72 protein-coding genes and 1 pseudogene (2 of these 73 only partly in view) are annotated in these 54,979 nt (G+C 35.6%); 63 read left to right on the forward strand and 10 right to left on the reverse strand.

Annotated features, from left to right (window positions below):
• Together EZJ43_RS12695 and obgE are read left to right on the forward strand one after the other, a co-directional pair.
• Positions 1-564: the 3' portion of an adenylate kinase gene (locus EZJ43_RS12695; protein WP_133263097.1), read on the forward strand. It extends 6 nt beyond the left edge of the window; only the last 564 of its 570 coding nucleotides appear in the window; its start codon lies beyond the left edge, outside the window; its stop codon occupies positions 562-564.
• 115 nt (positions 565-679) lie between these two features.
• Positions 680-1,675: a GTPase ObgE gene (gene obgE / locus EZJ43_RS12700; RefSeq protein WP_133263098.1), complete on the forward strand. Its 996-nt coding sequence runs from the start codon at positions 680-682 to the stop codon at positions 1,673-1,675.
• A gap of 216 nt (positions 1,676-1,891) precedes the next feature.
• Here obgE and EZJ43_RS12705 read toward each other — a convergent pair whose 3' ends face one another.
• Together EZJ43_RS12705 and EZJ43_RS12710 are read right to left on the reverse strand one after the other, a co-directional pair.
• Complete coding sequence (locus EZJ43_RS12705; RefSeq protein ID WP_133263099.1) at positions 1,892-2,635, reverse strand: YdcF family protein; 744 nt, start codon at positions 2,633-2,635, stop codon at positions 1,892-1,894.
• A 52-nt stretch (positions 2,636-2,687) separates the two neighbouring features.
• Positions 2,688-3,062: a YtxH domain-containing protein gene (locus EZJ43_RS12710; RefSeq protein WP_133263100.1), complete on the reverse strand. Its 375-nt coding sequence runs from the start codon at positions 3,060-3,062 to the stop codon at positions 2,688-2,690.
• 264 nt (positions 3,063-3,326) lie between these two features.
• On the opposite strand from EZJ43_RS12710, the gene EZJ43_RS12715 reads away from it, so the two are divergent.
• Together EZJ43_RS12715 and EZJ43_RS12720 are read left to right on the forward strand one after the other, a co-directional pair.
• Positions 3,327-3,707, forward strand: a complete 381-nt coding sequence (locus EZJ43_RS12715; protein ID WP_165953163.1) for an OsmC family protein — start codon at positions 3,327-3,329, stop codon at positions 3,705-3,707.
• Between the two features lie 86 nt (positions 3,708-3,793).
• Entirely contained in the window at positions 3,794-5,044 is a 1,251-nt protein-coding gene (locus tag EZJ43_RS12720; RefSeq protein ID WP_133263102.1) for a DUF2130 domain-containing protein, read from the forward strand.
• A 251-nt stretch (positions 5,045-5,295) separates the two neighbouring features.
• Here the strand turns inward: EZJ43_RS12720 and ytxJ are convergent, their stop codons facing one another.
• From ytxJ to EZJ43_RS12740, 5 genes are all read right to left on the reverse strand, one after another.
• Positions 5,296-5,634 carry a bacillithiol system redox-active protein YtxJ gene (ytxJ, locus tag EZJ43_RS12725; RefSeq protein ID WP_133263103.1) on the reverse strand — a complete coding sequence of 113 codons (339 nt, stop codon included), beginning with the start codon at positions 5,632-5,634 and terminating at the stop codon, positions 5,296-5,298.
• 102 nt (positions 5,635-5,736) lie between these two features.
• A complete protein-coding gene (locus EZJ43_RS17555; RefSeq protein ID WP_262708864.1) occupies positions 5,737-5,859 on the reverse strand; it encodes a hypothetical protein in 123 nt (40 codons plus the stop codon).
• A 118-nt stretch (positions 5,860-5,977) separates the two neighbouring features.
• Positions 5,978-6,469, reverse strand: a complete 492-nt coding sequence (gene ribH, locus EZJ43_RS12730; RefSeq protein WP_133263104.1) for a 6,7-dimethyl-8-ribityllumazine synthase — start codon at positions 6,467-6,469, stop codon at positions 5,978-5,980.
• Positions 6,470-6,520: 51 nt separating this feature from the next.
• A complete protein-coding gene (locus EZJ43_RS12735; protein ID WP_133263105.1) occupies positions 6,521-7,195 on the reverse strand; it encodes a LytR/AlgR family response regulator transcription factor in 675 nt (224 codons plus the stop codon).
• Positions 7,196-7,227: 32 nt separating this feature from the next.
• Positions 7,228-8,745 (reverse strand): sensor histidine kinase, encoded by a 1,518-nt coding sequence (locus tag EZJ43_RS12740; protein ID WP_133263106.1) that lies wholly within the window; start codon positions 8,743-8,745, stop codon positions 7,228-7,230.
• Between the two features lie 199 nt (positions 8,746-8,944).
• Here EZJ43_RS12740 and EZJ43_RS12745 point away from each other — a divergent pair, with 199 nt between their 5' ends.
• The 4 genes from EZJ43_RS12745 to EZJ43_RS12760 all read left to right on the forward strand — a co-directional run bounded on the left by EZJ43_RS12745 (position 8,945) and on the right by EZJ43_RS12760 (position 12,385).
• On the forward strand, positions 8,945-9,292 hold the full coding sequence (locus EZJ43_RS12745; protein WP_133263107.1) for a Spx/MgsR family RNA polymerase-binding regulatory protein: 348 nt from the start codon (positions 8,945-8,947) through the stop codon (positions 9,290-9,292).
• 68 nt (positions 9,293-9,360) lie between these two features.
• Positions 9,361-10,101: a carboxypeptidase-like regulatory domain-containing protein gene (locus EZJ43_RS12750; protein ID WP_133263108.1), complete on the forward strand. Its 741-nt coding sequence runs from the start codon at positions 9,361-9,363 to the stop codon at positions 10,099-10,101.
• A gap of 44 nt (positions 10,102-10,145) precedes the next feature.
• Positions 10,146-12,125 carry a M1 family metallopeptidase gene (locus tag EZJ43_RS12755; protein WP_165953164.1) on the forward strand — a complete coding sequence of 660 codons (1,980 nt, stop codon included), beginning with the start codon at positions 10,146-10,148 and terminating at the stop codon, positions 12,123-12,125.
• Between the two features lie 35 nt (positions 12,126-12,160).
• Positions 12,161-12,385, forward strand: coding sequence for a VF530 family protein (locus tag EZJ43_RS12760; protein ID WP_133263109.1), 225 nt, complete (start codon positions 12,161-12,163; stop codon positions 12,383-12,385).
• Between the two features lie 79 nt (positions 12,386-12,464).
• Here the strand turns inward: EZJ43_RS12760 and EZJ43_RS12765 are convergent, their stop codons facing one another.
• The gene (locus EZJ43_RS12765; protein ID WP_133263110.1) at positions 12,465-13,370 is read right to left on the reverse strand and encodes a prohibitin family protein; all 906 of its coding nucleotides are present in this window, start codon (positions 13,368-13,370) and stop codon (positions 12,465-12,467) included.
• Positions 13,371-13,554: 184 nt separating this feature from the next.
• Here EZJ43_RS12765 and EZJ43_RS12770 point away from each other — a divergent pair, with 184 nt between their 5' ends.
• The 13 genes and pseudogenes from EZJ43_RS12770 to EZJ43_RS17200 all read left to right on the forward strand — a co-directional run bounded on the left by EZJ43_RS12770 (position 13,555) and on the right by EZJ43_RS17200 (position 20,927).
• Positions 13,555-13,965 (forward strand): DUF5018 domain-containing protein, encoded by a 411-nt coding sequence (locus EZJ43_RS12770; protein WP_133263111.1) that lies wholly within the window; start codon positions 13,555-13,557, stop codon positions 13,963-13,965.
• 99 nt (positions 13,966-14,064) lie between these two features.
• Positions 14,065-14,241: a helix-turn-helix domain-containing protein gene (locus EZJ43_RS12775; protein WP_262708865.1), complete on the forward strand. Its 177-nt coding sequence runs from the start codon at positions 14,065-14,067 to the stop codon at positions 14,239-14,241.
• A gap of 237 nt (positions 14,242-14,478) precedes the next feature.
• The gene (locus tag EZJ43_RS12780; RefSeq protein WP_133263112.1) at positions 14,479-14,658 is read left to right on the forward strand and encodes a hypothetical protein; all 180 of its coding nucleotides are present in this window, start codon (positions 14,479-14,481) and stop codon (positions 14,656-14,658) included.
• Positions 14,659-14,904: 246 nt separating this feature from the next.
• Positions 14,905-15,099 carry a hypothetical protein gene (locus tag EZJ43_RS12785; RefSeq protein WP_133263113.1) on the forward strand — a complete coding sequence of 65 codons (195 nt, stop codon included), beginning with the start codon at positions 14,905-14,907 and terminating at the stop codon, positions 15,097-15,099.
• A 2-nt stretch (positions 15,100-15,101) separates the two neighbouring features.
• A complete protein-coding gene (locus EZJ43_RS12790) occupies positions 15,102-15,284 on the forward strand; it encodes a hypothetical protein (RefSeq protein ID WP_133263114.1) in 183 nt (60 codons plus the stop codon).
• 1 nt (position 15,285) lies between these two features.
• Entirely contained in the window at positions 15,286-15,744 is a 459-nt protein-coding gene (locus EZJ43_RS12795) for a hypothetical protein (protein ID WP_133263115.1), read from the forward strand.
• Between the two features lie 480 nt (positions 15,745-16,224).
• The gene (gene rpsL, locus EZJ43_RS12800; RefSeq protein WP_133263116.1) at positions 16,225-16,638 is read left to right on the forward strand and encodes a 30S ribosomal protein S12; all 414 of its coding nucleotides are present in this window, start codon (positions 16,225-16,227) and stop codon (positions 16,636-16,638) included.
• Between the two features lie 18 nt (positions 16,639-16,656).
• Positions 16,657-17,124 carry a 30S ribosomal protein S7 gene (gene rpsG, locus EZJ43_RS12805; RefSeq protein WP_133263117.1) on the forward strand — a complete coding sequence of 156 codons (468 nt, stop codon included), beginning with the start codon at positions 16,657-16,659 and terminating at the stop codon, positions 17,122-17,124.
• 131 nt (positions 17,125-17,255) lie between these two features.
• Complete coding sequence (fusA, locus tag EZJ43_RS12810) at positions 17,256-19,370, forward strand: elongation factor G (protein ID WP_133263118.1); 2,115 nt, start codon at positions 17,256-17,258, stop codon at positions 19,368-19,370.
• A 129-nt stretch (positions 19,371-19,499) separates the two neighbouring features.
• Entirely contained in the window at positions 19,500-19,805 is a 306-nt protein-coding gene (gene rpsJ, locus EZJ43_RS12815) for a 30S ribosomal protein S10 (protein WP_008244591.1), read from the forward strand.
• 264 nt (positions 19,806-20,069) lie between these two features.
• Positions 20,070-20,426, forward strand: a complete 357-nt coding sequence (locus tag EZJ43_RS12820) for a DUF4488 domain-containing protein (RefSeq protein WP_133263119.1) — start codon at positions 20,070-20,072, stop codon at positions 20,424-20,426.
• Positions 20,427-20,465: 39 nt separating this feature from the next.
• Positions 20,466-20,597 (forward strand): annotated as a pseudogene (locus EZJ43_RS12825) (30S ribosomal protein S10); the annotation flags it as partial.
• 159 nt (positions 20,598-20,756) lie between these two features.
• Complete coding sequence (locus tag EZJ43_RS17200; RefSeq protein WP_165953165.1) at positions 20,757-20,927, forward strand: hypothetical protein; 171 nt, start codon at positions 20,757-20,759, stop codon at positions 20,925-20,927.
• Positions 20,928-20,995: 68 nt separating this feature from the next.
• Here the strand turns inward: EZJ43_RS17200 and EZJ43_RS12830 are convergent, their stop codons facing one another.
• Positions 20,996-21,322 carry a hypothetical protein gene (locus EZJ43_RS12830; protein WP_133263120.1) on the reverse strand — a complete coding sequence of 109 codons (327 nt, stop codon included), beginning with the start codon at positions 21,320-21,322 and terminating at the stop codon, positions 20,996-20,998.
• Between the two features lie 124 nt (positions 21,323-21,446).
• Here EZJ43_RS12830 and EZJ43_RS12835 point away from each other — a divergent pair, with 124 nt between their 5' ends.
• The 4 genes from EZJ43_RS12835 to EZJ43_RS12850 all read left to right on the forward strand — a co-directional run bounded on the left by EZJ43_RS12835 (position 21,447) and on the right by EZJ43_RS12850 (position 26,579).
• The gene (locus EZJ43_RS12835) at positions 21,447-22,790 is read left to right on the forward strand and encodes a deoxyguanosinetriphosphate triphosphohydrolase (RefSeq protein ID WP_133263121.1); all 1,344 of its coding nucleotides are present in this window, start codon (positions 21,447-21,449) and stop codon (positions 22,788-22,790) included.
• Positions 22,791-23,064: 274 nt separating this feature from the next.
• Positions 23,065-25,164, forward strand: coding sequence for a beta strand repeat-containing protein (locus tag EZJ43_RS12840; protein ID WP_133263122.1), 2,100 nt, complete (start codon positions 23,065-23,067; stop codon positions 25,162-25,164).
• 4 nt (positions 25,165-25,168) lie between these two features.
• Positions 25,169-25,684 (forward strand): gliding motility-associated C-terminal domain-containing protein, encoded by a 516-nt coding sequence (locus EZJ43_RS12845; protein WP_133263123.1) that lies wholly within the window; start codon positions 25,169-25,171, stop codon positions 25,682-25,684.
• 13 nt (positions 25,685-25,697) lie between these two features.
• On the forward strand, positions 25,698-26,579 hold the full coding sequence (locus EZJ43_RS12850) for a PorP/SprF family type IX secretion system membrane protein (RefSeq protein ID WP_133263124.1): 882 nt from the start codon (positions 25,698-25,700) through the stop codon (positions 26,577-26,579).
• Positions 26,580-26,829: 250 nt separating this feature from the next.
• Here the strand turns inward: EZJ43_RS12850 and EZJ43_RS12855 are convergent, their stop codons facing one another.
• Positions 26,830-27,438 carry a hypothetical protein gene (locus EZJ43_RS12855; protein ID WP_133263125.1) on the reverse strand — a complete coding sequence of 203 codons (609 nt, stop codon included), beginning with the start codon at positions 27,436-27,438 and terminating at the stop codon, positions 26,830-26,832.
• A gap of 130 nt (positions 27,439-27,568) precedes the next feature.
• Between EZJ43_RS12855 and EZJ43_RS12860 the strand changes: the two genes are divergently transcribed.
• The 38 genes from EZJ43_RS12860 to EZJ43_RS13045 form a co-directional block, all read left to right on the forward strand.
• A complete protein-coding gene (locus EZJ43_RS12860) occupies positions 27,569-28,825 on the forward strand; it encodes a prephenate dehydrogenase (RefSeq protein WP_133263126.1) in 1,257 nt (418 codons plus the stop codon).
• 217 nt (positions 28,826-29,042) lie between these two features.
• A complete protein-coding gene (locus EZJ43_RS12865) occupies positions 29,043-31,601 on the forward strand; it encodes an adenosylcobalamin-dependent ribonucleoside-diphosphate reductase (protein ID WP_133263127.1) in 2,559 nt (852 codons plus the stop codon).
• A 203-nt stretch (positions 31,602-31,804) separates the two neighbouring features.
• Positions 31,805-32,638 carry a sulfite exporter TauE/SafE family protein gene (locus EZJ43_RS12870; RefSeq protein WP_133263128.1) on the forward strand — a complete coding sequence of 278 codons (834 nt, stop codon included), beginning with the start codon at positions 31,805-31,807 and terminating at the stop codon, positions 32,636-32,638.
• Positions 32,635-33,033, forward strand: a complete 399-nt coding sequence (locus EZJ43_RS12875) for a DUF1634 domain-containing protein (protein WP_165953166.1) — start codon at positions 32,635-32,637, stop codon at positions 33,031-33,033. The genes EZJ43_RS12870 and EZJ43_RS12875 overlap by 4 nt, the downstream gene beginning before the upstream one ends.
• Positions 33,034-33,240: 207 nt before the next feature.
• Entirely contained in the window at positions 33,241-34,533 is a 1,293-nt protein-coding gene (locus EZJ43_RS12880; RefSeq protein WP_133263129.1) for a hypothetical protein, read from the forward strand.
• 148 nt (positions 34,534-34,681) lie between these two features.
• Positions 34,682-34,954 (forward strand): hypothetical protein, encoded by a 273-nt coding sequence (locus tag EZJ43_RS12885; protein ID WP_165953167.1) that lies wholly within the window; start codon positions 34,682-34,684, stop codon positions 34,952-34,954.
• 177 nt (positions 34,955-35,131) lie between these two features.
• Positions 35,132-35,731, forward strand: coding sequence for a tetratricopeptide repeat protein (locus EZJ43_RS12890; protein WP_133263131.1), 600 nt, complete (start codon positions 35,132-35,134; stop codon positions 35,729-35,731).
• 584 nt (positions 35,732-36,315) lie between these two features.
• Entirely contained in the window at positions 36,316-37,116 is an 801-nt protein-coding gene (locus EZJ43_RS12895) for a hypothetical protein (RefSeq protein WP_133263132.1), read from the forward strand.
• Positions 37,117-37,420: 304 nt separating this feature from the next.
• A complete protein-coding gene (gene rplC / locus EZJ43_RS12900; RefSeq protein ID WP_133263248.1) occupies positions 37,421-38,038 on the forward strand; it encodes a 50S ribosomal protein L3 in 618 nt (205 codons plus the stop codon).
• A 2-nt stretch (positions 38,039-38,040) separates the two neighbouring features.
• Positions 38,041-38,670 carry a 50S ribosomal protein L4 gene (rplD, locus tag EZJ43_RS12905; protein ID WP_133263133.1) on the forward strand — a complete coding sequence of 210 codons (630 nt, stop codon included), beginning with the start codon at positions 38,041-38,043 and terminating at the stop codon, positions 38,668-38,670.
• A 1-nt stretch (position 38,671) separates the two neighbouring features.
• On the forward strand, positions 38,672-38,962 hold the full coding sequence (gene rplW, locus EZJ43_RS12910) for a 50S ribosomal protein L23 (RefSeq protein WP_133263134.1): 291 nt from the start codon (positions 38,672-38,674) through the stop codon (positions 38,960-38,962).
• Positions 38,963-38,982: 20 nt separating this feature from the next.
• On the forward strand, positions 38,983-39,807 hold the full coding sequence (gene rplB / locus EZJ43_RS12915) for a 50S ribosomal protein L2 (protein WP_133263135.1): 825 nt from the start codon (positions 38,983-38,985) through the stop codon (positions 39,805-39,807).
• Positions 39,807-40,073 carry a 30S ribosomal protein S19 gene (gene rpsS / locus EZJ43_RS12920; RefSeq protein WP_133263136.1) on the forward strand — a complete coding sequence of 89 codons (267 nt, stop codon included), beginning with the start codon at positions 39,807-39,809 and terminating at the stop codon, positions 40,071-40,073. The genes rplB and rpsS overlap by 1 nt, the downstream gene beginning before the upstream one ends.
• 7 nt (positions 40,074-40,080) lie before the next feature.
• Positions 40,081-40,443: a 50S ribosomal protein L22 gene (gene rplV / locus EZJ43_RS12925; protein ID WP_133263137.1), complete on the forward strand. Its 363-nt coding sequence runs from the start codon at positions 40,081-40,083 to the stop codon at positions 40,441-40,443.
• A 9-nt stretch (positions 40,444-40,452) separates the two neighbouring features.
• Positions 40,453-41,307, forward strand: a complete 855-nt coding sequence (rpsC, locus tag EZJ43_RS12930) for a 30S ribosomal protein S3 (RefSeq protein ID WP_133263138.1) — start codon at positions 40,453-40,455, stop codon at positions 41,305-41,307.
• Positions 41,308-41,347: 40 nt separating this feature from the next.
• Complete coding sequence (rplP, locus tag EZJ43_RS12935) at positions 41,348-41,770, forward strand: 50S ribosomal protein L16 (protein WP_133263139.1); 423 nt, start codon at positions 41,348-41,350, stop codon at positions 41,768-41,770.
• A gap of 73 nt (positions 41,771-41,843) precedes the next feature.
• Positions 41,844-42,056, forward strand: a complete 213-nt coding sequence (rpmC, locus tag EZJ43_RS12940; protein WP_133263140.1) for a 50S ribosomal protein L29 — start codon at positions 41,844-41,846, stop codon at positions 42,054-42,056.
• 13 nt (positions 42,057-42,069) lie between these two features.
• The gene (gene rpsQ / locus EZJ43_RS12945; protein WP_133263141.1) at positions 42,070-42,324 is read left to right on the forward strand and encodes a 30S ribosomal protein S17; all 255 of its coding nucleotides are present in this window, start codon (positions 42,070-42,072) and stop codon (positions 42,322-42,324) included.
• Between the two features lies 1 nt (position 42,325).
• Entirely contained in the window at positions 42,326-42,694 is a 369-nt protein-coding gene (gene rplN, locus EZJ43_RS12950; protein WP_133263142.1) for a 50S ribosomal protein L14, read from the forward strand.
• A gap of 1 nt (position 42,695) precedes the next feature.
• The gene (gene rplX / locus EZJ43_RS12955; RefSeq protein WP_133263143.1) at positions 42,696-43,037 is read left to right on the forward strand and encodes a 50S ribosomal protein L24; all 342 of its coding nucleotides are present in this window, start codon (positions 42,696-42,698) and stop codon (positions 43,035-43,037) included.
• Complete coding sequence (gene rplE / locus EZJ43_RS12960; RefSeq protein WP_133263144.1) at positions 43,034-43,600, forward strand: 50S ribosomal protein L5; 567 nt, start codon at positions 43,034-43,036, stop codon at positions 43,598-43,600. The genes rplX and rplE overlap by 4 nt, the downstream gene beginning before the upstream one ends.
• The gene (gene rpsN / locus EZJ43_RS12965; protein WP_010599897.1) at positions 43,600-43,869 is read left to right on the forward strand and encodes a 30S ribosomal protein S14; all 270 of its coding nucleotides are present in this window, start codon (positions 43,600-43,602) and stop codon (positions 43,867-43,869) included. The genes rplE and rpsN overlap by 1 nt, the downstream gene beginning before the upstream one ends.
• A gap of 151 nt (positions 43,870-44,020) precedes the next feature.
• Positions 44,021-44,419, forward strand: coding sequence for a 30S ribosomal protein S8 (rpsH, locus tag EZJ43_RS12970; RefSeq protein WP_133263145.1), 399 nt, complete (start codon positions 44,021-44,023; stop codon positions 44,417-44,419).
• 19 nt (positions 44,420-44,438) lie between these two features.
• Complete coding sequence (gene rplF, locus EZJ43_RS12975; protein WP_133263146.1) at positions 44,439-44,996, forward strand: 50S ribosomal protein L6; 558 nt, start codon at positions 44,439-44,441, stop codon at positions 44,994-44,996.
• A gap of 5 nt (positions 44,997-45,001) precedes the next feature.
• Complete coding sequence (gene rplR / locus EZJ43_RS12980; RefSeq protein ID WP_133263147.1) at positions 45,002-45,355, forward strand: 50S ribosomal protein L18; 354 nt, start codon at positions 45,002-45,004, stop codon at positions 45,353-45,355.
• A 17-nt stretch (positions 45,356-45,372) separates the two neighbouring features.
• Positions 45,373-45,891: a 30S ribosomal protein S5 gene (rpsE, locus tag EZJ43_RS12985; protein WP_133263148.1), complete on the forward strand. Its 519-nt coding sequence runs from the start codon at positions 45,373-45,375 to the stop codon at positions 45,889-45,891.
• 4 nt (positions 45,892-45,895) lie between these two features.
• Positions 45,896-46,075, forward strand: coding sequence for a 50S ribosomal protein L30 (gene rpmD / locus EZJ43_RS12990; RefSeq protein WP_109926337.1), 180 nt, complete (start codon positions 45,896-45,898; stop codon positions 46,073-46,075).
• Positions 46,076-46,210: 135 nt separating this feature from the next.
• Positions 46,211-46,657: a 50S ribosomal protein L15 gene (gene rplO / locus EZJ43_RS12995; RefSeq protein ID WP_133263149.1), complete on the forward strand. Its 447-nt coding sequence runs from the start codon at positions 46,211-46,213 to the stop codon at positions 46,655-46,657.
• 8 nt (positions 46,658-46,665) lie between these two features.
• A complete protein-coding gene (gene secY / locus EZJ43_RS13000) occupies positions 46,666-48,018 on the forward strand; it encodes a preprotein translocase subunit SecY (protein ID WP_133263150.1) in 1,353 nt (450 codons plus the stop codon).
• Positions 48,019-48,025: 7 nt separating this feature from the next.
• Positions 48,026-48,814, forward strand: coding sequence for a type I methionyl aminopeptidase (gene map / locus EZJ43_RS13005; protein ID WP_133263151.1), 789 nt, complete (start codon positions 48,026-48,028; stop codon positions 48,812-48,814).
• Between the two features lie 67 nt (positions 48,815-48,881).
• Positions 48,882-49,100, forward strand: coding sequence for a translation initiation factor IF-1 (infA, locus tag EZJ43_RS13010; RefSeq protein ID WP_010599888.1), 219 nt, complete (start codon positions 48,882-48,884; stop codon positions 49,098-49,100).
• 1 nt (position 49,101) lies between these two features.
• Positions 49,102-49,218 (forward strand): 50S ribosomal protein L36, encoded by a 117-nt coding sequence (gene rpmJ / locus EZJ43_RS13015; RefSeq protein WP_010599887.1) that lies wholly within the window; start codon positions 49,102-49,104, stop codon positions 49,216-49,218.
• A gap of 71 nt (positions 49,219-49,289) precedes the next feature.
• The gene (rpsM, locus tag EZJ43_RS13020) at positions 49,290-49,667 is read left to right on the forward strand and encodes a 30S ribosomal protein S13 (RefSeq protein ID WP_133263152.1); all 378 of its coding nucleotides are present in this window, start codon (positions 49,290-49,292) and stop codon (positions 49,665-49,667) included.
• 146 nt (positions 49,668-49,813) lie between these two features.
• Positions 49,814-50,203 carry a 30S ribosomal protein S11 gene (gene rpsK / locus EZJ43_RS13025; protein WP_133263153.1) on the forward strand — a complete coding sequence of 130 codons (390 nt, stop codon included), beginning with the start codon at positions 49,814-49,816 and terminating at the stop codon, positions 50,201-50,203.
• A 62-nt stretch (positions 50,204-50,265) separates the two neighbouring features.
• The gene (gene rpsD / locus EZJ43_RS13030; protein WP_133263154.1) at positions 50,266-50,874 is read left to right on the forward strand and encodes a 30S ribosomal protein S4; all 609 of its coding nucleotides are present in this window, start codon (positions 50,266-50,268) and stop codon (positions 50,872-50,874) included.
• An 85-nt stretch (positions 50,875-50,959) separates the two neighbouring features.
• Positions 50,960-51,952, forward strand: a complete 993-nt coding sequence (locus EZJ43_RS13035; protein ID WP_133263155.1) for a DNA-directed RNA polymerase subunit alpha — start codon at positions 50,960-50,962, stop codon at positions 51,950-51,952.
• A 141-nt stretch (positions 51,953-52,093) separates the two neighbouring features.
• The gene (rplQ, locus tag EZJ43_RS13040) at positions 52,094-52,627 is read left to right on the forward strand and encodes a 50S ribosomal protein L17 (RefSeq protein WP_133263156.1); all 534 of its coding nucleotides are present in this window, start codon (positions 52,094-52,096) and stop codon (positions 52,625-52,627) included.
• Positions 52,628-52,757: 130 nt separating this feature from the next.
• On the forward strand, positions 52,758-54,979 hold the 5' portion of the coding sequence (locus EZJ43_RS13045) for a glycoside hydrolase domain-containing protein (protein WP_133263157.1). It continues 745 nt past the right edge of the window; only the first 2,222 of its 2,967 coding nucleotides appear in the window; it begins with the start codon at positions 52,758-52,760; its stop codon lies off the right edge, out of view.

The following is a 54,979-nucleotide window of genomic DNA, read 5'->3' on the forward strand; positions in this document are numbered from 1 at the left end:
AATTTAGTTCTTTTTGGCCCTCCAGGGGCGGGTAAAGGCACCCAATCTGAAAAATTGATTGAAAAATATCAGTTAATCCACGTTTCAACAGGCGATCTTTTTAGAGCGCACGTAAAAAATCAAACCGAATTAGGTAAAAAGGTTAGTCAATTAATGGCCGATGGAGAGTTAGTGCCTGATGCGATTACTATTGCCATGCTCGAAGAAGAAGTGGATAAAAATCCTGAAGCTAAAGGATTTGTATTTGATGGTTTCCCGCGTACAGTGCCTCAAGCTGCAGAGCTTGATTTATTTTTAGAACGTAAAGGAAGCAAAATTGCCGGTGTTATCGCTTTAGATGTGGATCAGTTGGAATTAACTAAGCGTATCGCTGAGCGCCATAAAGTTAGTGGCCGACCAGATGATGATGCAGAAAAATTGAAAAAACGCATTTCTGAGTACTTTGATAAAACAATACACGTGTTGCCATATTATGAGGTGCAGGGTAAATTGAACAAAGTAAACGGAATGAATGAAATAAGTACAGTTTATAACCACCTTTGTGCGGTTATAGATAAGTACTAAATAATATATTTTTTAAATTTGAACATCCGCAAAAAGACAATAAATGTTTTTTGCGGATGTTTAGTTTTTAACGATTTTACATGCTAAAATCGTAATTCTAAAATCGTAAATTAATATGTCACAAGGTTCTAATTTTGTAGATTATGTAAAGATTTGTTGTCGTTCGGGTAAAGGCGGGGCAGGATCTGCGCATTTGCACCGAGATATATTAACATCAATGGGTGGCCCTGATGGCGGAGATGGTGGTCGAGGTGGGCATATTATTGTGGTAGGCAGCAGTAACATTTGGACTTTACTACATTTAAAATATCGTAAACATATTATTGCCGAAGATGGATTGGCGGGCGGAAGTTCTCATAAATCGGGCAGACAAGGCAAAGATGAAATTTTAGAAGTTCCTTTGGGCACTATTGCTAAAGATGCCGAAACTGGGGAAGTTCTTTTCGAAATTACTCAAAATGGAGAAACCAAAATCTTAACACATGGTGGTCGTGGTGGACAAGGGAATGCGCACTTTAAAAACTCGGTACAACAAACTCCTCGTTATGCACAACCCGGCGAACAGGGGCAAGAAGTTTGGAATGTGTTAGAACTTAAAGTTTTGGCTGATGTTGGTTTGGTAGGTTTTCCTAATGCAGGTAAATCTACTTTATTATCTGTTGTTTCTGCAGCTAAACCAGAAATCGCCGATTATCCTTTTACCACAATTGTGCCTAATTTAGGTATTGTAAGCTATCGTGGAGGCAAATCTTTCGTAATGGCCGATATTCCCGGGATTATAGAGGGTGCATCAAAAGGCAAAGGACTGGGTTACCGTTTCCTCCGTCACATCGAACGGAATTCTGTGCTTTTGTTTATGGTTCCTGCGGATACAAGTCGTTCGATTAAAGAAGAGTATGAAATTTTGAAGCATGAATTGGAATCTTATAATCCAGAATTAATGCAAAAGCCACATGTTTTAGCAGTCACAAAATCCGATATGTTAGATCAAGAGTTGATGGATGAAATGAAACAGGATTTACCGAATATACCATCTATTTTCATCTCATCAGTAGCCGAGAAAAATATATTAGAGTTAAAAGATATGCTTTGGAAAGCGATTGAAAGTTAGTTATGAGTTGTGAGTTGTGAGTTGTGGGTTTCTCCAAAGATTTCCTTTTGAAACGACGGTCGAATTAAATTTTGCACCTTGACAAGTAACATTTTACACACAACACTTAACCACTTTAATTCTGCATTAAGACCTGCAATAGGTAACACACAATACTTAACGATTTCAATTTTGAATCCAGACATACAACAGGTAACACACAACAGGTGACAAAAACTACATTCTCAACCTATCAACAACTAATCCTACCCACTCTTTTAAAATATATTGCCAGTACGATAAACAATCAGCATCAGGTATATAGAAATCTGACACGTCATAATCTTGTTTCCCGATAAAGTCAGTCGGATAATAATCAAGTTTTCTGTTAAAAGTTTTATCGAATATCATTTTTGAACGTGGAATATGCCAAGCACTCGTAATAACTAATATAGATGCATTTGGTTGAGTTTTATCGATTTTATCAAAACTATACTTAGCATTTTCTATCGTATTCCTACTATTATTTTCGACTAAAATAGACGAATCTGGAATACCGATCGCAGTTAAATATTGTTGTGTTAAATTTGCTTCAATTAACTCTGAACCTATCAGTTTCCCCGAACCGCCACTAATTAAAATCTTTTTAATTACGCCTGTTTTAAAGAGAAAAATGGTTTGAACAAGTCTATCGCCTCTTTCATTTACAGAAAATTGTCCACTCTGTGTAGGTCTAGAAAAACCACCTAATAAAATGCCGATATCATATTGTTTTTCAACTGGATATTTGCCTTCGTAAAAGTTGTAAACTTTGCCAACCATAAAGCGATTTGAGAAAATAAAAAGCAGTGCTGCAGCAAAAATTAAAAGTCTTTTTCTTTTTGATAGATTACTTGAAAAAATTGCAAAAATTACAACTATAAAAACCCAAATGATGGGTTTTAGAACAAAAAATAGAATTTTGGATAAAATAAAAATCATCAGTATTAAAGCGATCTCAAAACTAAGGTTTTAAAATCGCTTCGCTGTAAAATTATTCTGAATCTTCTTGTTCTTTGTTTTCATCTTCTGGCGCCTTGTGTGCCTGCTCTACGATGTCTTTTAAATCCGATTTGCGTTTCTTCGCTACTTTATGTTTAAAATGAGGAATTTCATTTTCTACAATTTCATCGTTTGGCGGTGTGCCAAAAACTTTATCACGTAAAAGACTGTACTTATCTTGAAAGCCACAGCTTAAATTCTTTGCGCCCGATGCAATTTTACTTCTTGTACCCGCACCACTATCTGGTGCAAATAACATGCTAATTACTGCGCCAGCAGCTAAGCCGGCAACCAATGCTACAGCAACGTGTGCTTTATTTGACGATCTGTTTTCTATAAACTTCTTAATTATTTTTTCGTATTTCATAATTTTTAGGTTTCAATATTGAACAACCGTAGTAAGATAATGTTTGTTAAAAATTATTAAAAGCCGTAATAGTTTAATAATTGCTACTTTTAAACGCATACTTTAATTGATGATTTGTTCATTACATAGCGCAAGTAGTTTAAGCTTTTTTAATTAAAATAATGGTTAATAATTACTTCGGCGTAGGCTAAATAGTAGTATGACGGACAGAGAATAATTTTATGTTAACAGATGCTCAACGTAAACAATTTAAACACAAATAGAATGATACAAGCAACAATTAATAAGCAGCACTATGTTTGTAATGCATCAAACGGGAAACACAATATTGTAATTGATGAACCTGTTGATTTAGGCGGGGCAGATAGTGGCCTTACGCCCAAAGAGATTTTAATGTCTGCATTAGCATCATGTGTGGCGATAACTTTACGGATGTACATTGATAGAAAAGGATGGACAATAGAAAAAATTGAAGTAAAAGTTACCATGGGTGTTGAAAACGCAGAAGACGTATTTTTTGAAGAAATTACATGTACTGGAAGCGTAACTGACGATCAGAAAAGACGTTTGGAGGAAATTGCGAGCAAATGTCCGGTAAGTAAAATACTATCGAAAGGTAATGAAGTGCGCACCAAAGTACTTTAATAATTCGTTGATAACTTGATGTGCATTTTGCTGAAAACCTTAATATATTTGCAACTCACTCCGTGTTAGCCCTCAAATTTTAAAATATGTCAACCGAAATAAAATGTCCAAGCTGTGCTCATGTTTTTCCGATGGAAGAAGCAATGGCCGAAGATTATAAAAAGGAATTGCGTGAAAAAATGGTCACGTTTACAAAGCAAAAAGATGAAGAATTTCAGCGTAAATTGGCGCTGTTAGAAAATGAAAAACTGCAACAGCAAAAAGGTTTTGATGCCAAACTTGTTGAAGAGAAGAATAAATTAAAAGCAGATTTAGAAGGCAATTTACGAAAAACCATTGCTGCTGATTTTGAAACTAAGCTTCAAATGTTAGAAGGCAATGCAAAAGATAACGAAGAAAAGTTAAAATTAGCCAGAGAAAAAGAATTAGGTTTTCTTAGACGGGAAGAAAGCCTAAAAGTTAAAGAAGAAGAAATGGAACTTGCTTTTCAACGTAAAATGCAAGAACAACGTGGAGAATTGGTAGAGCAGATCCGCAAACAGGAAGCAGAAAAAAATAGCATTAAAGATACAGAGCATCAGTTACGGCTGCGCGAATTGGAGAAGCAACTCGACGATCAAAAAAAGCTAGCTGAAGAAATGAAGCGAAAAGCGGAGCAAGGTAGCATGCAGTTGCAGGGCGAAGTACAAGAACTTATTTTAGAAGAATTGCTGAGAAGTAATTTTCCGTTCGATTTAATTGAAGAGGTTGGTAAGGGGGTACGTGGCGCAGATTGCGTGCAGGTTGTGCGTAATCAATTTGGACAAGAATGCGGCAAAATTATTTATGAAAGTAAGCGTACTAAAGATTTTGGTGGTGATTGGATTGATAAATTAAAAAAAGATATGCGGAGTATGGGGGTTGATGTTGCTGTTATTGTAACCCAATGTTACCCAAAAGGCATGGATTGTTTTGGACAGCGCGATGGCGTTTGGATTTGCTCTTTCGAAGAAGTAAATGCCGTGGCTTATGTACTGCGTGATGGAATTTTACGCTTATCTGGAGCAGTAAAATCGCAAGAAAACCGTGGTGAGAAAATGCACATGTTATACGATTATTTAACGGGTATAGAGTTTTCTGAACAGTGGAAAGCTATACGCGAAGGTTTTATGAGTATGAAGTTATCGATCCAACGAGAACGCGATGCTATGGAACGTTTATGGAAAGCCAGAGAAAAACAGTTAGAAAAAGTTTTGTTAAATGCTACTCATATTCGTGGTTCGATAGAAGGAATTGCCGGTAGCGATAGCATACAGCTGAGTTTAACCGATGATGAGGATGCTTTATTTTTGGAGTAGTTTAAAATTAGCAAAGATAACTTTGAAATTTTTGGTCGAATATTAATAGCAAATTCGGAAAAGTGATTTCTTTGGAGCCTGTGAAGCGGGATTTAGGGATAATATTTCGTGCTAACTAGCGGAGACAAATTTGAAGAAGACAATCAGAATCTTATATTGGTTTTATCTTCGACTTTTAATTTATATACTTAATGGACCGTTGTCGGTTGATGAAAAATTTTCATCAACCCTTTTTTAATTTCTTCTAAAATTTAAACTTTCTCTCTAATCGCTGTGGCAATTTCATCTGCAGATATATCACTGTGTGAGCTCGTAACAACACATTTGCGGTTTTTAATTAGTAAAATTTGTGGTGATTGATGGGCAATTTGAAAGGTTTCGGCAATTTGGTTGGATACATCTCTATGCTTTATCAAATCTAAAAAATAAAGCTTTGTGTCTTTAGGAATTACATCCCAATCTGCCTCAAAACTTTTTTTCGCCATTAAACTGATAGAGCAACGCGTGCTATGTTTAAAAATTAGACTGTATCCGCTTGCTTCTTTTATTTCATCCAGTTGTTGTATCAACGTTAGATTAATCCAAGTCATAATTTATGCTTTAAATGTTATTTATATGGCAACATAACAGGCAACAAAAAGTTCTGTCACATTCCTTTAAATGTAAGATTATGATTTTAAAAAGATATTTAACTAATTTCTACGACGTTTGCCTTCAGGATATGAGCTATACGCTGGGCAAAGTTTAGAAGAACAAGATTCTAGAATGGTAATGGTGCAAAACACCGCCAATAACAATATGGCTACTTTTCTCATTTTGTCTAATTTAATTTTTTTTTTAAAATGCAATGAAGCATTTAATGTTTTTCCTAGTTAAGCTGCTAAGTTACAAATTGTTTGTGAAAACACAATTTTTTATTGCGCTTGGCAATTTTTAAAAGCTACGCGCAAATTCCGCCATCTTAATTGCAGTTATAGCAGCCTCGTCACCTTTATTGCCATGTTTTCCGCCGGCTCTATCTTGTGCCTGTTCTAAATTATTGGTTGTTAATACACCAAAAATAACCGGTTTGCTATACTTTATACTCACATTTGTTATGCCTTGAGCAACTGCATCGCAAATAAAATCAAAATGTTTGGTATCGCCCTGTATTACACATCCCAAACAAATTACGGCATCTAAACTTTTTTCATTACTTAATAAAATAGCGGCAGCACTAGAAAGCTCGAAAGTACCCGGTACCGGAAAAGAGTAGATATTTTTTTCGGCTACACCATTTTCTAGAAGTGTTTTTAAAGCACCGTTATATAATGCACCCGTAATTTCTGCGTTCCATTCGGCAACAATAATTCCAAATTTGAATTTTGCACCATTCGGCACGCTTGTGTGCGAAAAGTCAGATAGATTTTTTAATTGTGATGACATTGTGCAAAGGTAAATAAAAAGGTTGATGCTTAAAAGAAGGAATATTTGATGTTAAATGAGTTGGATGCCAATATAGGTTGCCCCAATCGGGATTGCTTTTTCATTTATCCAGATTTGACTGCGATCGAACTTCAATATTTTATTTTTAGCTACAATAAACGCACGATGACAGCGTAAAAAATCAGTTTTTGGCAACAGTTCGGCAAAATCATTTATGGTAATTCTGGTGCTGATTAATTTATTTGCCAACTGAATTTGGGCGTAATTTCCTGACGCTTCAACATATAAAATATCTTTCAATTCAACTTTAATTTGTTGATAGCCATCCTTCACAAAAATATAATCGCAGGTTTGGTTAGCACTTTGGTTTCTGAGGTTAAAAAGTTCTAGTGCTTTGTTGCATGCTTTTAAGAAACGGGCAAGTGAAAAGGGCTTTAGCAAATAATCAACCGCATCGAGTTCGAAACTTTGAACAGCATGTTCTGTATAAGCAGTAGTAAAAATAACCATAGGTGGATTGGTTAAGCTCTTCAAAAAATCGATGCCACTAATGTCTGGCATTTTAATATCCAAAAAGATTAAGTCAACTTTGTTTTTTTGTAAGTAATCTAATGCTTCAAAAGCATTGTTAAATTGCGCTTTCAATTCTACAAAGCGTACTTTGGATGTATGCGATTTTACAATATCTAACGCAATCGATTCATCATCTATAGCAATCGCAATCATATTTTTAATTTGTGGTGAGGCTAATATAGGCTTTAATCTAACTCTAAAGTTAAATGAACAAAAAATTCTTTGGCATTTTCGTGGATAATCAGCTCATGTTTGCCGTAGTAAAGTAATGCCAACCGTTGTTTCACATTTTGTAAACCAATGCCACTTTTTAGTTTTTCGGGGTCGTTATCTGCCTTAATGTAAATGCTGTTGCTCACATCAAAATGTAAAATATTATTGGTTGTTTGTAAGGTAATTTTAATGTGCGAAGGCTGTTGTAAACTAATGCCGTGTTTAAAAGCATTTTCGATAAATGGAATCAAAAGCATTGGCGTTATTTGTAGGTTATTTACTTGGTCATCTATTGTAGTTTCAATTTTTATATCGCCTGATCGAGAAATGCGGAGTTTTTGCAAGTCGATATAATTGTTTAGGTATTCAACCTCGCGAGCGAGCGAAATTTTATCCAATGTATTTTCGTGAAGCATAAAACGCATCATATCGCCAAGCTTTTGAATACCCTCGCCAGTTCGTTCGGCGTTTTCTTGCAATGCAGTACCAAAAAGCGTATTTAGTGCGTTAAATAAAAAATGGGGATTGATCTGCGATTTTAAGAAGTTTAGATTGGCATCCGACTTACCCAATTCGGTTTTTAGCATCTGTATTTCTGTTTGCTTTTCGAATTTGTGTTTATAAATGTACCAAGCAAACGGTGTTGTAATGCAAACCAATACCACCGAAGTTAGAATAAGTGTGATTGGTACAGTTGGTCCGCCACCCATAAAAGTAGCCAAGATAAAAAGTAGTATTAATATGGAAACCGTGCTCAAACCTACGTTGGTCCAGAAATATTTACCAAAGCCTTTACCTTTCTTCTTTAAATTGGGAATGGTAAAATAAATCGAATAAAAAGCTAATGCGATATTTATAGGTGGTGCAATAAGCCAAACTACTAAAACTTCGGTATCAAACCTTGCCGATAAGATGGTTCCAAAAATCATTAAAGATACAAGCCATATTTTCGTTGCGATAAATAATTCTGAAACAATGTTTGGACTGTAATTTTTTAACAGATAACTTTTGCCCAAAAGCGATAATCCGTTTTCGTTTAAGTAAGTGTAGGTACAAAATAAGAGATAAAGTAAAAAAACATAACCGAAAGCCTCACCGAAGAAAGCGTCGTAAGCCGAACTTAAATTTGGATAATCAAGCAACCGATAGGCTTCTGAATAGGTAATTGCCACCATCCATGTTAGTATGCTTATGGCTGTAACGATAACTAATAAAATTACATTTAAAGCAAGGTTGTTTTTTTTAAGGATTTGGGGAATAAAGCAAAAGTTTATCAGTAAAAAGCTGATGTAAATACTGCTACTTTTAAATAAATTGGGCAGAAAATAATTTGCTATTACGCTGTAGCCTATATGCACATCAACAAAACTGTAAACATTTGGCTGACTGTAAGCTGTTCGTACGCAAATATTGATGAGTGCTAAAATGTACAGCGTGGTAGAGATCCAAAACTCTAAATGATTTATATTCTTTTTGTTGTTGTTTTCCATTTTATCGTAATTGTAATGCAAGTTTACTTATGTTACCATTATCATATATTATAAAAGTGACAGAAGCCTTTAAAAATGTGATGAACGTAAGTTTTAAAGTCGCAAGTTTCTTTCTGGCGGTTAAAAATGGACTAAAACGGATTTTTTGACCTAATTTTACAGCATACAAAATCCACTTACAACAAAATCCTATAAATAAATGATCGTTTACGGAATCCCCAATTGCAATACAGTTAAAAAAGCACAAGATTGGTTAAAAGAAAATAACATAGTGTTCGAATTTCATGATTTTAAAAAGAAGGGTATAACTGCCGAGAAACTGAATGAATGGTGCAATGCGTTTGGTTGGGAAACCGTACTGAACCGTAAAGGATTAACTTGGAAAAAACTGAGCAAAGAAGCACAATTGGAAATAAACAACCAAGCCTTGGCAATTGCATATTTAGTGGCGCATACAAGTGCAATAAAAAGACCAATTATCGAAAAAAACAATACGCCAGTTTTGGTCGGGTTTGATGTAGCAAAATACGAACAAACACTTCTCTAAGTTATTTGTTCTCTGTTAAAGTATGTTAAAAGCATATCTAAATATTTAAAACACTTTATTTTTACGTTATGCAGAAACTTATTATTATCGTATTGTTGGTTTTTCCGATTCAATTGATTGCACAAACCGTTACCACGGGTGGAGTTTTCGATTATGCTAAAAAAAGTATTGCATTGCCTGGGGTTACTGTTCGTAATTTGAACAATAAAAAAGTAACGTTAACCAATAACGAAGGTAAATTTGTAATTGGAGCAAGTGTGGGCGAAATTTTAGAGTTCTCTTTAATTGGTTACCATACCGATACCTTATATGTAACAAATTTGCTTACAAAAATTATTTACTTGCCTGTAAAAAGTACTTCGTTAAATGATGTTACCGTAGAAGGTGTGAAGATAAATAAGGAGATTGCCAACGCCAAAGATCCGCTTGCTGAGAAGTACACCTTATTAAATACTGGCGGAAATTTAGATAGGAAAGTAATGACTGATAAAGTTGGCGGTTTAACTTTGAATTTAGGATATGGAAAGTATAAGCGCGAACAGCAAAAAGAAATTTTATTACAAGAGAAAGATGCTTATCGACAAGAAATTAATGCAAATTTTAATGAAACTAGTGTTAAAGAACTGACTAAACTAGATGGCGAGGAACTTAAAAATTTTATAGTAATATATTCGCCTTCGGTAGAAAAAGTTCAATCTGAAAGGCCTTTTAAATATAATTATTACATTGCACAAGCTTACCAAGCATGGCTAAAACTTCCGCTTAGTCAACGCAAATTGAAAGACCTACCTAAACTTGAAAAGAATTAATTCTATCTTTTTTAAATTACGTTAAAGTATTTATATTTACCGCCATGCAATATAAAAATTTGTTATCTACCTTCCTGTCTTTAAATCTATTTTTAATAGTTTTTACGGTTAGTGCACAGGAGAAACCTCGTAGTATATACGATGCTCACGAGGCATTTGCACCGAATTTTTACACCCAAAATGGGAACGAGTACCGATCTGCTAACGGTTATCCAGGACCAAAATATTGGCAAAACCGTGCAGATTATAAAATTGATGCTGCACTAAACGATGTTGAAAACACGGTTTCAGGCACTGTTACCATTTCCTATAAAAACAATAGTCCCGATAAACTTTCTTTTTTGTGGTTGCAATTGGATCAAAATTTATTCGCTGTTAACTCAAGAGGAAATGCTGTTATTGCAGGAAAAAGCAGGTATGGTGCGCAAGGCGAAAAATTTGATGGTGGCTATAAAATAAGTTCCATTGCGGTTGATGAAAAAGAGAAACCAGTTAAATTTACTCAAATTGTAGAAGATACCAGAATGCAGATTCGTTTGGCCGAACCTTTACAAGGCAATGGTGCATCGATTAAAATTAAAATTAATTATTCTTTCGCCATTCCCAAAAACGGATCAGACCGTATGGGGCGGTTAAATACCAAAAATGGAGAGATTTATTCAATAGGCCAATGGTTTCCACGGATGTGTGTTTATGATGATGTAATTGGTTGGAATACATTGCCATATTGGGGTGCTGGTGAATTTTACTGCGAATATGGTGATGTTGATTATACCATTACTGCACCAGCTTCTCACATCGTCTTGGGGTCTGGAGAATTATTAAATCCTCAAGAAGTATTCACACCAACGGAGCTAAAAAGATGGAACGAAGCAAAATTAAGCGACAAAGTTATCCATGTACGTACTGAAGATGAGGTTAATCAATCGGCTTCAGCTATACAAAAAGGCACAAAAACTTGGAAATATAAAATGTTAAATACCAGAGATGTAGCTTGGGCTTCATCTAAAGCTTTTGTGTTGGATGCAGCACGAATTAACTTGGCCAGTGGCAAAAAATCTTTAGCAGTATCGGCTCAACCTGTAGAAAGTAACGGACAAGATGCTTACGGAAGAGGTGTAGAATATGTAAAAACTTCCATAGAATATTATTCAAAAACTTTGTTCGAATATTCTTATCCAATGGCTATTAATATTGCTTCCAATGTAAGTGGAATGGAATATCCGGGTATCGTATTTTGCGGTTGGAAAGCTAAGAATCAAGACTTATGGTTTACCTTAGATCATGAATTTGGGCATAATTGGTTTCCAATGGTTGTAGGTTCTAATGAACGTAAGTATGCGTGGATGGATGAGGGTTTCAATATTTTTATAAATGGATTATCTAGGGATAATTTTAACGGTGGAGAATATAAATCAAAAGATGCCGAGAACGTACATTTAGATGCTAAAACTTGGGCAGATGATAACAATGAGTTTATTATGTTATTGCCCGATGCCATGAAGGAGCGAAGCATTGGTTCACAAATTTATAATAAACCCGGTGAAGGTTTGGCACTTTTAAGAAATGAAATATTAGGTAAAGACCGTTTTGATTACGCTTTTAGAGAATATATTAAAAATTGGGCATTTAAACACCCAACACCAAATGATTTTTTTAGATCGATGGACAATGCTGCGGGCGAAGATTTATCGTGGTTTTGGAAAGGTTGGTTTTTGAATAATTGGAAAATGGATCAGGCAATAACCGATGTAAAAGAAGTTAAAATGGATAAGCAACTTAAAAGTGTGAATATCGAAATTACCAATTTACAACAATTGCCAATGCCAATTCTGTTAAGGATTACAACCCAAAGTGGTAAGGTAACTAACCTAAAAATTGGTGTTGATGTTTGGATGAGAAATAATACTTGGACGGTCAATTTCCCTACAAACGAAGCTTTAAAATCAATCGTTATTGATGCTGATAAAGTTCTTCCGGATATGGATGATAGCAACAATACTTGGACAGCGAGCGCAAATTAATTATTAAAATAACTGGTTTTTTTGATTAAACAATTATGATTTTAGAGAACCAAAAAAACAATCCGTTACATGGGATTACATTAGAGAAAATTGTAACCGATTTGCATGCACATTACGGTTGGGATAAATTAGGCTCGTTTGTCAGGATAGATTGTTTTATTAATAATCAAAGCATAAGCTCGAGCTTAAAGCTATTGCGCAAACTGCCTTGGGCACGTAAAAAAGTTGAAGATTTGTACTTGAAAACTTTTAATAAGTAATTGAAAATTAATTTACTACCATAAAAAAAAGAGCGGTTTATATCGCTCTTTTTTTATGAAGGAATATTGGAAATATGTTTTAGTTATTGCCTAAAATAATTGGCGCACTTTTCCCATTCCCCATAATAATTACTTTTGTATTGGCCGATTTAGCAATTTCCTTTTGCGCCAAAATAGATTCATACTGTAATTGTCTATCGCTCAAGCCTGTAGATAATATTTTTTGATAATCGGCTATTCCCTGCGCTTCTACACGTTTACGTTCTGCTTCCTGACGCTCTTTCTGAAGCACGAAAGTCATTTTTTGTGCATCTTGCTCTGCATTAATTTTCGATTCGATACTGGCTTTAACAGATGCAGGCAAAGTAATGTTACGTATAAGCAGTTGCTCTAACTCTAAACCTCTTTTGGCGAAGCTTTTTTCTATGGTAGAAAATATTTTGGATTGAAATTCATCTCGTTTGCTCGAATACAAAGCCACAGCATCGTAAGAAACTGCATTATCTCTAATTGCCGTTCTAGAAACCGGACGAACAATTTTTTCCAAGTAATCAGTTCCAATTTCTTTTAAAATAACCGGTGCCGAACTTGCCTTAACTCTAAAAAGAACCGAAAGATCGATTACAACTTCCAATCCATCGGCAGATAGTACGCGAAGCGCATCGTCGCCTTGCTTATTTCCTTCGTCGGTAACGCCTGCCATGGTGTAATTTTGTGTTTTAACATCAAAAGGTGTAACATCAGCTACAGGGTTAATTATATTTAAGCCACTGTATAAAACGTCGTTATCAACCTTTCCAAAAACTGTTTTTACGCCAACTTCGCCAGCATCTATTACTTTAAACATAGATAACGAAACGCCCACCAAAACAATTACACCGCCAAAAATTTTGATGGCGCTACTGTATCGGCTGGCTGGGTTTGATGGGGCGGAAAATACAAAGCCTACTATAATGATGATGATTCCAATGATGCCTAAGAACATAATTTTAAAATTTAATTGAGTTTAATGTAAATCGCAATTTAGTGTATTTATTTTTAGTCAGAGCAAATTTGGTGAAAGTTATACACGATTAACGTTCATTAAGAATATTGATTTTGGGTTATTATATTTTTTTGATAAGGTTTTGATTATTTACTATTTTTGCCTTTACAAACCTAGATTATCTATGAAAGCTCCAAGTTACCTGTTCATTGCGCTGTTGTTTTTTATCAGTTGCAAAAAAGATCCGTCTAAAATAGATGGTGAAAAGAACAATAAAAGTTCAGAGAAAAAAATCACTTCTTTTAAGCTTACAAATTTCAAGCCTGAGTCAGTGGGGAATATAAATGAAAGTGAAAAAAAAATAGTTTTGCGTGTAATTGCGACTTCAGTTAATATAAATTCTTTAACTTCAGTTATCAGCATATCAGATAAAGCGACAATAAGTAGCGAAAATACCAAAGATGGTACAAATTCCTCATCACATTCATTACCATATTCTACGTCGTACGTAGTGACTGCTGAGGATGGAAGTACGGCAACTTATAATGTAGTAATTGACAGTTATGTCCAACCTGGTACACCTGTTTATAATTAAATATGGCAAAACGATATTTTTGGAGGACTAAGAATCCAATATATTTTAGAAATCTTTTAATAGGGTAGAAGACGAATTATCCCGAGCCCTTTAGAAGCAATTAAGTTTAGATTAGAGCAATTGGGGAAGACACAAACAGAACTTTCAAAAATATTTGGGGCACGAAGCCGACAATCTGAAATACTTTCTGGTAAACAAAAACTGAGCCTAAACATGATAAGAAAACTTCATGAAGTTTTGAATATTCCGGCGGAAAGTTTGATTGGGGCTTATTAAAAAGCTTTTTTCTTATTTAAAAGTTACTAACTCTAAATTGGCATACTGAAAGACAGCGTTAGTAACTTTAGTTATAATTAGATATTTAGGGTCGGTATTTCAAAATGTAGCGCAATAATTCAATTACAATTGGACATAACAAAGCGCAATTATGTTCACACAATCTTCATATTTAGTTACGAGATTTAATGTTACAAAATCAACGATAACATTAATTAACCAAAACCATTAGAAATCATGAAAGCGATCAAAATCTTAATCATTGCATTAGTTGCGACTTTTGCTTTTAACACTGTAAGTGCCCAAACTACAGCACCTGCAAAACCAAAGACAGAAAAAACACACAAAGCACACAAAAAGGGGCATAAGAAACATCATCACAAAAAACACACAAAAATGGCTGCAGCTAAAATGTAGCATACCGAAAACCTCCTTAGCTTTATTTGTTAAGGAGGTTTTTTTAATATTGAAGCTAAAAAAATTGTAATGCCCTCAATCTCGCCCCAAAACCTCGTCCTCGGTCTCATTCTCAACCTCGGCCTCAGTCTCGATCTCATTCTTAACCTCAGTCTCAGCCTTGACCTCAGCCTCGACCTCAGTCTCAGCCTTAACCTCAACCTCTGTCTCTTTCTCTTTCTCAACTTTTAACCGTAACTTTATATTGTGAAGAGAATTGATAACAATACAGTAGTTTCAGATTTGTTGGCTATAAAAGCTGGGAATGATATTTCTTTTGGTGAACAATCTGGTAGGGTAGAAGTAATAGATTTTGAAGAAACCAATACCTATTGGGAGATTATTTTTACTTTAGCCTCAACAGAGAAAATTTATATAAGAAAAGAAAAAACTTCCTGCTAAGTATGATAAGGATTAATGATGAAACACCCAATGAAGTTTTGCAAGATGTTGTAAAAGGCAATTTTGTAACCGATGGCTTTAGCAAAACTGGAATTGTAGAAAGTGTGGAAATTAGCGATGATGGTTTATACAAAATTTACGAGTTTAACTTAGTAACCGGCAGAGTAATTTCGACGAAAAGATGATATGAAAAAAATATTTACAATACTGAGCCTAGTTCTAGTCTGTTTGCTTTTTACAGCTTGCAAAAAGAACTCACTTAAAAATTTAACAAATATTGGTTATGGTACATCTTTTGGGAAATGTATAGGTTACTGTAAAACCAATTTAGAGGTTACCAGTGCTCAACTTAGTTTTTCTAAAAGCTCGAACGACGGCCGATTACCTAAAAAAGATTGCCAAAAAACTTTTACCGCAAGTGAATTTGAAGCTTTAAAGGCTTTATTTAACGATGCTAAAATCACTTCATTACCAGCTGTTATTGGCTGCCCGGATTGTGCTGATGGTGGCGCAGAGTGGATTTCGGTAGTAATAGATGGTAAAGAATACAAAGTAACTTTTGAATACGGTAATGCACCCGATGAATTGAAAGCTGCGGTATTAAAATTACGGACTTTAAAAGACGGTTTTAAAGATTGTGAATAGTTTTTAAACAGCTTTTGCAGATTTTGTAAATAAATATTGTTTTGAGATAGTTTTCGCACCATACAGGTAAGCGCCTTGCTGGCGTTAGGGATGGGCGGGGCTTGGTGCCAATTTTTATTGGCACGGTAGCGAAGCGAACCCCCAAACAGCCCGGGCCCGATTTTTCATCGGGCAACGCACTATTAATTTTCTTAATGTAGTTGCTGAAACGATTCTGTTATAATGATCTGAATTAGCAAGTGAGCGCATAACCGAGAAAGTAATTACGTGTTTATTTAAAAAATCTTATAAACAGCTATAAAGTTGAATCGCAACTCCTTAATCCTCAACTTTAAACCAGCAACTTTTAACTTTCAACTTTTTTCTCAACCCTATTGATTTTACAGAATTTTTATTCTACTTTTGCAGTCCGTTTTATAGGTTGTCTGTAAAGAAGCCGGGGGAGCGGGAATTAATTAAATAAAAAATTAAAAAAGCACAATGCCAACCATTCAACAATTAGTTAGAAAAGGTAGAGTAGCAATGGAGTTCAAAAGTAAGTCTCCAGCGTTGGACAGCTGTCCACAGCGAAGAGGTGTATGTACACGTGTGTACACCACTACCCCTAAAAAACCAAACTCAGCAATGCGTAAAGTAGCCCGTGTTCGTTTAACGAACGGTAAAGAGGTTAATGCATACATTCCTGGAGAAGGTCACAACTTACAAGAACACTCAATCGTTTTAATACGTGGTGGTCGTGTTAAAGATTTACCAGGTGTACGTTACCACATTATCCGTGGTGCATTAGATACATCAGGCGTAGCTGGTCGTAACCAACGTCGTTCAAAATATGGTACTAAACGTCCTAAACCAGGTCAAGTTGCGGCTGCACCTGCTAAAGGAAAGAAAAAATAATCGGGAGGAAATAAGAAAATGAGAAAGTCAAAACCAAAAAAGAGAATTATTCTTCCTGATCCAAAATTTAACGATACTCAGGTAACTCGTTTTGTAAATAATATGATGTACGATGGTAAAAAATCTATCGCTTATTCTATTTTTTATGATGCTGTTGAAATTGCTGAGAAAAAAGCAGGCGAACCGGGATTAGAAATATTTAAACGTGCTTTAGTTAATATTATGCCAGCTGTTGAGGTTAAATCTCGTCGTGTTGGTGGTGCTAACTTTCAGGTTCCAACTGAGGTTAGGCCAGAACGTAAAACAGCTTTAGGTATGAAATGGTTAATTTTATACGCTCGTCGTCGTGGTGAAAAAACCATGAAAGAGAAATTAGCTGGTGAAATTGTTGCTGCTGCTAAAGGTGAAGGTGCTGCTGTTAAGAAGAAAGAAGATACGCATAAAATGGCTGAAGCCAACAAAGCGTTCTCTCACTTCCGTTTCTAGTAGTTTATTTACAAATTAGTAAGATTACACAGATTTAATTAGAAGATTATACTGATTAGATAAATTACACCGATTTGTTGTTAACATAATCGGTGTAATCGTTTAAAATCAGATAATTCAAAAAAAACATAATGGCAAGAGATTTAAAATTTACAAGAAATATTGGAATTGCGGCTCACATTGATGCAGGTAAAACTACAACAACAGAGCGTATTCTTTATTATGCTGGTGTTAGTCATAAAATTGGCGAAGTGCACGAAGGTGCAGCAACAATGGATTGGATGGCACAAGAGCAAGAACGTGGTATTACTATTACCTCTGCTGCAACTACGGTTGATTGGAATTACAGAGGACAAAAATATCATGTTAACGTTATTGATACCCCAGGTCACGTGGATTTTACCGTAGAGGTAAATCGCTCATTACGTGTACTAGACGGATTGGTATTCTTGTTTTCGGCTGTTGATGGTGTTGAGCCTCAATCTGAAACCAACTGGCGCTTAGCAAACAATTATAATGTGCCTCGTATCGGTTTCGTTAATAAAATGGACCGTTCTGGCGCCGACTTCTTAAAAGTTGTTAAGCAAGTTAAAGATATGTTGGGTAGTAATGCAGTTCCATTGCAATTACCTATCGGTTCTGAAGAAGGGTTTAAAGGCGTGGTTGATTTAATTAACAACCGTGGTATTGTTTGGAATGAGCATGATAAAGGGATGACCTTTACTGAAGTGCCTATCCCTGAAGATATGATTGATGAAGTTGCAGAATGGAGAGAGAAACTGTTAGAATCAGTTGCTGATTATGATGAATCTTTAATGGAGAAATTCTTCGACGCACCAGATACAATAACTGAACGTGAGGTTTTAGATGCTTTACGTGCGGCTGTATTAGATGCTAAAATTGTACCTATGGTTTGTGGTTCATCTTTCAAAAACAAAGGTGTACAAACGATGCTTGATTATGTGATGGAATTATTGCCTTCACCTATGGATAGCGAAGGTGTTACAGGTACTAACCCTGATACTGGAGCAGAAATTTTATTAAAACCAAGCATTACTGAGCCGTTTGCAGCTTTAGCTTTTAAAATTGCAACTGATCCATTTGTAGGTCGTTTATGTTTTATCCGCGTTTACTCGGGTAATTTAGAAGCTGGTTCTTACGTATATAATTCACGTTCAGAAAACAAAGAACGTATTTCTCGTATCTTCCAAATGCACGCAAATAAGCAAAATCCGGTGCCGAATGTGGCTGCTGGTGATATTGCTGCGGTTGTAGGTTTCAAAGATATTAAAACTGGTGATACACTTTGTGAAGAGAAAAATCCAATCGTTTTAGAATCAATGAACTTCCCTGAGCCTGTTATCGGTTTAGCTATTGAGCCAAAAACTCAAGCTGACGTTGATAAATTAGGTATTGGTTTAGGTAAATTGGCAGAAGAAGACCCTACGTTTAGAGTACAAACCGATCAAGAAACTGGTCAAACTGTTATCTCTGGCATGGGTGAGTTACACTTAGATATTTTAATTGACCGTTTAAAACGCGAATTTAAAGTAGAAGTAAACCAAGGCGCGCCACAGGTAGCTTACAAAGAAGCAATTTTTGGTACAACAACACACAGAGAAACTTATAAAAAACAATCAGGTGGTCGTGGTAAATTTGCCGATATTTCGGTTGTTATCTCACCAATTGATGCTGATTTTGAAAAAGGTGGTTTGCAGTTTGTAAACGAAATTACAGGTGGTTCAATTCCACGTGAATTTATCCCTTCGGTAGAAAAAGGTTTTGCTGCTTCTATGGCAAATGGTGTATTAGCTGGTTATCCACTTCCTGATATGAAGGTTCGTTTAACGGATGGTTCATTCCACGCAGTCGATTCAGATGCTTTATCGTTTGAACTTGCAGCAAAAATGGCATATCGCGAAGCATTGCCTAAGTGTAAGCCAACTTTGATGGAGCCAATTATGAAAATCGAAATCTTAACTCCTGAAGAAAACATGGGTGATGTTATCGGTGATATGAACCGTCGTCGTGGTCAATTATTAGGTATGGATACACGTAACGGATCTCAAGTAATTAAAGCAACTGTGCCTTTATCAGAAATGTTTGGTTATGTAACGCAGTTACGTACAATCACTTCTGGCCGTGCAACTTCTACAATGGAATTTGATCATTATGAAGCTGCGCCTAAAAACGTACAAGAAGAAGTAATTGCAAAATCAAAAGGTAAAGTTAAATCAGACGATTAAATAGTATCGAGTATTGAGTATCGAGTATCAAGACAGATTATTCATCTTGATCCTCAATACTTACTCCTTAAAGATAAACCGACCACTTGTTATTAATAGCTCTAACAAGCAGTCATAATTAAAAATAGAATGAGCCAAAGAATTAGAATTAAATTAAAATCTTACGATTACAACTTGGTAGATAAATCTGCTGAGAAAATCGTTAAAACTGTTAAACCTACAGGTGCAGTAGTTAGCGGACCAATTCCGTTGCCAACAGAAAAGAAAATTTTCACTGTTTTGCGTTCACCACACGTAAACAAAAAAGCACGTGAGCAATTTCAATTATGTGCTTATAAACGTCTTTTAGATATTTATAGCTCTAACTCGAAAACTGTTGATGCATTGATGAAACTTGAATTACCTAGCGGTGTTGAAGTTGAAATCAAAGTTTAATGCTTTTGAAAAAAACAAACAAAAAGGGTCTTGATGTAAATTAAGACCTTTTTTGTTTTTTAGGTTTATTTTTAAAATTTAGAGAACTATAATAATGCGAGATTTTAATTAAGAATTTTGAAAATAATTTTCTTTCAGCGCTATAGATTATCTTATATTTATTTAATTTTTACAGCTATGAAAATCAAAATACTTTTATTAAGCGCTCTTGTCGCTTTCTTTTTTCTCTCATCATGTTCTATAAATGTTAATAGTTCAACTGAAATGACCAGACAAAAGAATAACAAACTGATTGGCTTTTGGGAAAGCGTAGAATACCCAGGAATGATTCGGGTTTTCGAAACAGATGGAAATTACTATACTATAAATAAATCTGGTACCAAATACGTTATTTCCCTTAAGGGTAAATATTCGGTAATTAGTGATAATATGTATCGCGAAACGGCTGAAACTGCTCGTACAGAAAGTGAGATGGCCTTTAAAGATATAGATTACAATGTTAAATATAGATTTCTCGGATCTGATCAAGTTGTTGAATTTTCTGGAACTATACAATATAAGGATGGACGAACTCCTACTAATTGGGTAGAAAAATACAATAGAGTTCCAACACTCGACTAACGAGCAATACGAATAACAGTTTATAGTTTTTTTGTATAAAAAGCACGTGAGCAATTTCAATTATGTGCTTATAAACGTCTTTTAGATATTTATAGCGCTAACTCGAAAACTGTTGATGCATTGATGAAACTTGAATTACCTAGCGGTGTTGAAGTTGAAATCAAAGTTTAATGCTTTTGAAACAAACAAACAAAAAGGGTCTTGATGTAAATTAAGATCCTTTTTGTTTTAGCAAGATTTTTTTTAAGTGTAGAGGTGTTAGGGTCTATTAATTAATTCTGCATTATTTCAACTGCTAAAACAAATTCGAGGTTGAGCGGTTAACAGTTTATGAGCAATCAAGAACCAATAAAGCCAAAAAAAGTAATTGATGGCGAAGAGGAATTTACCGAATTAGAAAAATCTAGAATGGAAAATCCACCCGAACATCGAGAGGAAAATGGATCGGAAGAGCACGATAACGATGTGGCTGAAAACCCAAATCAATCTAAAGGTGTTTAAACGGCAAAAGCAACTATTGGCTACATAATCTCTTTATTTTAAAACTTTAATTATTGTCGATTTTAAATCTAGATCTTTTTAGTTCTAAAATTTTCTGTCGAGCTTCCCGTTTCGCTTGCGCCAGATTTAACTGTTGGTTTTAAATCTTTCGAATGATAACTATCATCACTTAATGAATCTTTTCCTTGTGTGCCACTATTATCGTAACCATCTCTAGCTTCAAAATTGGCTATATGTGGCGTGGTTGAAATCTCGTGCCCATAACTGGTAACTTCGTTGGTGTCGTTGAGCTTATCGTATTTTTTCTGAACAGCAGATTTGTCTTTTTCTTTTTGGGCACCAGTACCAACATATCCTTCTAGGTGTTCTTTATTGTCATAAACGGAAGTTTTCATAATCTTAATTTTTATTTAAAACAGTTGTTATGGAGAAAGGTTTGAACTTTGGTCTTTTTAGTGAAAAATTAAAGCTTGATTTTTAGCTTTTGCGTAACTTGTGCCGATTAAACAAAAATAAACAATGGAGTGGAAATATTTGCTTTCGAATAAAAGATTTGGACAAGAACATTGGGCTGTTAATCCCGATAGGGCACGGTCAGATTTTCAAAGAGATTACGATAGGCTAATTTTTTCATCTCCTTTTAGACGATTGCAGAACAAAACGCAGGTTTTCCCGTTGCCTGGTAGTGTGTTTGTTCACAATAGATTAACACACAGTTTGGAAGTAGCCAGTGTTGCACGATCTATGGCAAATATGTTTTTAAACCAGCTAGAAGAAAAACAGCCTGATCTTTTAAAGGAAGTTCCGCTACTGAATGAAGTTGGTAATATTGTTGCAGCTGCATCTTTAGCGCACGATCTTGGTAACCCAGCATTCGGTCATTCTGGCGAAGCTGCAATTTCCAGGTATTTTACCGATGGTGATGGTAAAGATTATCAAAAGGAGATGTCCGAATCGCAGTGGCACGATTTAATTAATTTTGAAGGTAACGCAAACGCAATTCGGATACTAACTCACCCGCTAAAAGGAAAAGGAAATGATGCGTATGCGCTGACCTATTCTACGCTAGCTTCTATTGCGAAATATCCGTGTTCTTCTATCGCTGGTAAGCAAAAAAAGCTTTTGCACCGAAAAAAGTATGGCTTCTTTCAATCTGAAGAAGAAACATTTCAAAAAATTGCCACTGAGCTTCAAATGTTAAAAGAAGATCATGATTATACCATTTATAAACGACATCCTTTAGTGTATTTAGTAGAAGCTGCCGACGATATTTGTTATAGCATTATCGATTTGGAAGATGCGCATCGCTTAAAAATATTATCGTACGAAGAGGTAAAACATTATTTATTGCCTTTTGCAAATTCTAAAACCATAGAAGATCGTTTGAAAAATGATTACGAAGATGACGACGCTAAAATAGGCTTATTACGTGCCAAAGCCATAAATACTTTAACTAGAATTTGTGCAGATACTTTTTACGGCGAACAAGAGACAATTTTAGCAGGAAATTTAAACAAGAGCTTAACTGATCTGCTTCCAGAACCTTATTTAGAGGCTTGGAAAGCAGTTGAAAAAATCTCTGTCGATCGGATTTATAATTTTTCAACAGTAATACAGAAGGAGGTTGCAGGTTATAAAATTATGGCAGGATTGTTAGAGGAGTTCGTACCTGCGCTTATTCATAACAACACGCATTATTATAAAAAGTTGGTAAAACTAATCCCTAAGCAATACCACACCGATTTAACAGATATTTATTCTCGAACGCAAAGTGTACTCGATTTTGTTTCAGGGATGACGGATTTGTACGCAGTTGATTTGTATCGAAATATTAAAGGAATTTCTTTTCCATCGGAAACGTAGATGAAGGGTCAGGTTTAGATCAATTGGATTTATTAATTTTTTCGATGGTTTTACTTTAGTGTTAGTTTATTGTGTAAATATGGCCATTTGTGTAAAATATAGGTGGCGTATTTTTTTGTATTCGTTTGATTGATTGTGTTTTATATCATTTGTTTGGATGTAAATTTTCTGTGTTCGTGTAAAGTGGGTATTATGGAATATACTAATTAATATATTTGAGAGTTAAGCGAAAAGATTTCTCTAAGCAAAGTACTTTAGTTTACATCCCTCATATATGAAAAAAATCCTACTAATCGCTTTGCTATGTTTTAGCTTGTGTTCTTTTGTGAATGCTCAAGCCCCCCAACAATTTAATTATCAAGGCGCTGCCCGTAGCGCAAATGGTAATCCTTTGGTTAATAAAAGTATCTCTATTCGAATTAGCATTTTAGATGATTCCTCAACGGGTACTTCGCAATATTCGGAAACAAGGAGTGTTACCACTAATGCCTATGGTTTATACGCCGTGGCTATTGGAGGAACGGGAACAAATTCAGTTTCTGGATTAATTTCTTCTGTTACTTGGGGTGCCGGATTAAAGTTTATTAAAGTAGAAATCGATCCTGATAACGGAACTAATTTTGTTTTAGCCGGAACAGCACAATTATTAAGTGTGCCCTATGCCTTATATGCGGCAAATGGTCCCTCCGGACCTAAAGGAGATAAGGGCGATCCGGGCGTAGCAGGCCCACAGGGCATGCCTGGTGCTAAAGGAGATGTAGGGCCAGCAGGAACTCAGGGTTTGCCAGGAGATAAAGGAGATGTAGGGCAAGTTGGTCCAGCTGGGATTCAAGGGCCACAAGGCGTTAAGGGAGATATTGGGCTTACTGGGCCATCTACAGGCAGTGCAGGCGGAGATTTAACAGGAAATTACCCTAACCCTACAATTGCAAATCTGCAGGGTGTAACACTTTCAGCTCCTTCACCTACTAATAATCAAGTTCTATTATTTGATGGTAGCGCGTGGAAACCCGTTTCGTTAAGTGTAGATCAATTAATAGGTGGGAAAGCACTAACTTCAACTGATTTAAGTGTAAGTGCAAATGGTGCAACTGCTATATTAAAAGATGTTACTTTGGATATTAATGCTGGCGCAGTAAAAACTATTAAGCTTGCCGATGCTGCAGTTACTTCTGCTAAAATTGGAAATAAAGAGGTAAAGAGCGTAAACATTGATGACGCTGCTGTAAACACAATACATTTGAGCGACGGTGCAGTGACTACTGTAAAGTTAGCCGATGCTTCTGTAACCTTATCCAAGCTTGTTACGGATGGTATAAGTGACGCAAATAAGGTTTACGTAACAAATATAACTACTGGAAAGCCTGAGCTAATTAATCGTGCTCAGTTGTTAAATGGTAACGCTTGGGCTTTAAAAGGCAATACTGGAAGTATAGACCAGAGCACAAATTTTTTAGGTAATACTGATGATGTAGCCATTAATTTTTTGGTAAATGGACAAATTTCTGGTCGATTAGGCAACTCATCTGATAATAATATTTCGTTTGGCTACAAAACACTAACTGCCAATATATCAGGTTTTTTTAACAGTGCATTTGGTAGAGAGGCACTTTCGATAAATACTTCTGGATACGAAAATAGTGCATTTGGCCACAAAGTTTTACAATTAAATTTTAGCGGCATTAACAACAGTGGTTTTGGTTCTCAATCGCTTTTGTCAAATAGTGTCGGTTCCAATAATAGTGCATTTGGTACACACGCGTTAAAAGTTAATGGTACAGGGATTGCCAACACTGCGGTGGGGAGTTTCGCTTTAGAAAATAATAATGGAGATTATAATACAGCCCTAGGTTATGGCACTGGATCGAAAAACAATGGTAATGGCAATGTATTTATTGGTGCAAATGCCGGAAATCAATTTACGGTGGCAAATAATACCTTAGTTATCGCAAATTCTAATACAACTTATCCACTAATTTCGGGAGAATTTGGAATTAACGGAGGTTCACTAACCATAAACAATAAAAGCGCCGCCTCATCAATTAGTTACGCTCCAAATAATACAAGTACATTAAATATAAACGGGTCTGTATCTGCAAGCATATTAGTTTACAGCTCAGCTTCAACACTAACTTTGGATGAAAGTCAGTACACCGTTAAGGTAAAAAACACCAATATACCTGTATCCATTAATCTCCCAGTTGCATCAAGCTGTAAGGGTAGAATATATGTAATAATAAAAGCGCTTTCATCTGGTGATGTAACTTTAAATATACCAGTAATTTTAAATGACGATTCAACTATATCCACACTGTCTGGAGCAAAAACCTTGACTATTCAAAGCGATGGTACAACATGGATCTCTTTAAATTAAGAACATGATGAAGTTAATTTACTTATTGCTTTTTAGCATAACTTTATTTGTAAATGAGGTTGCTAGTGCCCAAACTTCATCGCCAAGTTTGCCATTTGTAGTAAATGCAGTAAGTGGTTCTGGAGTTGTTCAAAATCAAATTTTCGATTTTAGCATAGGCGAAATGGTACTTGTGCAAACTTTCCAAGCCACCAATGTTAACTTAACTCAAGGTTTTTTTCAGCCTCTATACCTCGTTAAAGAAATACTTGATGTTCGGGTTGAAAACAATGTTTTAACACCTAATGGCGATGGGAAGAATGATGTTTTTATAATTGGTGGGATAGAGAAATATCCAAATAATAGGCTTAGGATTTTTGATCGTGCAGGACGATTAATCTATGCTAAAGACAATTATCAAAATGATTGGAATGGATATTTTAATGGAAGTCCGTTAATGGAAGATACTTATTATTATCAATTAGATTTTGGTACCGATGGAAAGATTAAAGGTTTTATATCAATTTTATATAAAAAATAGTTTTATGATAAAAATGAGATTTTGCCTAATCGCACTGATGATATTTTTGATTACACCAACATTCGGTCAGCTTAACCCGATGGGAAGTGTTTATTATCAAAACCAATATCTAATTAATCCAGCAATGGCAGGATTGGAACCCACGCTTAACATAAATACAGCGCTTAAAGTTCAATGGATTGGAGTGGAAGGTGGACCAAGAATACAATATTTAACAGCAGATTATGGTTTACCGAACGAAAAAGTTGGCGTAGGTGCATCACTTTATAATGAGTCTGCGGGTGTAATAAATAAAATAAGGGGTACAGTTAGTTATGCCTATCATTTGCCATTGAATAATGGATCAAGCTTTTTCGATTTTGGTTTATCTACTGGCATTGTAAATGAATCGATAAATTTAGATAAAGCCAAGGGCGATTTATCTGATGATGTAATTACAAGCTTCAACGATCGGAAAATTTATTTAGATGGTGATTTTGGTATTGCATTTCGTGCCAAAGCTTTAACAATTCAGGGTGTTTTGCCAAATTTAAAGCGATTTTTTAAAAGAGATGTACTGCGCAACGTTGTAGATCGGTCAATATTTTTTATTGCTGCTGGATACAAAATTCAAACGGATAATGTTGTAAATGCTATTGAGCCAAAATTGGCTTATCGTGGCGTACAAAATTATCAAGATATTATTGATGTTGGCGTAAATCTTCAATTTTTGGATGAAAAGCTATCTCTTAATGGCATATATCACAGTACAAATAGCTTTACCACCGGTTTTGGCGCAAATTTTAAAAATCAATTTTCAATCCTCTTTCAATACACCACCAACACTTCAGAAATGCAAAATTACAGCAATGGAGAATTTGAAGTTGGGTTAAAATATACGCTTGGTAGAAAATAAGGTTGAGGTTGAGGATAAGGTTGAGGTTAAGGTTAAGGTTAAGGTTGAGGTTAAGGTTGAGGTTGAGGTTGAGATTAAGGTTAAGGTTTAGGTCAAGCTTGCCATGAGGTATTGTAGGTTAAATTTTTGGTCTCAGCCTCAATCTCAGTGTCAGCCTCAGCCTCAATCTCAGTCTCAGTCTCGCCCTCAATCTCAGCCTCGGTCTCAACCTCAGTCTCAACCTCAACCTCAGTCTCAACCTCAACCTCCTTTAACGCCCATTCGCCTCATCCCATTTATTTCGTTCGTCCTGAAGCTCTCTAGTCAATTTCATTTGCCTTTCTTTTGCTTTTACTTTATAAGCTTGAAATTCATCTGCTACTTCTTGATAAAGATCTGTACGATAAACAGCCTCTTTTTTATACCTAGCAGTACCAAAAATTACAATTGCCAAGCCTAAACCCAAAACAATAATTATTGTCCAAACAGCTAAATTATAAGCCGTTTTGCTAAGTTGAATACCTAAAAAGCCAATTTCATCCACTTTTGCATGCGAATCAGCCAAAGAACTTTCTTTACCTGCAACTTCTAATTTTAAGGCAGCAATATTAGCTGTCTGCGCCTTAAGTTCCGATTTTAAACTTTTGAGTTCTTTGCGCTCTTTTTGTAAAGTATCGTTAACACTTTTCCATAATGCATTTAACCTAATAGGATTAATCAATTTTGATCCCCATGAATTTCTTGAGCTGGAAAGTAAGTATTGAAACTGACCGTTTAAAGAAGCGTCGGTATTTTTTGTGCTATCTATTTGGGCATGAGCAAATGATAGATTGAAAAAAAATGCAATAAAAGCACAATATAAAATTGGTTTAAGTTTCATGGTGGTAATCGTTAAAGCTATCTTTTTTAATTATGTTACAACATACATATTTTTATTTTACTAATAAAATTGATTTGAAATTTTATCGGCTTTTATGATGAATTAATTTTTGATAGTTTACATTTGCGTTATGCAGATTGGAATAATTGGTTTAGGAGATATGGGCAAATTATATGCTCAAAGTTTTATTAAAGCAGGCTATAGCGTTTGTGGGGCAGATATTCCATCACGCTATAACGAATTATATGAAGAACTTGCACCAAAAGGAATAGAAGTTTTAATTGACGGGCATGAGGTGTCACGTAAATCCGATTTTATTATATATTGCGTAGAAGCCGAAAAGATAGATGAAGTGGTTTCAGCGTTTGCACAATCTACTAAATATGGTGCAATTGTAGCCGGACAAACATCCGTAAAGCATCCAGAAATTGCAGCCTTCGAAAAGCATTTGCCTAACGAAGCTCAAATCGTAACTTGTCACTCTCTTCACGGTCCAGCTTTTAGTCCCGAAGGGCAAACATTAGTGGTTATACGCCATCGCGCAAGTGATGAGGTTTATGCCAAGGCTTTAAAAGTTTATCAATCTCTAAAGTCGAATATCATCGAAATGAACGATTTCCATGAGCATGATCGAATTGTTGCCGATACGCAAGCGGTTACGCACATGGGTTTCGAAAGTATGGGTTCGGCATGGAAAAATGCTGGTTTTTTCCCTTGGGATAATCCTTCTTATGCTGGCGGAATTGATAATGTAAAAATTTTAACAACCCTAAGAATTTTTAGCTATAAGGCACATATTTATGCTGGTTTGGCTATTCTAAATCCTTATGCACAAAAACAGGTGAAATTTTATGCACAGGCAGAATCCGAACTTTTTAAATTGATGATTTGTGAAAACGAAAAGCTTTTTAGAGAGAAAATTTACGCTGCTCGCGATTTTGTATTTCACCAAAGTCAGGAGCTTTTATTGCTCGATGATAAAATCATGAAAGAATTTAGCTTGTCAGATGCCGATCATAAGCAAAAGCCAAATTCTCACTTAAGTTTATTGAGCATGGTTTACGCTTGGTATAAAATGGGCGTTAATCCTTACGATAATTTAATTTGCCAAACACCGCCTTTCAAACTGCGTTTGGGCATTGCCGAATATCTTTTCAAAAATGAAGAAATGTTAGAAGAATCTATTCAAACTGCATTATTTGATAAATCCATCAGGGGCGATGATTTAGAGTTTCACACTGCTGTACACGAATGGGCATCAATTATAGGTTATGGAGATTTGAAAGGTTACAAAGAACATTTCGAGGCGGCTAAGTCGTTTTTTGCCAACCGATTGAATGATGGTAGAGACTTAAGTGCAGAAATGATTAGGAGGTTGGGAAAGTAAATGGGTAAAATTGCATTGTTATAATTTTTATGTTCAATATCACTTAATTTTTATTTAATTACTTTTTTTGTGAACTTTATCACTTTTTTTAAAATATAAATATTTGATTTATAGGTTTTTAGGTAATTTTATTTGTAAACAATTTTTATTTTGACTTTTTGTTTATTTAATTTTAGTTAAGTTTGAGTTTCAAATTTTATTAAATAACATTTAGTCTATGAATGCTTCAGATACGCTCGAACAGATAACTTACACTCAGAATGAAGCCTATACCGCTGCATTAGCATATTTTAAAGGTGATGATTTGGCCGCTCGCGTTTGGTTAAATAAGTACGCGCTTAAAGATTCTCATGGAAAAATTTACGAACAATCGCCTGATGACATGCATAGACGCATTGCCTCAGAAATTGCGCGTATCGAAAAAAAGTACAATAGCCAAATTTCAGAACAAGAAATTTTCGATCTTATAAAAGATTTTAAATATATCATCCCGCAAGGAAGCCCGATGACGGGTATTGGAAACCCATTTCAAATTGCTTCTTTATCAAATTGTTTCGTAATCGGTAATTCTAGCAAATCCGATTCCTATGGTGGAATCATGAAAATTGATCAAGAGCAAGTGCAATTGATGAAAAGGAGAGGCGGAGTTGGACACGATTTATCAAACATTCGTCCAAAAGGCTCACCTGTTAAAAATTCTGCTTTAACTTCTACAGGAATTGTTCCTTTTATGGAACGTTTTTCTAACTCGACAAGGGAAGTTGCGCAAGATGGCAGACGTGGTGCTTTGATGCTGTCTATTTCGGTTCAACACCCCGATGCGGAAGATTTTATCGATGCCAAATTAGAGCAAGGAAAAGTTACCGGAGCAAATGTTTCTGTTCGCATTAGCGATGAATTTATGAAAGCCGTAGAAAGTGATTCGTCATTTTTACAGCAATATCCAATTAACGTAGAAAATCCTGTTTACACCAAAGAAATAAAAGCCAATTCCATTTGGAAAAAAATTGTGCACAATGCATGGAAATCTGCAGAACCAGGTATTTTGTTTTGGGATACCATTATAAAAGAATCTTTGCCAGATTGTTATGCCGATTTAGGGTACGAAACGGTTTCTACAAATCCATGTGGCGAAATTCCATTGTGTCCGTATGATTCTTGTCGCTTATTGGCCATTAACTTATATTCTTATGTAGAAAATCCATTCACCAAAGAAGCATCCTTTAATTGGGATTTATTTAAAAAACACGTTGCCTTGGCACAGCGTTTTATGGATGATATTATCGATTTGGAGCTGGAAAAAATTGATGGAATTTTAGAAAAAATTGCGCAAGATCCAGAGGATGAGGAAGTGAAAAGGACAGAAAAAAATCTTTGGCTTAATATCCGCAGAATGGCCGATGAAGGTCGTAGAACAGGCGTAGGGATTACTGCCGAAGGCGATATGTTGGCTGCACTAAGTTTACGATATGGCAGTAAAGAAGGATCGAATTTTTCCATTGAAGTACACAAAAATTTAGCTTTAGAGGCATATCGTTCCTCGGTTCAATTGGCAAAAGAGCGTGGCGCTTTTAAAGTTTACAATGCCGAGCGCGAAGAAACCAATCCATTTGTACTTCGTTTAAAAGCGCAAGACGAAGAACTGTATAATCAAATGCGAAAATTTGGCCGCAGAAATATTGCTTTGTTAACCATTGCACCTACGGGAACAACCAGTTTAATGTCGCAAACGTCTTCTGGTATCGAGCCAGTTTTCCTTCCAGTTTATAAAAGAAGAAGAAAAGTTAACCCGAACGATAAAAATGTTCGTGTAGATTTTGTAGATGAAGTTGGTGACTCGTGGGAAGAATACATCGTTTTTCATCATAAATTTAAAATTTGGATGGAAGTAAACGGATATAATACCGACAAGAATTATGCTCAGGAAGAGTTGAATGATTTAATTGCGAAATCGCCTTACTACAAAGCCACTTCAAACGATGTAGACTATTTAGAGAAAGTGCGCATGCAAGGTGCCATTCAAAAATGGGTAGATCACTCTATTAGCGTAACCATTAATATGCCAAACGATGTTTCGGAAGATTTGGTTGGCGAATTATACATGGAAGCTTGGAAAGTGGGATGTAAAGGCGTTACTGTTTACCGCGATGGTTCTCGTTCTGGTGTTTTGATGGCAGTTGATGCGAAAAAGAATGATAACATTGAAGAAGAAAGTGCAACCGATGTTTATTTTCCAACAACCCGCCCTACTACTTTAGAAGCTGATGTAGTGCGTTTCCAAAATAATAAAGATAAATGGATTGCTTTTATCGGTTTGATTGATGGCAAGCCTTACGAAATCTTTACGGGTTTATCTGACGATGAGGATGGAATATTAATCCCGCGTTGGGTAAATAATGGATTTATCATCAAAAACAAAGAAGCCGACGGAAGTTCGCGCTACGATTTTCAGTTTCAAAACCAACGTGGCTACAAAACAACCATCGAAGGGCTTTCGTACAAATTTAACCCAGAATACTGGAATTATGCTAAGCTTATTTCGAGCACCATTAGGCATGGTATGCAAATTGAAAAAGTAGTTGATTTAATTGGAAGTTTGCAATTAGATGAATCAATCAACACTTGGAAAAATGGCGTTGCAAGAGCGTTAAAGCGTTATATTCCCGATGGTACAGAAACAACAAAGCAAAAATGCAGTAATTGCAACTCTACAAATCTGCACTACCAGGAAGGTTGTTTAACCTGTAACGATTGTGGTTCATCTAAGTGTGGGTAAGGAAAATAATGAGTGGGTTTTGAATGAATGAAGGATTAGATGAAGGAGTGATTGGATGATTGAATAGGTTTACGCTGATTAGAAAATTTATTAATTCAAAATTCAGTTACTCAAAATTTTCCCTTTATCCATATAATATATAGACTTTATTTTATTGAATAAAACCTTCGTTTAGCTAAAACAAGTCGCTTATATTTGCCTGCATGTCGGTATTATTATTTACCATAATTGTATTAGTTGGCGCTTTTCTAGCTGGTTTATTAGGTTCGTTAACAGGCTTGGGCGGTGGCGTAATCATCATTCCATTATTAACATTGGGTTTAGGTGTAGATATTCATTACGCCATTGGTGCTTCAATCGTTTCTGTAATTGCAACATCTTCTGGTTCGGCGGCAGCCTATGTAAAAGAGGGTATTACAAATATTAGAATTGGCATGTTTTTAGAAATTGCCACAACCATTGGCGCTGTTGGTGGTGCGGTGGTAGCTATTTACATCAATGCAAACTACATCGCAATTATTTTCGGTTGCATATTAATATTCTCGGCAATAATGACGCTGAAGAAAAAGATAGATCACTCTACTTTAGACAATACAGATAAAATAGCAAAATTCTTTAAATTAAATGGTTCTTATCCCGACAAAGGCATCGTTCACAACTATGCTGTAAAAAATGTTCCCGGAGGATTTTTTATGATGCTTTTTGCAGGTACACTTTCAGGTTTGTTGGGTATTGGCAGTGGCGCATTAAAAGTAATTGCGATGGATAACATTATGCGTTTGCCATTTAAAGTTTCCACTACCACCAGTAATTTTATGATGGGTGTAACGGCTGCTGCTAGTGCAATAATTTATCTACACCGTGGACAAATAGATCCTGGTATTGCAATGCCAGTTTGTATTGGTGTAGTAATTGGTGCTACTGTTGGTGCAAAATTATTGTTGAAAACCAAAACCGATAAACTTAAAATTATTTTTGCAATTGTAGTTGCTTTTTTGGCCGTACAAATGATATATAAAGGAATAAGTGGATTATGATAGACGAGGCGAAAAAAATGACCATTAATGATAGAGATGTGCAAGTGATATTGGGCACACTTTTGCGTGCCGGTGTGGTTATCTCTATGGCTTTTGTATTATTCGGAGGCGTAATTTATTTAGTCCATAATAAAGGTGTAATTACCGATTATCGCGTTTTTAAACCAGAATTGGCAAAATTTTCATCCATTGGTGCAGTTATTAACGGACTTATAAGTTTTAAAGGCGATGCGATAGTTCAATTTGGCATACTGCTACTCATTTTTACACCTATTGCCAGGATCATATTTTCAATTTTTAGCTTTTTATTAGAACGCGATTACCTATATGTATTTATCTGTTTTATAGTTTTAGCAATAATTGCAGTAAGTTTAAGTGGCGGGCTTGCGCATTAGGTTTAAAAAATTTCTCGGTTTTACATTTGTCATTCTCAGCTTGAATGTGAATCTCAATTGCTTTTAAAAGATTTCTCAGCTTTGTTTTACTTTTCAGCCCCTGGTTGCTGTTATCGTATTACCATTAACATTTTTAATTTATTTTAATGGTAATTTCTAATTCTAAATCTCTAAAATTGTGACTTAAATATCTTCAAAATATAACAAATGGCAAAATCAGGAAAGATTGTTCAACTTCATCAAAAACCCGAGAACTATATTAAATCTCGTGCTAGAGAATTACAAATTGGAAAATGTTACATTAATGCTGATTGGGAAGAAGCTGGCATTGCCAATGTAATCGTAAGTCGTGAACATACTAATGGAAATTTCACATTAGGGGTTTATTTAATAGATTTTAAATGTTTGGGTATAAAGGATGCTTATTTTAAATTCAACCTATCCGCAGATGATTTTGATAAACTTGTTGATTTGATTGGTGGTGTGGAGATAGACTACATTAAAGCGCATAATATGGTTTATGGCGCTGAAGCTTTTGCCAACGACTGTGGCTTTAAGCCGCATAAAGATTGGGCAATAGCACAATTTGTACTCGAAGAGGATGATGAAAAGATTCCAATTATTGAAATCGAATTTGGCGAAGATGGTAAGCCTGCTTATTATGTAGGCCCTAATGATACCCCTGCTAAAATAAAACAAATATTGGCTACATTGGATAAAACCATGGGCAGAGAAAATTATTTGTTTTATTATGATGAAGACGATGATGTTTTTGATGATGAGTTGATATTTCCGGATGATGATTTTGATAAAATTCTTGATGGAAAGAAATTGCCAAATTTAATGCAACTATACTTCATTCTATTAGAGGGCTATGATCGTCAGGTTAAGCCTAAAGTCGCTATTAACCTGGATGAAGATTTAGTTGGCGAAATTTTGGAAGAGATGGTTGTCGGTAATTTTTATACCATCAATAATGATTTGGAAGCTGAAATATCAAAATGTGTTGATTTACATGAAGCTATTTTTGACGAAAAATGTGCTGATAGCATTGTTGAAATAAATAAGCTTTTAATTAAAAATCCCAACAATCCTTATTTCTATATCGAACTATTTTTGCAGTATAAGCATGCACAATTTAATAGTAAGGCGAAGGAGATAGCCAAACAGGGCATGTTGCTTTTCCCTGACTTTTTATACTTTAGGTTTTTGGTTGCCCATGCAGAAATGGTTGATGGTGATATTGAAAAAGGATTTAAGCTATTAAACAGTAATTATTATCTCAATCAGGCTTTTCCCCAGCGAACTACTTTTTCAGAGGGAGAACTTATGTTTTTTTACGCCTCAATATGTGAGTATTTCCTTGAAAAAGGGGATATTGATAGTGCAATTGCGTGCGGTAACATATTAATAGATGACGTTAATCAATATGCATGTAATGAACTTGCAATAATTGGTATTTGTAAGGCAATGAAGGATAAAATTGAAAAATTTAAATAATATCAGTTTGAGATACTTGCTATTACAGAAACTATTTTTTCTATAATAGGTATTATAAAGTCACCGTCAGCATTTTTAATTTATTTTAATTTCTAGATATCTAAAATTGCGACTTAAATATCTTCAGATTACAACAAATACAACTTATATGTTAAAGCAAGGTCAAGTTATGCATAAACTAATTATCTTACTATTTTTAATGATATTTTCGTCTTCGTTCGTATCTGCCCAAGAGACTACATTAGATAACTTCAGCTATTGGTTAAAAGAAGTTAATGCCGAGTTTAATTTACCTAAAGGCTTTAAGGAAATGGACAACGATGGCCCTTTTCCATCGCTACCACGAGGAAAGTTGATTAGTGGCCAAGTTTACCGCATTGGCAATTCAAAAGGTAGTACAATCAGTATAGAGGTAAACTAAGTCCGTGAAGGTTATTATGATTATGAAACTCGAAAATCAATCGATTCGTTATCTAATACGGGTTATCTTAGGGAACAAGCCTACATTAAAGATTATAGTCATATCGATACCGATGTTGTACCTAAAATTGCTTACCTGAAAACAAATGCCGACAGTATTATTATTTACACCATTAAATTGCAAAAAATCGACTATCCTGGCAAATATAGCTTTATTAAACGTGTGGTACTTCACAAAGATGATGTTGGCGAGGTAGCCCTTAATTTCTTGGGCAAAGACAGTGCTGATGAGCCGAAAATAGATAAATACATCCAATCGGTTTGGGGTATAATTAAATTCAAGGCAGATTCTTTGTACAAACCGACAGTAATGACAGATGCTTTAGTAGGCAAATTCTATAAAATGCGTCCTGTTCAAACAGCAGCTCAAGTACAAGCTGCAACCAAAAAAAATGAGAGGGAGTTATCTTTATCGTTGGTTAGTGCGCAAGAATATTTGCGCGATCATCAATTTAAAGAGGCATTGAGCAACTGTAACCAAGTTTTAAAATTATATCCAACTAATCAAACTGCCTTTTTAATTGGTATTGAAGCGCAGGTAGGATTAGGAAATTTGGATGAAGCATTATTAATGGGCAAAAAAGGCGTTATGGCGTTAGATCAACCTTATAATAAAGAATGTGGCTATGCAGATAGTTTAATTCAATTGGGTAGGCCAAAAGAAGCCATAGAAATATATATTAAAATTTTGAAAGAACATGGTGTTAAACGATCCTAAAGTACTTGCGGGCTATCATCTTTATTCGCCTTAGAATGTGTTAGTAGAGAAGTTTAGTTGGTATTGGTATTAGAAGTTTTAAAAAGTTTTTAGCCAATTTCTCTCAATAAAAGACTGATTGAGTATTAAAATAGAGGCTTACACCTACACATATTTTATTGATGAAAGTTCAATAATTGTTTATATTAAAATTTGTTTTCGCTTGGAGTTAAATTATTATTATGGCTGATAAAATAAATCAAAAATTTCTATTGCTAAAGATTGCTTTTTTAAAAATATTTAATTTTCAGAATGCTCACTGGTTTATGCATATCAGAGATTCATATTATCATTTTAATAAAGCTAAAATAGCTAATTCGTTTAGACTATTTTTTTGTTTATTATTGATAAATCATGTAGCTTATGGACAGAACTCTCCTATTATTTATTCAGATATAAACATTTCGTTAAGTACACCCCACGGTTATAAATTATTTAACCACGACGAGTATATGTCGTATCAAGAATCTGAATTTAGAAGAGGATTTGTGTTAGACGTGTTTAAAAATGAAAATTCAAGTAATTAGATAGGCATAACGGAAATAATGAATTCGCGGATCGTCGGCAATTTGTCTCCAAATCAAACTGACTACTATAATAGTGATAATAAATGGTTATGGAATACAAGTTTTGTAGATTTAGATACGGCATCTGAAACTATTCCTGTGCCCAAAAGATTTATTAAGAGTATGAACGCAGATACTGTAATAATAAGATTGGCAACCGATAGTTTAGCTAAAGCCCAAAGAAGAGATACTATAAGATATAATGGGAAGTTATACTCTTGTCTATATGCAATTGCGGTAAAGAAAGATCTTGGCGCAATTTGGCTATCTTATAACTATGAGGCTGGTAAACTGAAAGAGGGTTTAAAAGAAGTTTATAGAACTTGGGGAATGGCAAAATTTAGACCTGATAGTGATATGAAAAGGGGAGATAAGGATAGCACTACAATTTTCTTTGGTAAATTTAGGCATCTTAATACGCCAGCAGTTTTAAGGAAAGATTCTCTTATGATTGCAAAAGTGCTTCAAATTGACCCCTACCGTTTTGAGGATAAGATACTTTCTGCCAATTTTCAACTCTATCAGAAAGGCTATGATCAATGTATAAAAATTGCTGATGCAGCCATCAAGACTTATTTAGATTTGAAAGCGCAACCTGGTAATTTAATTAAGAATGAGGTAAACACTAATAGGCAAATTGGCAGTTTTTATTTCATGAAGGGTTCAGCTTTACAAGGTTTAAAAGATGATGAGCACGCTAAAATCGCTTTTGTAGCAGCAAAAAACCTAGGTTATCCTATTCCACCAGAAATTGAAAGTTTTATTGGACAAAAGGAATAATTTCATCCTCTCATCGGTTCTATCACCGTATGCTATTAAGTATTTAATGTTCCATTGAAACTATAATTCCTACATTGTAACCGCTAATTCAATATTTCATCTTAGTTTAAGTTGCGTTTTAACCCATAAAACAAATATTTTTTTCTAACTCCCCATCTATCAGCAAATTATTTGAAAAAATATTTACCTAACACTTTGATAATTAATAATTCTTACCTATCTTTGCCCTCCCTTAAAAGGGATGAACAACCACCTTGAACGAAGCCCTACTGCTTCGATGGGTGTTAAAAAAAGAAAAGATAAAATGTCAGGAATTATTGGAAAAAAAGTAGGAATGACCAGTATCTTCGATGCAGATGGAAAAAACATTCCATGTACTGTAATCGAGGCTGGGCCTTGTGTAGTTACACAAGTGAAGACCGAAGAAGTTGACGGGTACTCATCAATCCAATTGGGTTACGATGAGAAAAAAGAGAAAAACACAACTCAACCGTTAAAAGGCCATTTCGCGAAAGCAAACACAACTCCGAAACGCAAGCTGGTAGAATTTGATTCATTTACAACCGCACTTAATTTAGGTGATGTTATAACTGTTGATGCTTTTGCAGAAGGCGATTTTGTCGATGTTGTAGGTACCTCAAAAGGTAAAGGTTTTCAAGGTGTTGTAAAACGCCACGGATTTGCCGGTGTAGGTATGCAGACTCACGGTCAGCATAACCGTTTACGTGCGCCAGGTTCATTGGGAGCATCATCTTTCCCTTCACGTGTATTCAAAGGAATGCGCATGGCTGGAAGAACAGGTGGAGACAGAGTAAAAATTCAAAACTTACAGGTTTTGAAAGTTTATGCTGAGCAAAACTTATTAGTAGTTAGTGGTTCCATTCCGGGAGCTAAAGGTTCTTACGTAATCTTAGATAAGTAATCATGGAAGTTAAAGTAATAAACATTTCAGGTAAAGAAACAGGTGCCAAGGTGCAACTTCCTGAATCGGTATTCGGTATCGAGCCTAACGACCACGCAATTTATTTGGATGTAAAGCAATTTTTGGCTAACCAACGTCAAGGTACTCACAAATCTAAGCAACGTAATGAGATTGCTGGTTCTACCCGCAAATTATACAAGCAAAAAGGTACAGGTGGTGCCCGTGCCGGTAGCATTAAATCTCCGTTATTTAACGGTGGTGGTCGTGTTTTCGGTCCTCAGCCCCGTGATTACAGTTTTAAATTGAATAAAAAACTTAAAGTATTGGCACGTAAATCTGCTTTAGCTTACAAAGCAAAAGATAACAACGTGGTAGTATTAGAAGATTTTACTTTCGATAGCATTAAAACTAAAAGCTATGCAAGTTTAATTGCTGCCTTAAATGTAGGTAACGAAAAAACTTTGTTGGTTTTACCTGCACAAAATAACAATATCTATTTATCAAGCAGAAACATACAGAAAACTAAAGTGATTACTGCAGCGGATTTGAATACTTATGATGTATTAAATGCTGGCGTACTTGTGTTAACTACAAATTCTGTTAAAAGTTTAGAGGAGGCATTTGCCAAATAATATGGAAATTTTAAAAAGACCAATATTAACCGAAAAAGCTTCAGCTTTAACTGAAAAACTAAATGTTTTCACGTTTGGCGTTAACCACAAAGCAAATAAAATTCAGATCAAAACTGCAATTGAAAAGCTTTATGGTGTTACAATCGTATCAATCAATACTATGGTTGTAGATGGTAAAGCTAAATCTCGTTACACTAAAGCAGGTTTTGTTTCTGGCCGTAGCCCGAAATACAAAAAAGCTATTGTAACCTTGAAAGCTGGAGAGACAATAGATTATTACGCAAATCTTTAATTTAATTATTAATTATAACTATGGGCTTAAGAAAATTTAAACCAGTTACTCCCGGAACCCGTTTTAGGGTAGGCGCAAGCTTTTCGGAGATTACAGCAACCAAGCCCGAAAAATCATTGGTTGTATCATCAAAAAAGTCTGGTGGACGTAACAATACAGGAAAGATGACTATGCGCTACATGGGTGGTGGACATAAGAAATCTTATCGTTTAATCGATTTCAAACGCGATAAATTCGACATTCCTGCAACAGTAGCTACTGTTGAATACGATCCTAACCGTACTGCCCGCATTGCATTATTACATTATGCAGATGGCGAGAAGCGTTACATTATTGCTCCTGAAGGATTGCAAGTTGGTTCGGTATTATTATCGGGCGATACTGCAGTGCCAGAAGTAGGTAACACTTTAAAATTATCAAACATTCCATTAGGTTCTATCGTGCACAACGTAGAAATCCATCCTGGAAAAGGAGCGCAATTGGCTCGTAGTGCTGGTGCTTATGCACAATTAGCAGCACGCGATGGTAAGTACGCAACTTTAAAAATGCCTTCAGGCGAAACCCGTTTAATATTGACTACTTGTCTTGCTACTATCGGTTCGGTATCTAATTCAGATCACGCAAACGAAGTATTAGGTAAAGCTGGTCGTAAGCGCTGGTTGGGCCGTCGTCCGAGAACTAGACCGGTAGCGATGAACCCTGTCGATCACCCAATGGGTGGTGGTGAAGGTAGATCATCAGGTGGTCACCCTCGTTCAAGAAATGGCGTTTTAGCTAAAGGCTACAAAACCAGAGAACTGAAAAAATATTCTAATCGTTACATCATAGAGAGAAGGAAGAAATAATGGCTCGTTCGATAAAAAAAGGACCTTATATTGACCATAACGTAGAGAAAAAAGTAAACTCTATGAATGATTCAGGCAAAAAGTCTGTAATCAAAACTTGGTCACGCAGATCGATGATTTCACCAGATTTCGTGAATCATACATTTGCAGTACACAATGGAAATAAATTTATTCCGGTGTATGTTACAGAAAACATGGTTGGTCACAAGTTGGGAGAATTTGCTCCAACCAGAACATTTAGAGGACACTCTGAAAAGAAAAAATAATTAGACAATGGAAGCAATAGCAAAATTAAACAATTGTCCAACCTCACCGCGTAAGATGCGTTTGGTTGTAGATCTGATCAGAGGTGAACGTGTAGAAAAAGCATTAAGCATTTTAAAATTCACCAATAAAGAAGTAGCAATACGTGTTGAAAAACTATTATTATCAGCTATAAAAAACTGGGAATCTAAAAATGACGGTGCTCGCCCTGAAGAAAACCAATTGTTCGTAAAAACAATTATGGTAGATGGTGGCCGTCAGTTAAAACGCTTACGTCCAGCACCGCAAGGTCGTGGATATAGAATTCGTAAACGTTCTAATCACGTTACTCTGATTGTAGATAGTAAAAAAACAGAAACAACTCAAAACTAATTTTAGGAAATGGGACAAAAAGCAAATCCAATAGGAGCCAGATTAGGTATCATCAAAGGATGGGATTCTAACTGGTTCGGCGGCAACAACTATTCCGAAAAATTAGTTGAAGATGAAAAAATAAGAAAATACCTTTCTGCTCGTATTGCTAAAGGTGGTGTTGCAAAAGTTGTGATCGAACGTACGTTAAAGCGTATCACGGTAACAATTCACACAGCTCGCCCAGGTATCGTAATCGGTAAAGCAGGTGCTGAGGTTGATAAAATCAAAGAAGAGTTAAAGAAATTGACTAAAAAGGAAATTCAGATTAACATTTTTGAAATTAAACGTCCAGAACTTGATGCACAATTAGTTGCAGAAGGTGTTGCAAAACAATTGGAAGCTAGAATCTCTTTCCGTAGAGCAATGAAAACTTCTATCGCATCAACCATGCGTATGGGTGCTGAAGGTATAAAAATCATGACTTCTGGTCGTTTAGGTGGTGCTGAAATGGCACGTTCTGAGCAGTACAAAGAAGGAAGAGTGCCTTTGCATACTTTCCGTGCTGATATTGACTATGCATTAGCTGAAGCTTTAACTACTTATGGTAAAATAGGTGTTAAAGTATGGATTATGAAAGGCGAGGTTTATGGAAAACGTGATTTGTCTCCAAACATTGGTGCAACAAACAACGGTCCTAAAGGCGCATCTGATAAACCAGCATTTGGTGGCAGAGATAGCAGAGGTGGCGGTGGAAGAGACAGCCGTGGCGGTGGTAACGACAGACGTGGTGGAAACCAAGGTGGTGGTCGTGGTCCAGGTCAAGGTGCTGGCGGAGCAAATAGAGGTGGTGGCGCAGGCGCTAACAGAGGTCCTCGTAAATAATTGATTTATAAACATCGTTTAACGATTAGAACAAAATAAAATGTTACAGCCAAAAAGAACCAAGTTCAGGAAGATGCAAAAAGGCAGAATGAAGGGTTTAGCTTCTCGTGGAGCTGAATTGGCATTCGGATCTTTCGGTATCAAGTCTTTAGAAGCTACTTGGATCACAAGTCGCCAGATAGAGGCTGCCCGTATCGCCGTAACTCGTTTCATGAAACGTGAAGGCCAAGTATGGATCAGGATTTTCCCGGACAAACCGGTAACTAAAAAGCCTGCTGAAGTACGTATGGGTAAAGGTAAAGGTGCTCCTGAATATTGGGTAGCCGTAGTTAGACCAGGAAGAGTAATTTTCGAAGCAGAAGGCGTTCCAATGGAAGTTGCCAAAGAAGCATTGCGCTTAGCTGCACAGAAACTACCAATCCAAACTAAATTTGTAGTACGTAGAGATTACGTAGAAGCATAGTAAAGTTGTTGAGATGAATGTTGTACATACTTGTTTATATAACCGCTACACTCAACCGTAAAGAAAAATAAAAATGAAAAATTCAGAAATCACAGGGCTTTCAAAAGAAGAATTAGTAGCTAAGATTACGGAAGAAAAAGAGAACTTATCAAAATTAAAGTTTGCTCACACTATTTCTGCTATCGAAAATCCTTCCCGTATTGGAAAAGTAAGGAAAGACATAGCCCGTTTAAACACTGAGTTGACGAAAGTGAAAAACACTGAGTCAGCTACTGAAACTAATTAATTTGATAGTCGAAATGGAAAGACAATTAAGAAAAACAAGAACAGGGTTAGTTGTAAGCAACAAAATGGAGAAATCTGTTGTAGTGAGCGTAGAACGTAAAGTGAAGCACCCAATTTATGGCAAGTTCGTAAAGAAAACTACCAAATTTATGGCTCACGATGAGAAGAACGAATGTGGTATCGGTGATACTGTATTAATTATGGAAACTCGTCCTTTGAGTAAGAACAAGAACTGGAGATTGGTACAAATTTTAGAAAGAGCTAAATAAGATGGTACAACAAGAATCAAGATTAAACGTTGCTGATAACAGTGGCGCTAAAGAAGTGTTGGTAATTCGTGTGCTAGGTGGAACCGGCAAACGTTACGCTTCAATTGGAGATAAAGTAGTTGTTACCGTAAAAAGTGCTATACCGTCAGGTAACATTAAAAAAGGTACAGTTTCTAAAGCAGTAGTGGTTAGAGTTAAAAAGGAAATCCGTCGTAAAGATGGTTCTTATATCCGTTTTGACGATAATGCAGCTGTATTATTGAACGCACAGGATGAGCCAAGAGGTACACGTATCTTTGGCCCGGTTGCGAGAGAACTACGTGAAAAACAATTCATGAAAATTGTATCATTAGCACCGGAGGTATTATAAAATGGGAAACAAAGTAAATACACCATCAAAACTTAAAATCCGCACAGGAGATTTAGTTAAAATCATTGCTGGCGATTCAAAAGGTCAACAAGGTAAAGTACTTACGGTACTTAAAGAAAAAAACAGAGCCATTGTAGAAGGCGTTAATTTAGTATCTAAACATACTAAACCAAATGCTGCAAATCCTAACGGTGGTATTATTAAAAAAGAAGCTGCTCTTCACATATCTAACTTGATGTTGGTTGATCCAAAATCTGGTAAAGCTACTCGCGTAGGCCGTAAGGTTAATGCGGATGGTAAAATCGTTAGAGTTGCTAAAATTTCAGGAGAGGAGATTAAATAATGGCTACACCTAGATTAAAAAGCAAATACAAAGAAGAAGTTGTAAATGCACTAAAAGAAAAATTCCAGTATAAAACTGTAATGCAGGTTCCAAAATTGGAAAAAATCTGTATCAATCAGGGTGTTGGTCGTTTCTCTGTTACAGATAAAAAGATTATGGATACTACAATCGTTGAGTTGTCAACCATCACTGGTCAACAAGCGGTTCCGGCTAATTCAAAGAAAGATATCTCAAACTTTAAGTTGCGTAAAGGTATGCCAGTGGGTGTACGCGTTACTTTACGTGATAATAACATGTATGAGTTCTTAGATCGTTTAATTTCTGTAGCTTTGCCACGTATTCGTGATTTTAAAGGTATTAACGAAAAAGGATTTGATGGAAGAGGTAATTATACGTTAGGTGTTACCGAACAAATTATCTTTCCAGAGATAAATATCGATAAAATAAATAAAATTTTAGGTATGGATATAACTTTCGTAACTTCGGCAAAATCAGACGTTGAAGCTTTAGAGTTATTGAAGCAATTCGGATTACCATTTAAAAATCAAAAAACAGCAGAATAATGGCAAAAGAAGGTGTAAAAGCACGCGAAGTTAAGCGCCAAAAATTGGTAGCTAGATACGCTGAAAAACGTGCCGCTTTAAAAGCAGCAGGAGATTTCGAAGGTTTAGATAAATTACCTAAAAATTCATCTCCAGTACGTTTACACAACCGTTGTAAATTAACTGGTCGCCCACGTGGTTATATGCGTACTTTCGGTATTTCGAGGGTTACGTTTCGCCAAATGGCACTAGACGGTAAAATACCAGGTGTTAAAAAAGCATCTTGGTAATAAAAGTAGTAAGTATTTAGTATCAAGTATCGAGACCGATTGGTTTCTTGATACTTGATACTTATGTCTTTATACTCAAAAAAAGAATTTTAACCGATAGCAGGTCCCATCGCCGGGTGGTGAAAGGAAACCACTATCAAAAACAATAATAATGTATACAGATCCAATAGCAGATTATTTAACAAGAGTAAGGAATGCCATTAAGGCCAACCACCGTGTTGTAGAAATTCCTGCATCAAACCTTAAAAAAGAAATTACTAAAGTTCTTTTCGACAAAGGTTACATCGCGAACTACAAGTTTGAAGATACTACAGTTCAAGGCACTATCAAAATTGCTTTGAAATACAATCCAATTACTAAAGTTCCTGCTATTCGTACTTTGATGCGAATTAGTAAACCAGGTTTGAGAAACTACGCTGGTGTAGAAAATATGCCAAGAGTATTAAACGGTTTAGGTATCGCAATCTTATCTACTTCTAAAGGTGTAATGACTGATAAAGAAGCAGCCAAATTAAACATTGGTGGTGAGGTATTGTGTCACGTTTATTAATTAATAGGAGAACAGCACAATGTCAAGAATAGGAAAAGCCCCAATCACAATCCCTGCAGGTGTTACCATCTCGGTATCGAAAGATAACGTAGTTAGTGTAAAAGGCCCTAAAGGTGAATTAACACAAGCAGTAGATTCAGATATCACTGTAAGTCAAGAAGACGGAATCTTAACAGTTTCACGTCCATCAGAACAAAAGAAACACAAAGCATTACATGGTTTATACCGTTCATTGCTTAACAATATGGTTATTGGTGTTACGGATGGTTATAAATTACAACAAGAATTAGTAGGTGTTGGTTATCGTGCTACAAACACAGGTAATACATTAGATCTGGTTTTAGGTTATTCTCACCATTACGTATTTCAATTACCAGAAGAGATTAAAGTAACCACCACATCAGAAAAAGGTCAAACACCTAAAATTATTTTAGAAAGTATTGACAAACAATTGATCGGTCAGGTAGCTGCGAAGATTCGTTCGTTACGTGCACCAGAGCCTTACAAAGGTAAAGGTATCAAGTTTGTAGGTGAAGTGTTAAGAAGAAAAGCAGGTAAATCAGCATCTAAGAAATAGTAATCATGGCAGGTAAAAAATTATCAAGAAGAGATCGTATTAAAAAAGGGATCCGTAAAAGACTCACTGGTTCTGAGGAACGTCCAAGATTATCAGTATTTAGAAGCAATAAAGGGATTTATGCGCAAGTAATTAACGATGTTACTGGTACAACAATAGCTTCAGCATCATCTTTATCAAAAGATTTTTCTGGAACAGGTAACAAGAGTGACCAATCTTTAGCTGTAGGTAAACTAGTTGGAGAGAAAGCAATCGCTGCAGGTGTTAAAGAAGTTGTTTTTGATAGAAATGGCTATTTATACCACGGTCGTATTAAATCGTTGGCCGATGGTGCACGCGAAGCTGGTCTAGTTTTTTAATCAGAAGAATAAGAAAGATGTCAACTATTAATATAAAAAGAGTAAAAACCACCGATATTGAATTAAAAGATCGTTTGGTTAGTATACAACGTGTTGCCAAAGTAACCAAAGGTGGTCGTACTTTCAGCTTTTCGGCCATTGTGGTTGTGGGTGATGAGAACGGTGTTGTTGGTTTCGGTTTAGGTAAAGCGAAAGAAGTAACAGAAGCGATTGCAAAAGGCGTGGATGATGCTAAAAAGAACTTAGTTAAAGTGCCACTTTTAAATGGTACTGTTCCTCATGAGCAGATTGGTAAATTCTCTGGTGGTTTTGTTTTAATCAAACCAGCAGCGGTAGGTACCGGTGTAATTGCAGGTGGTGCAATGCGTGCAGTATTAGAGAGTGCAGGTATACACAATGTATTGGCAAAATCAAAAGGTTCATCTAATCCACACAACGTGGTAAAAGCAACTGTTGATGCGTTGACAAAAATGCGTGATGCTTATACGATTGCTCAAACTCGTGGTATAGATTTAAATAAAGTTTTTAACGGATAATATCATGGCTAAGATCAAAATAACACAAGTAAAAAGTATTATCGATAGAAGCGAGCGTCAAAAAAGAACCGTTCAGGCTTTAGGTTTATCTAAAATGAACCAAAGTGTTGAAGTGGAAGCTACGCCACAAATTATCGGAATGATTCGCAAAGTGAATCATCTGATCGCTATTGAAGCAATTTAAAGAATTATCCAATGAGTGAGTTTTGAGTGAGTGAATGCGTATAATGCAAAACATTCAATCATTCAAAATTCGGTCATTATTTATTTATCGTTGTACCTGTTTAGTGAAAGCGAAGGGCAACACAAATTCAAAAAAATGAATTTAAGTAATTTAAAACCTGCAGTAGGTTCTACAAAAAACAGAAAAAGAATTGGCCGTGGTACAGGTTCAGGCCGTGGCGGAACTTCAACACGTGGTCATAAAGGTGCGGGTTCTCGTTCTGGTCACAAAAACAAAATTGGTTTTGAAGGTGGTCAAATGCCTTTACAACGTCGTGTGCCTAAAGTTGGTTTTAAGCCAATTAACCGTACAGAATATGTTGGTGTAAACTTAGATGTAATTCAAAACCTTGCTGATAAATTTAGTTTAACTACAATAGACTTAGCTATTTTAAAAGAACATGGTTTAGCTTCTAAAAACGACTTAGTAAAAGTTTTAGGTCGTGGAGAGATTTCAGCTAAATTGTCAATTACAGCAAATGCGTTTTCTGCAACCGCACAAAAGGCTATTGAAGCAGCAGGTGGTTCAATTGTAAAATTGTAAATTAATAAATGAAGAAGCTATTTACTACTTTAGGTAATATCTGGAAAATTGAAGAGTTAAAAGAGCGTATTATGTTTACGCTCTTAATTCTTTTAGTCTATCGTTTTGTTTCTCACGTGGTTTTGCCAGGTGTAGATCCAACCTCTCCAGCATTAACCAACAATGCAAAATCAGGAATTTTAGGATTGCTTGATATGTTTGCAGGAGGATCTTTCTCCCGTATTTCTATTTTGGCTTTAGGTGTAATGCCTTATATTTCGGCCTCAATTGTTGTGCAATTATTGGGTATTGCTGTGCCAACGTTCCAAAAAATGCAAAAGGAGGGTGAAAGTGGTAGAAATAAGTTGAATCAGATTACCCGCTATTTAACCGTAGCAATTACCATTGTTCAATCAATTGGTTATGTTAAAACCCAAGTACCTGTCGAAGCTATTTTGCCGATAATGGGTACAACTATGTTTTATATCGTTTCTGTGATCGTTTTAACGGCAGGTACTTTATTTGTAATGTGGTTAGGAGAAAAGATTACTGATAAAGGTATCGGAAACGGAACATCGCTAATCATTATGGTTGGTATTATTGCCCGCTTACCGAATGCTTTAGCTCAAGAAGTTACTGCACGTGTAGGTTCTGCAAGTGAAGGTGGTGGTCCTGTTGCTTTGGTATTAGAAATTGTTGCTTTACTAGCAGTAGTAATGTTTACAGTTTTAATTGTACAAGGTGTACGCAAGGTACCTGTTCAGTATGCTAAAAAAATTGTAGGTAACCGTCAGTTTGGTGGGGTTCGTCAGTATATTCCTTTAAAGGTAAATGCGGCTGGTGTTATGCCAATCATTTTTGCACAAGCTTTAATGTTTATTCCTGGTGCGCTAACTTCATTTGTGCCTTCTTTTCAAGGTTCTTGGTTAATGCAGTTCAGCAACCCAGTATCGTTAGCTTACAGTTTAACATTTGCTTTTCTAATTATTGCTTTTACTTTCTTCTACACGGCCATTACGGTAAATCCTACTCAAATGAGTGATGATATGAAGAAAAACGGTGGTTTTATTCCGGGTATTAAGCCGGGTTTTGCAACGTCTAGTTTTATAGATGATGTAATATCTAAAATTACTTTTCCGGGAGCTGTGTTTTTGGCAATTATCGCAATTTTACCTTCAATTGCAGTTAAGTTTGGTATAAAGCAAGAGTTTGCTCAATTCTTTGGTGGTACATCACTGTTGATTTTAGTAGGCGTTGTTTTAGATACCTTGCAGCAAATTGAAAGTTATTTGTTAATGCGTCATTACGACGGGTTAATGAAGACAGGAAGAATTACTGGTAGAACAGGCGTGCCTGCTGCAAGTAGTAACGCTGTATTGTAATTATATTATGAAAAAACTGTATTACAAATCTCTCGAAGAGATAGAGTTGATACGCGAAAGTTCTTTGCTTGTTTCTAAAACTTTAGCCGAAGTGGCTAAGGTTATAGAACCAGGTATTTCTACAATTCGATTAGATAAACTTGCTTACGAGTTTATTAAAGATCATGGTGCAATTCCTGCATTTTTAAATTATGGTGGTTTCCCATATTCTCTATGTATTTCTCCAAATGATCAAGTGGTCCATGGTTTTCCTAGCGAGTATATAATTAAGGAAGGCGATTTAATCTCTGTTGATTGTGGGGTAATTTTAAACAAATATTTTGGTGATTCGGCTTATACGTTCTCTATAGGGGAAATTGATGCAGAAAGGCAAAAACTTGTAGAAGTTACCAAGCATTGCTTAAATTTAGGAATAGAGAAAGCAGTTGTTGGGATGCGTGTTGGCGATATTGGTTTTGCCATACAACAGTACGCCGAGGCCAATGGATTTGGCGTGGTGAGGGAACTTGTTGGGCATGGGGTTGGTGTAGCATTACACGAGAAACCAGATGTTCCAAACTATGGAAAACGAGGGAGTGGACTAAAACTTGAAGAAGGAATGGTAATTGCCATAGAGCCCATGATCAATGCTGGCGTTGCTGGTGTTAACTTTCATAGCGACGGGTGGACGGTAACTAGTAAAGACAATAAACCTTCTGCTCATTTCGAGCACACAATTGCGATAAAAAGGGGCCAGGCAGAGGTTTTATCAACGTTTTCGTTAATCGAAGAAGTTTTAAAACAAAAATATAAATAATTAAAAAATTTTATTTAATTTTGCATCCCTGTTTGGAAGCAGTTAATTAAGTAACAATCAATATAATATGGCTAAACAAGCCTCAATTGAACAAGACGGAGTAATAAGAGAGGCATTATCAAATGCAATGTTTCGGGTAGAACTTGAGAACGGGCATGAGATTATTGCACACATTTCTGGAAAGATGAGGATGCACTACATCAAAATTCTTCCTGGAGATAAAGTAAAATTAGAAATGTCTCCTTATGATTTGACTAAAGGTCGCATCACTTATAGATATAAATAAAATGAAAGTTAGATCATCAATTAAAAAACGTAGCGCTGATTGCAAGATTATTCGCCGTAAAGGTAAACTTTACGTAATCAACAAGAAAAATCCAAAATACAAGCAACGTCAAGGGTAATTTAAAGAAATTGTAATGTGCCGCACAACGGTGGCCCGCCGTTCGGAATTACTTAAAAAACATAAACAAATATGGCAAGGATTTCAGGTATTGATTTACCAAGAAACAAAAGAGGAGAGATTGGTTTAACCTACATCTACGGAATAGGTAAAACAACTGCACAACGTATTTTAAATACTGCAGGTATCGATTTGAATAAAAAAGTACAAGATTGGTCTGATGATGAGTTATCAGCAATCCGTACGATGATTAACGATGAAGTTAAAGTAGAAGGTGCTTTACGTTCTGAGGTTCAATTAAACATTAAGCGTTTAATGGATATTGGTTGTTACCGCGGTTTACGTCACAGAAAAGGTTTGCCTTCTCGTGGTCAACGCACAAAAAACAACTCACGTACTCGTAAGGGTAAGAGAAAAACTGTTGCAAACAAGAAAAAAGCAACTAAGTAATTTGATAGATATGAGAGATTAGATGTGAGAAACACATTTTTTAATCTACTCAAATCTGGAATATAAAGATAACAATTCGATAATGAGTGCCGAGCGGGCGTAATGCCTTATATCTCAATTCTCATATCTTAATTCTAAAAAAGAAAATGGCTAAGACCAAAAAAGTAACCAAAAAACGTATCGTTGTAATAGAATCTGTTGGACAGGCTCACGTTAACGCTACGTTTAACAACATCATTATCACCTTAACCAACAACAACGGACAAACCATTTCATGGTCATCTGCTGGTAAAATGGGATTTAAGGGTTCTAAAAAGAATACACCTTACGCAGCTGGTCAAGCGGCTTCAGATTGCGGTAAAGTGGCGTTTGATTTAGGTTTACGTAAAGTTGAAGTATTTGTAAAAGGTCCAGGATCAGGTCGTGAATCTGCTATCAGAACTTTGCAAATTGCAGGTATTGAAGTAATGTCTATCAAAGATATCACTCCACTTCCTCACAACGGATGTCGTCCTCCTAAAAAGAGAAGAGTTTAATTAATTTTAAAGCTAAGAATCTTCAGCTTCAGGTTGAATGATACTTTAAAAAACAAAACAAAATGGCAAGATATACAGGCCCCAAAAGTAAAATCGCACGTAAATTCAGAGAACCAATTTTCGGTCCTGATAAGGTGTTAGACAGAAAAAATTATCCTCCTGGGCAACATGGCTCATCAAAAAGAAGAGGAAAGCAATCTGAATATGCAATCCAGTTAATGGAGAAACAAAAAGTAAAATATACTTATGGTGTATTAGAAAAGCAGTTCAGTAACTTGTTTAAAAAAGCATCTGCGCGTGCAGGTATTACTGGTGATAACTTACTTCAATTATTAGAAGCACGTTTAGATAATGCTGTTTACCGTTTAGGTATTGCAACAACACGTTCTGGTGCTCGCCAGTTGGTTAGCCACAAACACGTAACTGTGAATGGCGAAGTTGTTAATATTCCTTCATATCAGTTAAAAGCTGGTGATGTAATCGCTGTTCGTGAGAAATCTAAGTCTCTAGAATCGATTACAAATTCAGTAGCTGGCAGAATGATTAACAAATTTGCTTGGTTAGACTGGAATCCTGGTCAATTAACTGGAAAGTTTTTAGCTTACCCACAACGCGATGAGATTCCTGAAAATATTAAGGAAAACTTAATCGTCGAGTTATACTCTAAGTAATCTCAATAATATTGTTAATTGCCTGAAAAAGGCAATTAACTTTTTTGTGTTACATATATTCACTATCGAATTTAAAAAAATATAAATGGCAATTTTAGCATTTCAGAAACCAGACAAAGTGATCATGCAGAAATCAACTGATTTCGATGGTATATTTGAATTTCGTCCTTTAGAGCCCGGTTTCGGTGTAACAATTGGTAATGCCTTAAGAAGAATCTTATTGTCTTCGTTAGAAGGTTATGCCATTACTACTATTCGTTTTTCAGGCGTTTCGCACGAATTTTCTACCATGAAAGGTGTTGTAGAAGATTTAACCGATATCATTTTGAATTTGAAACAAGTTCGTTTCAAAAAAACTGGTGATTCTGGCGATGCTGAGAAAGTTTTTATCATTGTTAATGGTCAAGATCAGTTTCAAGCTGGAGACATTACAAAGTTTTCTAACAACTTTACAGTTTTAAACCCTGAGCATGTAATTTGCAATATGGATAAATCTGTTACTTTAGAAGTTGAATTAACCATCAACAAAGGTCGTGGTTATGTTCCTGCTGAAGAAAATAAAGTTGCTGATGCTGTTGTTGGTGTTATTCCAATCGATTCGATTTATACACCAATGAAAAATGTTAAATATTCAATCGAAAACTTCCGTGTTGAACAAAAAACGGATTATGAGAAATTGATATTAGATATTTCTACAGATGGTTCAATTCATCCAGAAGAAGCATTAAAAGAAGCGGCTAAGATTCTTATCCAACACTTTATGTTATTCTCTGATGAGAATTTGGTGTTAGAATCTCAAGCAAAAGAAGAAACTAAAGAAGTTGATGAAGAAATTTTACACATGCGTAAAATTCTTAAAACTGAATTGGTAGATATGGATCTTTCAGTTAGGGCATTAAACTGCTTAAAAGCTGCCGATATTCGTACTTTAGCTGATTTGGTATCTTATGATGTTGCTGATATGTTAAAATTCAGAAACTTCGGTAAAAAATCATTAACAGAAATTCAAGAATTGGTAAAATCTAAAGGTTTATCTTTTGGAATGAACCTGTCTAAATTTAAATTAGACGAAGAATAGGTAAGTTATAAATTATACGTATTACGTATTACGTAACTCTTACAACTTACAACTTAAAACGTACAACTTACAAATATTTCACTGTGTATAATTCCCTCAGATTAAATTCAAAGAGACGGTATACACTTTACAAAACAAACAATGAGACACGGTAAAAAACACAATCACTTAGGTAGAACAACCTCGCATAGAAAAGCGATGTTAGCTAACATGGCTTCATCACTTATTTTGCACAAAAGAATTACTACAACGTTAGCTAAAGCAAAAGCTTTACGCGTTTATGTTGAGCCAATTATCACTAAATCTAAAAATGATACGACACATTCACGCCGTACCGTTTTTGCTTATTTACAAGATAAAGAAGTAGTAACAATTTTGTTCCGCGAAATTGCTGAGAAAGTTGCAAACCGTCCAGGTGGTTATACTCGTATCATCAAATTAAATAACCGTATGGGCGATAACGCTGAAATGGCTTTAATTGAGTTGGTAGATTACAATACAGTTTACGGTAAAGACGTAGAAGTTAAAGAAGAAAAGAAAACAACTCGTCGTGGTAAGAGCAAAACTGCAGCAGCGCCAAAAGCTACTGAAGCGAAAGTTGAAGCTACTGAAGAAGTTGCGCCTGCTGTTGAAGAAGCACCTGCTGCTGAAGCTACAGAAGAAGAAGCAAAATAATTTCTTCGTAAAGGAGCAAATTAAATTTATTAAAATCCTGTTCGAGAGAGCGGGATTTTTTTTGTTTAAAAAGCTCGTATTTTGTGTGTTTTTAACAACGTATTCCTAAATTAGCGTAAAATTAATAAACATGAAATTTAAGTTTCTTCTATTTTTGTGCCTAATCGGGCAATTTTCTCTAAATGCTCAAATTCTTAAATATACAAATGGAAATAATTCATGGAATCCCGACTCATTAGGAAACCATAGAGCGATTGTTCAATTTACAGGAAAGGGTAATATTATTCATGCGCAGATAGATTGGCGCCGTAGAGATCAACATCCAGAAAGTAAGAGAATTATTGTGCAAGATGTTAATGGGAAATCAATTGCAACTTTAGGGTATGGCAAAGTAAATAGAGAAACGGGTGATATTTATTTTGCAGGTAAACCTGGTAAATATTTTGTTTATTATATGCCTTATCAAAATGAAGGCAATAACAATTATCCTAAAGGAAACTATTTAAAACCAATGAAAACTGATGAAGGGTGGTTAAAGCTTGCAAAAAAGGTTGCGGTTAATGCTGTAGCAACCGAAATACAATCTATAAATCCTTTCAACTCCTTCTACCCGATGGAAGTTATCGCTACAGCAAAGGAAACTGCTTCATTGGTTGGAAAACATCGTTCAGAATCTTTTCTAATCTTTCCAGAGGATAGAATGTTTCCTATTAAAATGCAAAATGATTTGCCTTATCGTTGGATAGAAAAAGGAATTTCTAATTCTTTTTCGGGAGAACCAAAACGAGGAGAGAATTATGCATTACAACTTGGGGTTTATGCATTGCGAGATTTAAAAGATGTGAAAGTTGTTTTTACTGATTTAAAAACATCCACAGGGAAAATTATCTCTACAAAATACATCAATTGCTTAAATACTAACGGAACAAGTTACGACAATAAGCCGTTAACGGAAATAGTTAATGTAGGGACAGGAAAGGTACAGGCTTTGTGGATTACGATTAATTTACCTAAAAGCACTTCGACGGGTTTTTATACAGGAAGATTTTCGGTCAAAGCAAACGGACAAACGAAAAATGTTGATGTAAAATTAAATGTTTTAAATGATCTTTTAGCTGATAATGGCGTTGGAACGCCCGTAAACCAAACGCGGTTAACATGGCTTAACTCTACTTTGGCACAAGAAAACACGGTTGTTGCACCATATACTCCTTTAACGGTTGATGGAAATGTGGTTTCGCTATTGGGGAGAAAATTTGAAGTGAATAAAGATGGTTTCCCTAAACAAATTGAAACTTATTTTAATAGCGAAATGACAGGTTATACGGAGAAACCAAATCAAATTTTGGCCGAACCTATTCATTTTCATTTTTACAATGCGCCGAAAACAGAAGAAAAATTTACGACGAGTAATTTTAAATTTATAAGTAAAACGCCCGGCACGGTTCAATGGATTGCAACTAATACATCAGAAAATTTGAATATGGATGTAGAAGGCGCTTTAGAATTTGATGGTTATGTACATTACGTGGTTAAGGTTACGGCATTAAATGACGTAAATTTTAGTAACGTAGATTTTCATATTCCGTTTAACAAAGAAGGTGCAAAATATTTAATGGGTTTGGGCGAAAAGGGTGGTTTAAGGGCTGATACTGTAAAATGGAATTGGGATGTGAAGCATAAAAACCAAGATGCTGTTTGGACTGGAAACGTGAATGCAGGCTTATATTATAGTTTACGAGACGAGAAGTACGTTCGGCCGTTAAATACCAATTTTTATCTGCAAAAACCATTGGTGCTTCCATCATCATGGGGAAATGACAATAAGGGCGGCATTCAAATTAATGTTAAAGGCGGTTCGATGTTAGCTGATAATTTTACAGGTGCACGAACCATGAAAAAGGGCGATGTGCTGTACTATAATTTCAATCTTTTAATTACGCCATTTCATTTAATTGACACAGATTTTCAGTGGAATAATCGGTTTTACCATAAATACGCAAATTTAGATACGATTAAGGCTACGGGAGCGACAGTAGTTAATATTCATCACGCTACACCGATTAACCCATGGATTAATTATCCTTTTATTGAGTGGAAAAAGATGAAATCGTACATAGACGAGGCACACAGCAAAAATTTAAAAGTAAAAATTTATAACACGGTTAGAGAGCTTTCGGATCATGCTTACGAGTTGCCTGCGCTGCGAAGTTTAGGAACGGAAGTATATTCGCCGGGTAAGGGTGGCGGTTTTAGCTGGTTGCAAGAGCATTTAGATTCTAATTATATTGCAGCGTGGTTTGTACCCGAAATTAAAGATGCGGCCATTATTAATAGTGGAATGAACCGCTG

The organism is Pedobacter changchengzhani (assembly GCF_004354365.1).
In the GTDB taxonomy this organism is placed as follows: Bacteria; Bacteroidota; Bacteroidia; order Sphingobacteriales; family Sphingobacteriaceae; genus Pedobacter; species Pedobacter changchengzhani.

Excerpts from the sequence above, each read along its gene's own strand:
- EZJ43_RS12820 (WP_133263119.1), top strand. The coding sequence starts at position 20,070 with ATGACCAGACAAAAGAATAACAAACTGATTGGCTTTTGGGAAAGCGTA.
- secY (WP_133263150.1), top strand. The coding sequence starts at position 46,666 with ATGAAGAAGCTATTTACTACTTTAGGTAATATCTGGAAAATTGAAGAG.
- EZJ43_RS13035 (WP_133263155.1), top strand. The coding sequence starts at position 50,960 with ATGGCAATTTTAGCATTTCAGAAACCAGACAAAGTGATCATGCAGAAA.
- rplF (WP_133263146.1), top strand. The coding sequence starts at position 44,439 with ATGTCAAGAATAGGAAAAGCCCCAATCACAATCCCTGCAGGTGTTACC.
- EZJ43_RS12880 (WP_133263129.1), top strand. The coding sequence starts at position 33,241 with ATGGCAAAATCAGGAAAGATTGTTCAACTTCATCAAAAACCCGAGAAC.
- EZJ43_RS12770 (WP_133263111.1), top strand. The coding sequence starts at position 13,555 with ATGAAAGCTCCAAGTTACCTGTTCATTGCGCTGTTGTTTTTTATCAGT.
- rpsD (WP_133263154.1), top strand. The coding sequence starts at position 50,266 with ATGGCAAGATATACAGGCCCCAAAAGTAAAATCGCACGTAAATTCAGA.
- EZJ43_RS12710 (WP_133263100.1), bottom strand. The coding sequence starts at position 3,062 with ATGAAATACGAAAAAATAATTAAGAAGTTTATAGAAAACAGATCGTCA.
- EZJ43_RS12845 (WP_133263123.1), top strand. The coding sequence starts at position 25,169 with ATGATGAAGTTAATTTACTTATTGCTTTTTAGCATAACTTTATTTGTA.
- map (WP_133263151.1), top strand. The coding sequence starts at position 48,026 with ATGAAAAAACTGTATTACAAATCTCTCGAAGAGATAGAGTTGATACGC.
- rplB (WP_133263135.1), top strand. The coding sequence starts at position 38,983 with ATGGGCTTAAGAAAATTTAAACCAGTTACTCCCGGAACCCGTTTTAGG.
- ytxJ (WP_133263103.1), bottom strand. The coding sequence starts at position 5,634 with ATGACTTGGATTAATCTAACGTTGATACAACAACTGGATGAAATAAAA.
- rpmJ (WP_010599887.1), top strand. The coding sequence starts at position 49,102 with ATGAAAGTTAGATCATCAATTAAAAAACGTAGCGCTGATTGCAAGATT.
- EZJ43_RS12715 (WP_165953163.1), top strand. The coding sequence starts at position 3,327 with ATGATACAAGCAACAATTAATAAGCAGCACTATGTTTGTAATGCATCA.
- EZJ43_RS12750 (WP_133263108.1), top strand. The coding sequence starts at position 9,361 with ATGCAGAAACTTATTATTATCGTATTGTTGGTTTTTCCGATTCAATTG.
- rplR (WP_133263147.1), top strand. The coding sequence starts at position 45,002 with ATGGCAGGTAAAAAATTATCAAGAAGAGATCGTATTAAAAAAGGGATC.
- EZJ43_RS12745 (WP_133263107.1), top strand. The coding sequence starts at position 8,945 with ATGATCGTTTACGGAATCCCCAATTGCAATACAGTTAAAAAAGCACAA.
- EZJ43_RS12765 (WP_133263110.1), bottom strand. The coding sequence starts at position 13,370 with ATGTTCTTAGGCATCATTGGAATCATCATCATTATAGTAGGCTTTGTA.
- rpsS (WP_133263136.1), top strand. The coding sequence starts at position 39,807 with ATGGCTCGTTCGATAAAAAAAGGACCTTATATTGACCATAACGTAGAG.
- rpsJ (WP_008244591.1), top strand. The coding sequence starts at position 19,500 with ATGAGCCAAAGAATTAGAATTAAATTAAAATCTTACGATTACAACTTG.
- EZJ43_RS12835 (WP_133263121.1), top strand. The coding sequence starts at position 21,447 with ATGGAGTGGAAATATTTGCTTTCGAATAAAAGATTTGGACAAGAACAT.
- EZJ43_RS12735 (WP_133263105.1), bottom strand. The coding sequence starts at position 7,195 with ATGATTGCGATTGCTATAGATGATGAATCGATTGCGTTAGATATTGTA.
- rplD (WP_133263133.1), top strand. The coding sequence starts at position 38,041 with ATGGAAGTTAAAGTAATAAACATTTCAGGTAAAGAAACAGGTGCCAAG.
- EZJ43_RS12895 (WP_133263132.1), top strand. The coding sequence starts at position 36,316 with ATGAATTCGCGGATCGTCGGCAATTTGTCTCCAAATCAAACTGACTAC.
- rpsG (WP_133263117.1), top strand. The coding sequence starts at position 16,657 with ATGAGAAAGTCAAAACCAAAAAAGAGAATTATTCTTCCTGATCCAAAA.
- EZJ43_RS17555 (WP_262708864.1), bottom strand. The coding sequence starts at position 5,859 with ATGAGAAAAGTAGCCATATTGTTATTGGCGGTGTTTTGCACCATTACC.
- rplC (WP_133263248.1), top strand. The coding sequence starts at position 37,421 with ATGTCAGGAATTATTGGAAAAAAAGTAGGAATGACCAGTATCTTCGAT.
- EZJ43_RS12840 (WP_133263122.1), top strand. The coding sequence starts at position 23,065 with ATGAAAAAAATCCTACTAATCGCTTTGCTATGTTTTAGCTTGTGTTCT.
- rpmC (WP_133263140.1), top strand. The coding sequence starts at position 41,844 with ATGAAAAATTCAGAAATCACAGGGCTTTCAAAAGAAGAATTAGTAGCT.
- EZJ43_RS12705 (WP_133263099.1), bottom strand. The coding sequence starts at position 2,635 with ATGATTTTTATTTTATCCAAAATTCTATTTTTTGTTCTAAAACCCATC.
- rpsM (WP_133263152.1), top strand. The coding sequence starts at position 49,290 with ATGGCAAGGATTTCAGGTATTGATTTACCAAGAAACAAAAGAGGAGAG.
- rpsK (WP_133263153.1), top strand. The coding sequence starts at position 49,814 with ATGGCTAAGACCAAAAAAGTAACCAAAAAACGTATCGTTGTAATAGAA.
- obgE (WP_133263098.1), top strand. The coding sequence starts at position 680 with ATGTCACAAGGTTCTAATTTTGTAGATTATGTAAAGATTTGTTGTCGT.
- rplV (WP_133263137.1), top strand. The coding sequence starts at position 40,081 with ATGGAAGCAATAGCAAAATTAAACAATTGTCCAACCTCACCGCGTAAG.
- EZJ43_RS12790 (WP_133263114.1), top strand. The coding sequence starts at position 15,102 with ATGATAAGGATTAATGATGAAACACCCAATGAAGTTTTGCAAGATGTT.
- EZJ43_RS12865 (WP_133263127.1), top strand. The coding sequence starts at position 29,043 with ATGAATGCTTCAGATACGCTCGAACAGATAACTTACACTCAGAATGAA.
- EZJ43_RS12720 (WP_133263102.1), top strand. The coding sequence starts at position 3,794 with ATGTCAACCGAAATAAAATGTCCAAGCTGTGCTCATGTTTTTCCGATG.
- EZJ43_RS12885 (WP_165953167.1), top strand. The coding sequence starts at position 34,682 with ATGTTAAAGCAAGGTCAAGTTATGCATAAACTAATTATCTTACTATTT.
- rpsQ (WP_133263141.1), top strand. The coding sequence starts at position 42,070 with ATGGAAAGACAATTAAGAAAAACAAGAACAGGGTTAGTTGTAAGCAAC.
- EZJ43_RS12830 (WP_133263120.1), bottom strand. The coding sequence starts at position 21,322 with ATGAAAACTTCCGTTTATGACAATAAAGAACACCTAGAAGGATATGTT.
- fusA (WP_133263118.1), top strand. The coding sequence starts at position 17,256 with ATGGCAAGAGATTTAAAATTTACAAGAAATATTGGAATTGCGGCTCAC.
- EZJ43_RS12760 (WP_133263109.1), top strand. The coding sequence starts at position 12,161 with ATGATTTTAGAGAACCAAAAAAACAATCCGTTACATGGGATTACATTA.
- rplO (WP_133263149.1), top strand. The coding sequence starts at position 46,211 with ATGAATTTAAGTAATTTAAAACCTGCAGTAGGTTCTACAAAAAACAGA.
- rpsH (WP_133263145.1), top strand. The coding sequence starts at position 44,021 with ATGTATACAGATCCAATAGCAGATTATTTAACAAGAGTAAGGAATGCC.
- rplX (WP_133263143.1), top strand. The coding sequence starts at position 42,696 with ATGGGAAACAAAGTAAATACACCATCAAAACTTAAAATCCGCACAGGA.
- infA (WP_010599888.1), top strand. The coding sequence starts at position 48,882 with ATGGCTAAACAAGCCTCAATTGAACAAGACGGAGTAATAAGAGAGGCA.
- EZJ43_RS12860 (WP_133263126.1), top strand. The coding sequence starts at position 27,569 with ATGCAGATTGGAATAATTGGTTTAGGAGATATGGGCAAATTATATGCT.
- EZJ43_RS12755 (WP_165953164.1), top strand. The coding sequence starts at position 10,146 with ATGCAATATAAAAATTTGTTATCTACCTTCCTGTCTTTAAATCTATTT.
- rpsN (WP_010599897.1), top strand. The coding sequence starts at position 43,600 with ATGGCAAAAGAAGGTGTAAAAGCACGCGAAGTTAAGCGCCAAAAATTG.
- EZJ43_RS17200 (WP_165953165.1), top strand. The coding sequence starts at position 20,757 with ATGAGCAATCAAGAACCAATAAAGCCAAAAAAAGTAATTGATGGCGAA.
- EZJ43_RS12740 (WP_133263106.1), bottom strand. The coding sequence starts at position 8,745 with ATGGAAAACAACAACAAAAAGAATATAAATCATTTAGAGTTTTGGATC.
- rplN (WP_133263142.1), top strand. The coding sequence starts at position 42,326 with ATGGTACAACAAGAATCAAGATTAAACGTTGCTGATAACAGTGGCGCT.
- rpmD (WP_109926337.1), top strand. The coding sequence starts at position 45,896 with ATGGCTAAGATCAAAATAACACAAGTAAAAAGTATTATCGATAGAAGC.
- EZJ43_RS12870 (WP_133263128.1), top strand. The coding sequence starts at position 31,805 with ATGTCGGTATTATTATTTACCATAATTGTATTAGTTGGCGCTTTTCTA.
- EZJ43_RS12855 (WP_133263125.1), bottom strand. The coding sequence starts at position 27,438 with ATGAAACTTAAACCAATTTTATATTGTGCTTTTATTGCATTTTTTTTC.
- rplP (WP_133263139.1), top strand. The coding sequence starts at position 41,348 with ATGTTACAGCCAAAAAGAACCAAGTTCAGGAAGATGCAAAAAGGCAGA.
- EZJ43_RS12875 (WP_165953166.1), top strand. The coding sequence starts at position 32,635 with ATGATAGACGAGGCGAAAAAAATGACCATTAATGATAGAGATGTGCAA.
- EZJ43_RS12795 (WP_133263115.1), top strand. The coding sequence starts at position 15,286 with ATGAAAAAAATATTTACAATACTGAGCCTAGTTCTAGTCTGTTTGCTT.
- rpsL (WP_133263116.1), top strand. The coding sequence starts at position 16,225 with ATGCCAACCATTCAACAATTAGTTAGAAAAGGTAGAGTAGCAATGGAG.
- rplQ (WP_133263156.1), top strand. The coding sequence starts at position 52,094 with ATGAGACACGGTAAAAAACACAATCACTTAGGTAGAACAACCTCGCAT.
- ribH (WP_133263104.1), bottom strand. The coding sequence starts at position 6,469 with ATGTCATCACAATTAAAAAATCTATCTGACTTTTCGCACACAAGCGTG.
- rpsC (WP_133263138.1), top strand. The coding sequence starts at position 40,453 with ATGGGACAAAAAGCAAATCCAATAGGAGCCAGATTAGGTATCATCAAA.
- rpsE (WP_133263148.1), top strand. The coding sequence starts at position 45,373 with ATGTCAACTATTAATATAAAAAGAGTAAAAACCACCGATATTGAATTA.
- EZJ43_RS12780 (WP_133263112.1), top strand. The coding sequence starts at position 14,479 with ATGAAAGCGATCAAAATCTTAATCATTGCATTAGTTGCGACTTTTGCT.
- EZJ43_RS12850 (WP_133263124.1), top strand. The coding sequence starts at position 25,698 with ATGAGATTTTGCCTAATCGCACTGATGATATTTTTGATTACACCAACA.
- rplW (WP_133263134.1), top strand. The coding sequence starts at position 38,672 with ATGGAAATTTTAAAAAGACCAATATTAACCGAAAAAGCTTCAGCTTTA.